Annotated in this window: 51 protein-coding genes (2 of these 51 only partly in view); 26 read left to right on the top strand and 25 right to left on the bottom strand. The window is 67.8% G+C overall.

Translation table 11 applies throughout. From position 1 onward, the window contains the following. The 7 genes from FHW84_RS06895 to FHW84_RS06865 form a co-directional block, all read right to left on the bottom strand. On the bottom strand, positions 1–807 hold the 5' portion of the coding sequence (locus FHW84_RS06895) for a M14 family metallocarboxypeptidase (protein WP_167253714.1). Its footprint begins 114 nt before the window's first position; the window shows 807 of its 921 coding nt (coding positions 1–807); it begins with the start codon at positions 805–807; the stop codon falls past the left edge of the window. A gap of 91 nt (positions 808–898) precedes the next feature. Beyond that, positions 899–1,741: an SAM-dependent methyltransferase gene (locus FHW84_RS06890; protein ID WP_167253712.1), complete on the bottom strand. Its 843-nt coding sequence runs from the start codon at positions 1,739–1,741 to the stop codon at positions 899–901. Positions 1,742–1,799: 58 nt separating this feature from the next. Further along, positions 1,800–2,240, bottom strand: a complete 441-nt coding sequence (locus tag FHW84_RS06885; RefSeq protein WP_167253710.1) for a hypothetical protein — start codon at positions 2,238–2,240, stop codon at positions 1,800–1,802. A gap of 140 nt (positions 2,241–2,380) precedes the next feature. After that, the gene (locus FHW84_RS06880; protein ID WP_167253704.1) at positions 2,381–2,968 is read right to left on the bottom strand and encodes a porin family protein; all 588 of its coding nucleotides are present in this window, start codon (positions 2,966–2,968) and stop codon (positions 2,381–2,383) included. A gap of 276 nt (positions 2,969–3,244) precedes the next feature. After that, positions 3,245–4,891 (bottom strand): ATP-binding cassette domain-containing protein, encoded by a 1,647-nt coding sequence (locus tag FHW84_RS06875; protein ID WP_167253702.1) that lies wholly within the window; start codon positions 4,889–4,891, stop codon positions 3,245–3,247. 13 nt (positions 4,892–4,904) lie between these two features. After that, on the bottom strand, positions 4,905–7,775 hold the full coding sequence (locus tag FHW84_RS06870) for a type 2 lanthipeptide synthetase LanM family protein (protein ID WP_167253700.1): 2,871 nt from the start codon (positions 7,773–7,775) through the stop codon (positions 4,905–4,907). Between the two features lie 71 nt (positions 7,776–7,846). Next, a complete protein-coding gene (locus FHW84_RS06865; RefSeq protein WP_167253698.1) occupies positions 7,847–8,035 on the bottom strand; it encodes a DUF6229 family protein in 189 nt (62 codons plus the stop codon). A gap of 504 nt (positions 8,036–8,539) precedes the next feature. Here FHW84_RS06865 and FHW84_RS06860 point away from each other — a divergent pair. Next, positions 8,540–10,750, top strand: coding sequence for a prolyl oligopeptidase family serine peptidase (locus FHW84_RS06860; RefSeq protein WP_167253696.1), 2,211 nt, complete (start codon positions 8,540–8,542; stop codon positions 10,748–10,750). A 39-nt stretch (positions 10,751–10,789) separates the two neighbouring features. Here FHW84_RS06860 and FHW84_RS06855 read toward each other — a convergent pair whose 3' ends face one another. The 3 genes from FHW84_RS06855 to FHW84_RS06845 form a co-directional block, all read right to left on the bottom strand. Beyond that, positions 10,790–11,272, bottom strand: a complete 483-nt coding sequence (locus FHW84_RS06855; RefSeq protein WP_167253694.1) for a hypothetical protein — start codon at positions 11,270–11,272, stop codon at positions 10,790–10,792. Between the two features lie 59 nt (positions 11,273–11,331). Continuing rightward, on the bottom strand, positions 11,332–11,931 hold the full coding sequence (locus FHW84_RS06850) for a hypothetical protein (protein WP_167253692.1): 600 nt from the start codon (positions 11,929–11,931) through the stop codon (positions 11,332–11,334). 63 nt (positions 11,932–11,994) lie between these two features. Continuing rightward, positions 11,995–12,864, bottom strand: a complete 870-nt coding sequence (locus tag FHW84_RS06845; RefSeq protein ID WP_167253690.1) for a LysR family transcriptional regulator — start codon at positions 12,862–12,864, stop codon at positions 11,995–11,997. A 163-nt stretch (positions 12,865–13,027) separates the two neighbouring features. Between FHW84_RS06845 and FHW84_RS06840 the strand changes: the two genes are divergently transcribed. Beyond that, on the top strand, positions 13,028–14,539 hold the full coding sequence (locus FHW84_RS06840; RefSeq protein WP_343203569.1) for an MFS transporter: 1,512 nt from the start codon (positions 13,028–13,030) through the stop codon (positions 14,537–14,539). Positions 14,540–14,687: 148 nt separating this feature from the next. On the opposite strand, the gene FHW84_RS06835 is transcribed toward FHW84_RS06840, so the two are convergent. Next, entirely contained in the window at positions 14,688–15,617 is a 930-nt protein-coding gene (locus FHW84_RS06835) for a winged helix-turn-helix domain-containing protein (protein ID WP_343203568.1), read from the bottom strand. A gap of 217 nt (positions 15,618–15,834) precedes the next feature. Between FHW84_RS06835 and FHW84_RS06830 the strand changes: the two genes are divergently transcribed. Beyond that, positions 15,835–16,470 (top strand): YceI family protein, encoded by a 636-nt coding sequence (locus FHW84_RS06830; RefSeq protein WP_167253686.1) that lies wholly within the window; start codon positions 15,835–15,837, stop codon positions 16,468–16,470. Positions 16,471–16,528: 58 nt separating this feature from the next. Here the strand turns inward: FHW84_RS06830 and FHW84_RS06825 are convergent, their stop codons facing one another. Beyond that, positions 16,529–17,797 (bottom strand): N-acetylmuramidase domain-containing protein, encoded by a 1,269-nt coding sequence (locus tag FHW84_RS06825; RefSeq protein WP_167253684.1) that lies wholly within the window; start codon positions 17,795–17,797, stop codon positions 16,529–16,531. A 231-nt stretch (positions 17,798–18,028) separates the two neighbouring features. On the opposite strand from FHW84_RS06825, the gene FHW84_RS06820 reads away from it, so the two are divergent. Then, positions 18,029–18,703: an outer membrane beta-barrel protein gene (locus FHW84_RS06820; protein ID WP_167253682.1), complete on the top strand. Its 675-nt coding sequence runs from the start codon at positions 18,029–18,031 to the stop codon at positions 18,701–18,703. Between the two features lie 103 nt (positions 18,704–18,806). On the opposite strand, the gene FHW84_RS06815 is transcribed toward FHW84_RS06820, so the two are convergent. Continuing rightward, positions 18,807–19,109 (bottom strand): hypothetical protein, encoded by a 303-nt coding sequence (locus FHW84_RS06815; protein WP_167253680.1) that lies wholly within the window; start codon positions 19,107–19,109, stop codon positions 18,807–18,809. 176 nt (positions 19,110–19,285) lie between these two features. On the opposite strand from FHW84_RS06815, the gene motA reads away from it, so the two are divergent. Then, positions 19,286–20,155: a flagellar motor stator protein MotA gene (gene motA, locus FHW84_RS06810; RefSeq protein ID WP_167253678.1), complete on the top strand. Its 870-nt coding sequence runs from the start codon at positions 19,286–19,288 to the stop codon at positions 20,153–20,155. Next, positions 20,152–21,147: a flagellar motor protein MotB gene (gene motB / locus FHW84_RS06805; RefSeq protein WP_167253676.1), complete on the top strand. Its 996-nt coding sequence runs from the start codon at positions 20,152–20,154 to the stop codon at positions 21,145–21,147. Before motA ends, motB begins: the two co-directional genes overlap by 4 nt. A 60-nt stretch (positions 21,148–21,207) precedes the next feature. Here the strand turns inward: motB and FHW84_RS06800 are convergent, their stop codons facing one another. Both FHW84_RS06800 and FHW84_RS06795 read right to left on the bottom strand, forming a co-directional pair. Beyond that, positions 21,208–22,137: a sugar kinase gene (locus FHW84_RS06800; RefSeq protein WP_167253674.1), complete on the bottom strand. Its 930-nt coding sequence runs from the start codon at positions 22,135–22,137 to the stop codon at positions 21,208–21,210. 19 nt (positions 22,138–22,156) lie between these two features. Continuing rightward, a complete protein-coding gene (locus FHW84_RS06795) occupies positions 22,157–23,407 on the bottom strand; it encodes an amino acid deaminase (RefSeq protein ID WP_208399648.1) in 1,251 nt (416 codons plus the stop codon). Between the two features lie 225 nt (positions 23,408–23,632). On the opposite strand from FHW84_RS06795, the gene FHW84_RS06790 reads away from it, so the two are divergent. From FHW84_RS06790 to FHW84_RS06780, 3 genes are all read left to right on the top strand, one after another. Next, positions 23,633–25,111, top strand: a complete 1,479-nt coding sequence (locus tag FHW84_RS06790) for a D-aminoacylase (RefSeq protein WP_167253670.1) — start codon at positions 23,633–23,635, stop codon at positions 25,109–25,111. A gap of 33 nt (positions 25,112–25,144) precedes the next feature. Then, a complete protein-coding gene (locus tag FHW84_RS06785; RefSeq protein WP_167253668.1) occupies positions 25,145–25,546 on the top strand; it encodes a RidA family protein in 402 nt (133 codons plus the stop codon). 190 nt (positions 25,547–25,736) lie between these two features. Then, positions 25,737–27,110 (top strand): gluconate:H+ symporter, encoded by a 1,374-nt coding sequence (locus tag FHW84_RS06780; RefSeq protein ID WP_167253666.1) that lies wholly within the window; start codon positions 25,737–25,739, stop codon positions 27,108–27,110. A gap of 119 nt (positions 27,111–27,229) precedes the next feature. Here FHW84_RS06780 and FHW84_RS06775 read toward each other — a convergent pair whose 3' ends face one another. Next, positions 27,230–28,849: an FAD-binding protein gene (locus FHW84_RS06775; protein ID WP_167253664.1), complete on the bottom strand. Its 1,620-nt coding sequence runs from the start codon at positions 28,847–28,849 to the stop codon at positions 27,230–27,232. 386 nt (positions 28,850–29,235) lie between these two features. On the opposite strand from FHW84_RS06775, the gene FHW84_RS06770 reads away from it, so the two are divergent. The 3 genes from FHW84_RS06770 to FHW84_RS06760 all read left to right on the top strand — a co-directional run bounded on the left by FHW84_RS06770 (position 29,236) and on the right by FHW84_RS06760 (position 32,901). Next, positions 29,236–29,901 carry a response regulator gene (locus FHW84_RS06770; protein ID WP_167253662.1) on the top strand — a complete coding sequence of 222 codons (666 nt, stop codon included), beginning with the start codon at positions 29,236–29,238 and terminating at the stop codon, positions 29,899–29,901. Positions 29,902–29,968: 67 nt separating this feature from the next. Next, entirely contained in the window at positions 29,969–31,288 is a 1,320-nt protein-coding gene (locus FHW84_RS06765) for a sensor histidine kinase (RefSeq protein ID WP_167253660.1), read from the top strand. 245 nt (positions 31,289–31,533) lie between these two features. Further along, positions 31,534–32,901, top strand: coding sequence for a glutamate--cysteine ligase (locus FHW84_RS06760; protein ID WP_167253658.1), 1,368 nt, complete (start codon positions 31,534–31,536; stop codon positions 32,899–32,901). 58 nt (positions 32,902–32,959) lie between these two features. Here the strand turns inward: FHW84_RS06760 and FHW84_RS06755 are convergent, their stop codons facing one another. Next, positions 32,960–33,421, bottom strand: a complete 462-nt coding sequence (locus FHW84_RS06755) for a DoxX family protein (protein WP_243867911.1) — start codon at positions 33,419–33,421, stop codon at positions 32,960–32,962. Positions 33,422–33,697: 276 nt separating this feature from the next. Here FHW84_RS06755 and FHW84_RS06750 point away from each other — a divergent pair, with 276 nt between their 5' ends. The 4 genes from FHW84_RS06750 to FHW84_RS06735 all read left to right on the top strand — a co-directional run bounded on the left by FHW84_RS06750 (position 33,698) and on the right by FHW84_RS06735 (position 36,746). Beyond that, on the top strand, positions 33,698–33,979 hold the full coding sequence (locus tag FHW84_RS06750; protein ID WP_167253654.1) for a hypothetical protein: 282 nt from the start codon (positions 33,698–33,700) through the stop codon (positions 33,977–33,979). A gap of 161 nt (positions 33,980–34,140) precedes the next feature. Beyond that, the gene (locus tag FHW84_RS06745; RefSeq protein ID WP_167253652.1) at positions 34,141–34,989 is read left to right on the top strand and encodes a DUF692 domain-containing protein; all 849 of its coding nucleotides are present in this window, start codon (positions 34,141–34,143) and stop codon (positions 34,987–34,989) included. Next, positions 34,986–35,771, top strand: a complete 786-nt coding sequence (locus FHW84_RS06740) for a DNA-binding domain-containing protein (protein ID WP_167253650.1) — start codon at positions 34,986–34,988, stop codon at positions 35,769–35,771. Before FHW84_RS06745 ends, FHW84_RS06740 begins: the two co-directional genes overlap by 4 nt. 126 nt (positions 35,772–35,897) lie before the next feature. Continuing rightward, positions 35,898–36,746, top strand: coding sequence for an AraC family transcriptional regulator (locus tag FHW84_RS06735; RefSeq protein ID WP_167253648.1), 849 nt, complete (start codon positions 35,898–35,900; stop codon positions 36,744–36,746). 48 nt (positions 36,747–36,794) lie between these two features. Here FHW84_RS06735 and FHW84_RS06730 read toward each other — a convergent pair whose 3' ends face one another. The 4 genes from FHW84_RS06730 to bioD form a co-directional block, all read right to left on the bottom strand. Then, complete coding sequence (locus FHW84_RS06730; RefSeq protein ID WP_167253646.1) at positions 36,795–37,178, bottom strand: hypothetical protein; 384 nt, start codon at positions 37,176–37,178, stop codon at positions 36,795–36,797. Between the two features lie 139 nt (positions 37,179–37,317). Continuing rightward, positions 37,318–39,510, bottom strand: a complete 2,193-nt coding sequence (gene dcp / locus FHW84_RS06725; RefSeq protein WP_167253644.1) for a peptidyl-dipeptidase Dcp — start codon at positions 39,508–39,510, stop codon at positions 37,318–37,320. A gap of 102 nt (positions 39,511–39,612) precedes the next feature. Next, on the bottom strand, positions 39,613–39,963 hold the full coding sequence (locus FHW84_RS06720; RefSeq protein ID WP_167253642.1) for a hypothetical protein: 351 nt from the start codon (positions 39,961–39,963) through the stop codon (positions 39,613–39,615). A gap of 48 nt (positions 39,964–40,011) precedes the next feature. Beyond that, positions 40,012–40,692 (bottom strand): dethiobiotin synthase, encoded by a 681-nt coding sequence (bioD, locus tag FHW84_RS06715; protein ID WP_167253640.1) that lies wholly within the window; start codon positions 40,690–40,692, stop codon positions 40,012–40,014. Positions 40,693–40,750: 58 nt separating this feature from the next. On the opposite strand from bioD, the gene FHW84_RS06710 reads away from it, so the two are divergent. After that, positions 40,751–41,251 carry a GAF domain-containing protein gene (locus FHW84_RS06710; RefSeq protein WP_167253638.1) on the top strand — a complete coding sequence of 167 codons (501 nt, stop codon included), beginning with the start codon at positions 40,751–40,753 and terminating at the stop codon, positions 41,249–41,251. 4 nt (positions 41,252–41,255) lie between these two features. Here FHW84_RS06710 and yihA read toward each other — a convergent pair whose 3' ends face one another. Further along, positions 41,256–41,912, bottom strand: a complete 657-nt coding sequence (gene yihA / locus FHW84_RS06705; RefSeq protein WP_167253636.1) for a ribosome biogenesis GTP-binding protein YihA/YsxC — start codon at positions 41,910–41,912, stop codon at positions 41,256–41,258. Between the two features lie 126 nt (positions 41,913–42,038). Between yihA and FHW84_RS06700 the strand changes: the two genes are divergently transcribed. The 5 genes from FHW84_RS06700 to FHW84_RS06680 all read left to right on the top strand — a co-directional run bounded on the left by FHW84_RS06700 (position 42,039) and on the right by FHW84_RS06680 (position 45,872). Beyond that, positions 42,039–42,830, top strand: a complete 792-nt coding sequence (locus FHW84_RS06700; RefSeq protein ID WP_167253634.1) for a c-type cytochrome — start codon at positions 42,039–42,041, stop codon at positions 42,828–42,830. A gap of 71 nt (positions 42,831–42,901) precedes the next feature. Next, positions 42,902–43,798, top strand: coding sequence for a thiol:disulfide interchange protein DsbA/DsbL (locus tag FHW84_RS06695; RefSeq protein WP_167253632.1), 897 nt, complete (start codon positions 42,902–42,904; stop codon positions 43,796–43,798). A 112-nt stretch (positions 43,799–43,910) separates the two neighbouring features. Then, positions 43,911–44,567, top strand: a complete 657-nt coding sequence (locus tag FHW84_RS06690) for a thiol:disulfide interchange protein DsbA/DsbL (protein WP_167253630.1) — start codon at positions 43,911–43,913, stop codon at positions 44,565–44,567. A 97-nt stretch (positions 44,568–44,664) separates the two neighbouring features. After that, positions 44,665–45,465, top strand: coding sequence for an endonuclease/exonuclease/phosphatase family protein (locus tag FHW84_RS06685; RefSeq protein ID WP_167253628.1), 801 nt, complete (start codon positions 44,665–44,667; stop codon positions 45,463–45,465). Further along, positions 45,462–45,872 (top strand): hypothetical protein, encoded by a 411-nt coding sequence (locus FHW84_RS06680; protein WP_167253626.1) that lies wholly within the window; start codon positions 45,462–45,464, stop codon positions 45,870–45,872. The genes FHW84_RS06685 and FHW84_RS06680 overlap by 4 nt, the downstream gene beginning before the upstream one ends. Here FHW84_RS06680 and FHW84_RS06675 read toward each other — a convergent pair. Further along, positions 45,789–47,390 carry a glycoside hydrolase family 17 gene (locus tag FHW84_RS06675; protein WP_167253624.1) on the bottom strand — a complete coding sequence of 534 codons (1,602 nt, stop codon included), beginning with the start codon at positions 47,388–47,390 and terminating at the stop codon, positions 45,789–45,791. The two genes, FHW84_RS06680 and FHW84_RS06675, sit on opposite strands and share 84 nt — an antisense overlap. A gap of 223 nt (positions 47,391–47,613) precedes the next feature. Between FHW84_RS06675 and FHW84_RS06670 the strand changes: the two genes are divergently transcribed. The 4 genes from FHW84_RS06670 to FHW84_RS06655 all read left to right on the top strand — a co-directional run bounded on the left by FHW84_RS06670 (position 47,614) and on the right by FHW84_RS06655 (position 54,014). Further along, complete coding sequence (locus FHW84_RS06670; protein ID WP_167253622.1) at positions 47,614–49,722, top strand: transglycosylase SLT domain-containing protein; 2,109 nt, start codon at positions 47,614–47,616, stop codon at positions 49,720–49,722. A gap of 10 nt (positions 49,723–49,732) precedes the next feature. Further along, the gene (locus tag FHW84_RS06665) at positions 49,733–50,668 is read left to right on the top strand and encodes a complex I NDUFA9 subunit family protein (protein WP_167253620.1); all 936 of its coding nucleotides are present in this window, start codon (positions 49,733–49,735) and stop codon (positions 50,666–50,668) included. Between the two features lie 32 nt (positions 50,669–50,700). Then, positions 50,701–51,930 carry a multifunctional CCA addition/repair protein gene (locus FHW84_RS06660; protein WP_167253618.1) on the top strand — a complete coding sequence of 410 codons (1,230 nt, stop codon included), beginning with the start codon at positions 50,701–50,703 and terminating at the stop codon, positions 51,928–51,930. Positions 51,931–52,010: 80 nt separating this feature from the next. Then, positions 52,011–54,014: an LTA synthase family protein gene (locus FHW84_RS06655; RefSeq protein ID WP_243867907.1), complete on the top strand. Its 2,004-nt coding sequence runs from the start codon at positions 52,011–52,013 to the stop codon at positions 54,012–54,014. A 36-nt stretch (positions 54,015–54,050) separates the two neighbouring features. Here the strand turns inward: FHW84_RS06655 and FHW84_RS06650 are convergent, their stop codons facing one another. Together FHW84_RS06650 and FHW84_RS06645 are read right to left on the bottom strand one after the other, a co-directional pair. Further along, positions 54,051–55,253 carry an SAM-dependent methyltransferase gene (locus FHW84_RS06650; protein WP_167253616.1) on the bottom strand — a complete coding sequence of 401 codons (1,203 nt, stop codon included), beginning with the start codon at positions 55,251–55,253 and terminating at the stop codon, positions 54,051–54,053. 58 nt (positions 55,254–55,311) lie between these two features. Then, positions 55,312–56,336, bottom strand: partial view of a TonB-dependent receptor gene (locus FHW84_RS06645; RefSeq protein WP_167253614.1) — the 3' end only. 1,126 nt of this gene lie beyond the right edge of the window; the window shows 1,025 of its 2,151 coding nt (coding positions 1,127–2,151); the start codon falls outside the window, past its right edge; it ends in the stop codon at positions 55,312–55,314.

The raw sequence follows: 56,336 nt of genomic DNA, 5'->3' as shown, positions 1-56,336 counted from the left end.
GGTCGTGTAATGCGCCGAGGTCACGCCCGCGCACAGCCCAAGCTTGCGCAGCGGATAGCGGATCACACCGGGCGCCACCACTTCCGAACCGATGATCTCGCCCTTGGCATCCGCCGGCGCGATATGCGTCACCTTGGCCACCGCCTCGATCACCGCCTGCTGGAACGCCGGCTGGGGGTTCTCGCTGTCGTCGACCAGATAGAAACCATCCGGAATCTCGCCCGGCTCGGACGGCTTGCCGTCGCGCGCCGCCAGCGCGGGGCGGAATTCGCTCTCATCGGTGTCGGTGGTTTCGTGCAGGTCGATATGCATCAGCACGCGATCGCGATAGGGAGCCACCAGCCGCATCAGCGCCGCGGATTCGCCTGCCGGGCTGTTCTCGCGGAAGGAACGGTTGGGATCGATCGCGTCGGGATTCCAGCGATGGATGCGCTCATAAGCCCAGGGGCTGATGCACGGCGCGATCAGCAGATTGGCGCGCCCCTCGTAATCGGCTGCGTGCAGGTCGACAAACTGCAGCGCGCCATGCACGCCGCTGGTTTCGTAGCCATGCACGCCGCCGGTGACCAGCACGATAGGTAGATCCTCGCGCCAGCCGCGGCTCCTGATCGCCAGCAGCGGATAGCTTTCGCTGGCGTAGTCCAGGCGGCCGTATTCGGTCACGTCGAAACGCGCACGCAGGGCGTCGATCTTGCTCTGCACTTCGTCCGCGTAGCTGCGGTGCTTCACCTGGCGCGCCAGCCACGCCGCCTTTTCCGCGGGACCCCAAGGGGTGCCGGGCGTGCCGATCGGATAGGGGGTGGTCATGGCGTAGTGCGCTCCGCGGGGGTCGGGTGAGGCGGGGAACTTTAGCACCGCTTACCTGCGAGGCATCCCGCGCGCCATCCGCACCGCAGCCTCAGCGCCGCACTGCCAGCACGCCATCCAGCGCCAACTCCGCCCTGAACCCCGCCTTCTCCAATCTGCGCGCCACTTCGCGTGGCACATCGCGGTCGCTGGTCAGCTTGTTCGGGCTGCCGGTGTAATGGAACATCCGCCCGCCGCGGCGGATCACGCGCGCGAGCTGGTCGTAGAAAACCTGCGAATAAAGCTCGCCGGCAATGCCGAAACGCGGCGGATCGTGCAGCACCGCGTCCACCGAGGCATCGGCCACCGCGGCGATCGCCTGCGAGACATCCGCCTGCGCAAGCTGCAGGCGCCCGCCCGCCGCCGGCGCATCCGGATCCGGCGACCACGGATTGAGTGTGCGCAGCCACAGCACGTCGGGGTTCTTTTCGAACGACTGGATCCGCCCCATGCCCGCGTCCAGGCAGCAGGCCGCGAAATAACCCAGCCCGCCGCAGGTATCCAGCACCGCCTTGCCGCGCGGCTCCACCAGCGCCACCTTGCGGCGCGCATCGTCAATCGGGGATTCCTTCGAGGTGGGCAGCATCTTGATGCCGTCGATCTCGAACGTGGGCGCGCCCCATTCGGTGGGCACCAGCTTGATCAGCGAAGCGGAGAAACGGGAGACGGGCGCGAACTCGTCGCCGTCCCAGTAATAGATGGTGCGGTCCTTGATCTTGCCGGGGTACGGGTAGTGCTGGTCTTTCCACAGCCAGCCGTCGGGCTGGAGCGAGGCCGTGCCGTTCGAACGCCCGAGATCGAGCGAGCCGGTCCAGGTGCCCGCACCCGCCGCGTGCGCCTGCTTGAGCGCTTCCGCCGCCGGGAGCGTCAGCAATGGACCGGAATAATGCGGCACGGCGTATTTCCCGCTGGACAAGGCCGCCAAGAATATCCGGTTTGGCGCCGGACCTGCCTCAACGCCCGGGAGCCGGGACTCCAAAGACCTTGCGGTAAATCCGCGGCGTCGGCGTCAGCATCTGCCGGACCCGGTCTTCGGAAAGGCTGCGCCATACCCAGCGGATATCCCGCGGGAACAGCTTATGCGGGTAAAGGCTGGGCGTGGTTCCGTCATCGCCGCCCTGCGCGATGCCCAGGACGAACAGGCCCTCGGGGCTCCGGCAGAGCCAGTTCACATCGATCATCAGGACATCGCCCCAGCGGCTGGTCATGCAGCTGGGGCGCCAGCGATGGACGACCAGCAGGTCCGAAGCCGGCATCGGCTTGCCGTGGACCATGGCCTGCTGGCTCTCGAATGACATTTCCAGCAGATCCAATGAGCCGTTCCCGCCCCATCCGCAGACACGGTAGATGACGATAAACAGCAGCAGCATGACCGGCAGAAGATTGATCCACATGACCGAGGTATCGCTGCATTGACCGCGTGCAAGTTCAGACCATCCGATGGCAAAACACCAGCGATCCTTGCAAAAAAAGAGCCGGGGAATCGCTCACCCGGCTCGGGATATCCGCTGAAGCGGCGCTTCAGCCAAGGCCATTACTGGCCGAAGCGCCACTCCAGCGTCGCCGACGCCATGAGCGGGCTGTTGGTGCCCGTGATGAAGCGCTTGGCCTTGGCCTGGTAGCGATCGATGTTCAGGCCCAGGCTGAAGTTCGGGCTGACGTCGTAGGCAATGCCGGCGCCGACATAGACGTTGACGTCGTTGTCCGAATCCTCGCCCTGCAGGCCGCCGCTGGCGGTGACCTTGGACTTGGAGAAGAACGCACCCAGGCGCGCGGTGACGTGCCAGGTGTCGGACAGGCGCCAGCGGCCGTTGCCGCCGAGCGTGAAGCCGTTGACGTGCAGCTTCAGGTCGTAGGGGTAGCCGTAATAGAAGCCCTTGGCTTCCGGCTTGCCCAGGTCGACGTAGCCGGCCTCGATGCCCCAGGTGTCCTGCCAGCGGTAGCCGAAGTTCAGGCCGTAGCCCCAGCTGTTCTTGTCGGTCAGGCCGTCGACGTTGGAGTGCGACATGCCGGCGCTGGCGTTGATGAAGAAGTTGTTCGGGTCCGCATTGCCGGCATGGGCGGAGAACGAGCAGGCGGCCAAGGCGGCGCCCAGCGACGCGGTAAGAAGCAGATGACGCATGAAGACCTATCCCTAGTAAGTGTGAAATGCGCCTGTGAGGCACCCATACCGGTGCCGCCGTCGCCTGGGCGGGAGTGGTGAACGCATGGGCCCCTCGGGCCCCGTCCGATCCGGCCGGATCGATCTGGAAAGCCATCCCTCTGGCCTGAACCGCGTCCCTGCTCCCCCCGGGGGCGGCTGGCGGGCCCCGGTTCGGGCGCAGACATTAGCAGCAGGTGCGGGGTGCGCGCGAGTGAGCCGGGACACGGCTTGCGGCATCCGGGCCGCCGCAAGCGGCTAGGCCAGTGCGCTCCGGGGCGCCGCGGGGCGCGTATCGGAGACGATCTGGCCCAGGTCCAGCGCGATCACCCGGTCGGCCACATGGAAATAGCGGTCGTCGTGGCTGATCGCGATCACCGTCTTGCCGGCCGCCTTCAGGGCCGGCAGCAGGCTGCGGTAGAAGTAATCGCGGAAATGCACGTCCTGGTCGGCGGCCCATTCGTCGAAGAAAAAAATATCGCGGTCTTCGGCATAGCACTGCAGCAGGGCCAGGCGCTTGCGCTGGCCGGTGGACAGAGCCAGGCGGGACAGCTCGCCATCGCGCGTCTGTACGTGTTCGCCCAGGTCCAGCACGTCGAGCAGTTGCCCGATGCGCGCATCCGACAATGGATGGCCCTGTGCATCCAGCACGTGGGGAAACAGGAAGAAATCGCCGAACACGCCGGTAAAGCGTTCGCGATAGGCGCGCGGATCCTGCCCGACCGGTGCACCGTCGATGCTGACGCGGCCCTCGCCCGGTGCGATCAGGGAGCTGAGCAGGAGCAGCAGCGTGGACTTGCCGCTGCCGTTGCCGCCCACGATAAACACCATCTCGCCGCGAGCCAGCGTGAGATCGATCGGACCGACCGTCGGTCGGGTGCCGGTGTGACCCGGATACCGATAGCAGACATTCTCCAGGCGGATCTCGCGCCAGCTCTCCAGCGCGGCCGATGCTGGCGCGCGCGACGGCGGTTCATCGAACGCTCCGCCCGGATCCAGTCCCACCCGCTCCAGATGCCGCAGGCTGGCCGCGCCGACGGCCAGCTGCCGCCCCGCACTCACCAGAAAACCCACCGGACCGCCGAGAAATACCGCGCCAATGACGAAGCGGATGATGGTGTTCTGCGTCAGCCCCAGCGAGGCATAGCCCAGATACACGATCAGGAAGATCGAGCCGTACAGCACCGCCATCGACCAGGCTTCGTTGAGCCCCAGCCCCGCATGCGCGCGCAGCATCAGGCCGCGCGCGCGGCCGATCGCCGGATTCATCAGCTCGCGCGTGAAGTGCCCGGCGCGCGCCTCGTTCAGCGTCATCTCCTTCTTGCCGTCGCTGATGAAGCGGAAATACTCGAACACCTTCTCGTTGGCACGCCGCAGCTCGTCCAGCTTGCCGCGCATCACCCGCGCCAGCAGCAGCGAAACGGCGAAGCTCGCGCAGAGGAACAAGCCGAGCATGCCCAGCAACGGCGGCGACACCGTGGCGAGATAGCCCGCATACAACACCGCGAGCAACAGGTTGTAGGCCAGCAGCGGCGCCACCAGGGCGAGCGGTGCGATGTTGGCGACGTCGTCGATCAGCGAGCCGAATACGGTGTGTTTCTGGTCGGCCAGCTTTTCGTACTCGAGATCGATAAAGCGCCGCGCCAGCTCCGTGCGCAACTGCGCCACCAGCGCGGCGCCCAGCCGCGCCAGCAGCAGCTGCGACAAGGCATTGGCCGCCAGCAGCGCCAGCAGCCAGCACACGCCCGCCGCCAGCGGATGCGCCATCGCTCCGTGCAGGCCTTCCGATGCCAGCCGGTTGATATGCGACAGCAAGGCCACCGTGCAGCCGGCGCTGGCGCAGGACAGCAGCGCCGCGCCCGCGAGCGAACGGTAATGCCGGCGGAGGAAGCGCTGCAGGATCATGGAGGTGCGCCGCTCAGGCGGTCAGCCCTTCCTGTTCGAAGGCGCGGTTGCGCGCGTACTCGCCCAGGCGGGTTTCCATCAATAGCGGCGAAGGGATATCGCAGTCCGGATGCATGCGCAGCAGCTGGTGGATCGAACCGGAAATGCCGCTCATCAGGCCCGGCGTGAACGCATCCCTGGCCAGGCCGCCGACGATGCCGTGCTCCTCGATGCTCGAAAGAATCACCGCGCTGCCCGGCATCGCCTGCGGCGGCAGCAGGTCCGGCACCAGCGGGCTGGCGCGCAGCAGCAGCTCCCACATGCTCAGGTCGCCATGGCATAGCGTGTGGCTGTAGCCCCAGCCGCCCTGTTTGGCGGCCTGCACGGCGCGGCGCAGCGTATCGAGGTGGCGGTCCTCGCCGGTGCGCAGGTACAGGTCGCAGGCGGCCAGGCCGATGCCCACGCTGCCGTGGCACCAGGTGTTGGGAAACTCGCGGCTGTCCGGCTTGCGCACGTCGAGCCAGTTGCCGAACTCCGGCAGATAGAGCGATTCCTCGAAATCGAAGGCACGCTCGCCGAGCGCCAGCCAGCGCCGGCGATCTTCGGCACTGCCCGCTCCACTCAAGCCCAGCCGCGTCAGCACCCAGCCGATGCCGGTGGACCCGTGCGCGAAGCCGCCCAGCGGCTCGTCGTATACCGCCGCCGGCCAGCGCGCCCCGCGCTCGTCGACGATCGCTGCCTCTTCCAGCCGCCGCGCCGCCTTTGCGGCAAGCGCCAGCCAGCGCGCATCGCCGCTGGCATCGGCCAGTTGCAGCAGCGGCACGATGGCGCCGGAGACGCCTTCGAGGATGTCGAAATTGCGCTCCTCGCCGAAGGATCGCCGCTCCATCGCCTCGGCGCGCGCAATCGCCATCGCGAGGAAATCCGACTGCGGCTGGAACGCGTGCAAGATGAGCCAGGACAGAATCTGCGAGCCCACGCCGATAAAACCGCCCACCGCTTCGATGGGGCGCGCCCGCTCGGTACTGCGCATCACCATCAGCACGCCATCCAGCGCTTGCTGCACGCCGGCCACTTCATCGGCACGCCCCGCACGCATCTCGCGCACATACGCCGCCAGCGTGACGGCGACGCCGCACAGGCCGACATAGAGATTCGGCTGCAGGCTGCGCATGGCCCAGCCGGCGCGGCCCAGGATGGGGCTGATCCAGGTGACGGTGCCGTCCTCGCCGCGCACGGAGAGTTCGAGCAGTTCCTGCACGGTGAGCGCGGCCATGGTGCGGCGGCGGCGGTCGAGGTCGCGTGCGCTCGGATCGCTTGGACGCAGATCGTAGGGCGCGCGCTTGTCGTCGTTGAGGCGTCCGTTGAGATGCGCCGTCACCAGCGCGCCGCGGATGGTGAGTTCTTCCAGGTCCAGCCGCATCGCCTGCCAGGCGCCGAAGATCTCGTCGAGCTGGGCCTGATCCAGTTCGTTGGCGAATACGGGCACGTCGCCGTAGCGCATGTCGTCGATCTCGGCGCGGATCGCCGCGGCGTCGCGCGGCGCCACCAGCGAGGCTTGCGAATTCTTTTCCAGCAGGTCGCGCGCGCGTTCGATCGCGGCCGGCTCGTCGTGCAGCGAGGCCGGATGCCACAGCATGCGCATCACCTCGACGTAGATCTGCGTGGGCCGCAGGATCAGCCGGATACGGCTGCCCAGGAACACCTTGAGCTTCGGCGCCAGCGCACCGTCGCGATGCAGCGCGGCGAAGCGGCCGGTGAGCTGCTGGAAACCCGCCAGGATATCCGGCCAGAAGCGCGAGATATCCGGGTTCTCGCACGGGTGGTTGCGCGCCATGTCGACGTCGATGCTGACCAGGCCCACGCGCGCGTCGCTGGTGCCGTGGTTGACGATCTCCGGCACGCGGATCTTCGGCTGCTGTCCCGGCAAGGCGCCGATGGCCGAGATATCGACGCCATCCATGCCCAGCGCCGGCGCGCGGAACGGCACCAGGCCGGTGCGCAGCACCGAAGAGCGGATCATCGCGTCGGCGAGATCCACGGCCTGTCCAAGCTCAGTGACCTGCGGCGGCGGTTCCGGCACGAACAGGCTTTCCACGTCGACCACGTAGGGCACGGGGCCGCAGGCGATCAGGTTTTCATGATGCACGTCGGTGCCGCCCAGCAGGCGCAGCACGGCGAGCCAATGCCCGATATGGCGGTAGAAGGTTTTCAGTTCGTCCTGGTCGGCGCAGTGGCGATGCTCGACGAAAGCTGTCCAGCCGTAAGCGCCGCGATCGAGCACCGCAGGTACGCGGATGCGCTCGGCCACGCCTTGAAACAGATCGTGGAGAAAGCTTTCCAGCGCCTGGTCGACGCGCACCGAACGCGGCTTGTACATCAGCCGGCCGCCGTCGAATTCCAGCTGCGCCACGGACTGGCCGCCGTCGTGCACATCGCCCTGGCCCAGGCTGGCGGCGCGCAATGCGCCTGCGGGCTGGCCGAGCAAGGCGGCGAAGGCAGCGCGGTCGGCGACGATGCGCCGGGCAAGGGTAAGAATGGCTTCGCTCTGCTGGCCGAGCGCGCGATCGAGGCGCTCTTCGAGCACCGGATAGCGGCGGCGCAAGGTGTCCTTGAAGGCGTCCTGCCTGGCCAGTTCGAGAAACTGCGCGAACTTGCCGCTTTCGTCGGGTGCGGTGAGCTGCCCGGACAGCTTCGCCGCATGCAGCTCCAGCAGCAGCACGCGATTGAGCTTGCGCTCGGCGTTGTCGCGCAGCGCCTGGTGCGCCTGCCGTATCAGGATCGCGCTTTCGCCGTCGCCGAGTCCCGGCACGGCGCGGATGCGTTCGGCCAGCGAACGCCGGGCATCGGCGGTGAGGTGATCGATGATTCCCAGGAACGTATCGTTCGACGGCGCGTCGCCCATGCTCAACACCCGGTAGTGAGGAACGGAATTCGTCCGCAGCCGTGGCACGGCCACGGCTGCGGCGAATCAAATCAACAGCAGAAGCCGGGGCGCGAAGCCGTGCAGCCGCTGCAGCGGGTATCCAGCGCGATTTCCGGGCTGGTCACGGCCGCGATGGTGGCCGCCTGGCCTTCGGTGTACAGCGAGCCCGCCGGATTGGCGTAGCCGTCCACGTTATCGGAGCCCTTCAGCCAGCCTTCCACGATGTGATCGATCTGCATGGGTCGTACTCCTTGATGGTGTGCGCTCGGATGGGACGCGTACGCGTCTACCGCAGTGAGCGCGGCTGCGGTGAAAGCGAATGGGGATCAGGCGGACCGCGCACGAGCGGGACAGGCATGCCGTGGCGAAGCGTTGCGGCGAAGCGGAAGCAGAGGCGATGTACTGGGCGATGTCATCCGTGGCGACGTCCCTTCCTGTCCTTTCACGCGATGCCCCCTGCATGCGTCGGTGGCCAGCTGCCGCGGCCGTTTCCTTGAAACGCCCTGGAGGGCGCGCCTTTCATGTCCGAATGTTTATCAACCGCCCGTTGACGTGAAGGCAATGTGATTCCGCATGGCATATGGGCTGGCGAGGCCATGCAGTTCTTTGCGTGCTGCACAGGAGCCAGCGAAGTGCGATGACGATCACATTCCGCCCGGCAGTAATGACTAACGGCGGTTATGACGACAGGTTCCTGCGAACGAAGCTAAGCTCCTGCGCTTCCTCGCTCGCAAGGACATCGCATGAGCCGCAAGTCCGCTTCGCCGCGCAGACACGCTTCCCTTGGCCTCGCCCTGATCGCCTGCATGCTTGCATCGGCGGCTTTCGCCAAGCAGAACGATGGCCCGCCGCCAGCGCGCCGCGTGAACGTGACCGAGCAGATCTTCGGCCATACGGTCAGCGATCCGTACCGCTGGATGGAAAACGAGCCGAATCCCGAATTCCAGAAGTGGCTGACCGCGCAAGGCGACTACACGCGCGCGAACCTCGACGCTTTGCCGACATTGAAGGCCTGGCAGGAAACCCTGCAGAAGACCAGCGGCAGCGAAGTGGTCCGTCGCGCCCAGCGCTATGTCGGCGGACGCCTGTTCTTTATCCGCCAGGAAGGCCAGGGCAGCGGCACGCTGATGCTGCGCGAGGCCGACGGCAAGGAACGCGTGCTGCTCGATCCGGCCACGCTTGCCGGCGAAGGCGGCCATGCCTCGATCACGCTGTTCGCACCGTCGCCGGACGGGAGCAAGGTGGCGGTGAATACCGATCGCGGCGGCGCCGAAGTCACGCGGCTGGAAGTGTTCGACGTCAACACCGGCAAGCCCACCGGCGATGCGGTGGAACCGTTGTGGGGCGAGTTCGCGGCCGACTGGCTGCCCGACGGCAGCGGCTTCGCGTATACGCAGATGGCCCCGGCGGACCAGCGCACGAATGGCGACCCGCTGCAGGACATGCGCCTGCGCTTCCATCGCCTGGGTGCGCCCGCGGCGCAGGATCCGATCCTGCTGCGCGCGGGCAAGGGCGAAGGTGTCAATGCCTCGTTCGAGATTCCGTCAAACCGTTTTCCCACTATCAAATTTCCCACCGGCTCGCGCTGGGCCGTCGCCGCCGTCACGGGCGCGCAACCGGAAACGCGCTACTGCGTCGCCCCGCAGGCCGAGGCGATCAAGCCCGGCGTCCACTGGCGCTGCATCGCCGCGCAGGAGGACCAGGTGCAGGAAGCCGTGGTCCATGGCGACACGCTTTATCTCGTCTCCGCGCACAAGCGCTCCAACGGCGAAGTGCTGGCGCTCGATCTCTCGCAGGCCGATGCCACGCTGGCGCAGGCGCGCTCCGTGCTTCCGCTGGAGCAAGACGACATCGTGGTCGGCCTGGTGCTGACCGACACGCAGAAACTGGCGCCGGCCCGCGACGCCTTGTACGTGAAGGTCACTCGCAACGGCATCGACAGCGTGCGGCGCATCGATTACGCCAGCGGCAAGTCCAGCGCGGTACCGATGCCGCTGGCCGGCGCCGCCTCGCTGTTCCATGCGGACGACAACCAGGACGGTTTTCTGCTGGAACTGCGCGGCTGGACCACGCCGCCGAAATCCTGGCGCTACGACCCCAAGGACAGCGCTATGCACACGCTCGGCCAGGACCAGTCCAGCCCGGCCGACTACAGCATGATCGAGACCACCGAAACCGAATACGTCAGCAAGGACGGCACCCACGTGCCGCTCACCATCCTGCACCGCAAGGATGCGGTGGCGGACGGCAGCCATCGCGCGATTCTGTGGGGCTATGGCACATTCGGATTGTCGGTGGTGCCGGTATTCAATCCCGTGCGCCTGGAGTGGGTGAAGCACGGCAATATCTTTGCCTATGCGCACGTGCGCGGTGGCGGCGAGAAGGGCGAGTCCTGGCACCAGGACGGCAAGGGCGCGAACAAGCACAAGGGCGTGGAGGATTTCATTGCCGGCGTGCAGGCGCTGAGCAAGCTGGGCTATAGCCGCCCGGAACGCACCGGCCTGATTTCCGGCAGCGGCGGCGGCCTGCTGCTCGGCGGCGCGCTGGTGAGCGAGCCGAAGGCGTTCGGCGCCGCGGTATTGCGCGTGGCCTTCGTCAATCCGATCCGCCTGATGCACGCGCACAACGGCGCCAACCTGATCGGCGAATTCGGCGACCCGGGCAAGGCTTCCGACTTCCCCTACATGCTGGCGTCGGACCCGTACCAGAACGTCAAGCCGCATACGGCTTATCCGCCGGTGATGCTGGACGTCAGCCTCAACGACAGCCGCGTCGATCCGTGGCAAACGGGCAAGTTCGCCGCCGCGCTCCGTGCCGCCAATACCAGCGGCAAGCCGATCTGGATCCGCACCAATGCCAACGGCGGGCATGGCATCCAGGTGTCGCTGGGCGCGGAGGCCACGGAGTTTGCGGATATCTACGCCTTCCTGGATGCGCAGCTGCCGACGCCTTGATGCGGGCGCCGGCGGTCTCCGTGCGCGTGCGCCGCCGCGTCAGCGCACGCGCGTGAAGTAGTTGGTGCGGATGATCGGCGTGCCGTTGTCGCCGAAATAGGTGGCCGTTTCCACCATCGATTTGCCGTCCGGGGCGGCGACGTAGATGCGCGTCGAACCCGGGGTCCTGGCCTTGCTCAACACCATCACCAGCACATTCGGCGATGGCTGCGTCAATGCCACGGTGTCGGCCTCCATGCCGCCCGTGATGGAACCCGGGACGCCATCGGTACCCACGGTGGACGTCGAATGGATCCGCACATCGCCGGCATCGACGATATCGACCTCGGTCTTGAGCTTGTTGCCGCCCGCCTCGGCGAACGTGAAGGTGACGCTCTTCGGGCGCGCCGCGGCGGCCATGGGCAGGCGCGCGGTGTCCACCGCCCAGGTGCCGAGCAAAGGCGATGCCGCGGGTGGTGCGGCGAGCGCGGGCGTTCCCTGGATCAAGCCACAAAGCAGCACAGCAGCGCAGAACGCTTTCATGGGGGTACTCCGTGGGAGTGGGGTGGCAGCAGGGTACGGCAAAAACCTTTGCCGCGGGATCAGCGGCTGACCGTGCCGATGTCTTCCACGAACACCAGCTCGCACGCACCGTTGCCGGTGTCTTCGCGCGTCATCGAGGTATACCAGCGCCAGCCATCGGGCCGGCTGGCGTCGACGAGAAAGCCCTGCAGGTGGATCACCTGCCCCGGCTGCACCCGCTCCAGCGCGCGGCGCACCGCATCGTCGGCGGGGATCATGTGCATATTGGCGCTGGAGATTTCGATATCGCGTTGCGGGATGGGGAACTCCTCGACGCGCCAGTAGTAGAAACGGTTGGACTGGCTGATCGAGATCTTCGCCAGCACCGCGCTGTCGGACATCGGGCCCCAGCCCAGCGCGAGATCCACCGGCGCCAGCGAAGCGCCGGCATCGAAGCGGTAATCCTCGCGGGAAAGCACGCGCGCGGTGAGCTCGAAATGAGCACGCGTGAGCAGGCTGACGTCGCCACGCTGCAGGACGGTGCCGTTGGCGATGTCGTCCTGGATGGGCGCAGCGGGAGCGAGCACGCCGGCAGCCGGCACGGATGGACGCTGCCGCGACCAGTGCAGTGCGACCAGCCCGAGCAGCACGAGGACCAGCAGCAAGCCCCATTTACGCATGGATAATGCATTTCCCCTGTTCTTCTAAAAGCATAGCGCAGGCGCCGGCCGCCCGGCCTGCGCTCAGCCGTGGCTGGCCGCGAGCGGAACCCGCGTCATCTGCTCGATCATCCGCCCGAACTCCACCGCCGCCGGCGTCTTGCCGCCGCTGCTCCAGACCAGGGTGAAGTCCACCTTGGACAGCGACGGCAGCCCGTACTGCCCATCGACGATCTTCATGCCCGGCTCCACGTCGTCGCGCGCCAGCACCGTCACCGCCAGCCCCGCGAGTATCGCCGCACGGATGCCCTGCTGGCTCTGCGAAGTGAATACGACATGCCATGGCACGTCCATCCCCTCCAGCGAGGCGATGCCGACCTGGCGGTTGATGCACGGCGAAGGAAAGAACGCGAACGGCAGCGATGCGCCCGCGGGCACGTCGAAGGTCTCCGCGGCCACCCATACGAACTGCGTGCGGCGCAGCGGCGTGCCTTCCTTCTCGTCCGGCGCGGTCATCACCACCGCCAGATCGAGTTCGCCGGCCTTGATCATCGGCATCAGGTCGAGGTTCATGCCGACGCTCACATCCAGCCGCACCGACGGAAACGCGCGGCCGAACTGGCACAGCAAAGTGGGCAGGCGGTCGCCGAGGAAATTCTCCAGCACGCCGAAACGCACCACGCCGGAAATCGGCGACGGCCGGAAGCGGCGCGCCATGCTGTCCAGCGTGTCGAGGATCTTCTGCGCGTACTGCAGAAACTCCTCGCCGTCCTCCGTCAGGGTCAGCGCGCGCGTGGTGCGGTAGAGCAGCTGCCGGCCCACCTGTTCTTCCAGGCGCCGGATCTGATGGCTGATCGCGGACTGGGTCAGGTTCAGGCGCTGCGCCGCACGAGTGAAGCCGCCAGCCTCTTTCACGGCGACGAAGGCGCGCAGCAGGGCGGGGTCGAAGTCCATGGGCGATTGATGAACAGCCTTAATGGGGGCGACAAAAATAAATCATTTCCATCATGGATGGCGCGTGCCGAAAATAAAGGCCTTCCCCTCCTCCCTCGGCAATGCACAAGCCGCGCGGCCAGCCGCGTGCGGCCGGCGTTTGCCTTTCGACCCGGAGTCCACCGTGGCGCCCTCCCCCACCCATCGAAACGCCGTCGCCGCCGTAGCGATCTGCCTCGCGGCCCTGATGTTCGGCCTGGAGATCTCCAGCGTGCCGGCCGTGCTGCCGACCGTGGAAAAATTGCTGCACACCGGCTTCAGCGGCGCGCAGTGGATCATGAATGCCTACACCATCGCCTGCACCACGGTACTGATGGCCTCCGGCACGCTGGCCGACCGCTATGGACGCAAGCGCATGCTGCTGCTGAGCGTGGTGGCGTTCGGCTTCACTTCGCTGGCCTGCGGGCTGGCGCGCGATGCGTCGGTGCTGATCGCCAGCCGCTTCCTGCAGGGCATGAGCGGCGGCGCCATGGTGATCTGCCAGATCGCCGCGCTGTCGCACCAGTTCCAGGAGGGGCCGGCGCGCAGCCGTGCGTTTGCGGCGTGGGGGATCATCTTCGGCGTGGGGCTGGGCTTCGGGCCGATGATCGGCAGCGCGATTGCCGTCTGGCTGGACTGGACCTGGGTGTTTCTCATCCAGGTGCCGCTGTCGCTGGTCACGCTGGCCTTGATTGCATGGAGCGTCGACGAATCGCGCGATCCGGAAGCCAGGCATCTGGACCTGGCGGGCATCGTGTCGATGTCGCTGGCGGTATTCGGGCTGACTTATTTCATCACGCAGGGGCCGTCGCTTGGACTGCACCACCCGCTGGTGCTGATCGCCCTGTCCGGGGCCACCGCCTGCTTCGCCGCATTCCTGTACGTGGAGAAAAACCACGCGCATCCGATGTTCGATTTTTCGGTGTTCCGGATCCGTCCGTTCTCCGGTGCGCTGTACGGCTCGATGGGCATGAACTTCAGCTTCTGGCCTTTCATGATCTATCTGCCGATCTATTTCCAGTCGGTGTTGGGCTATGGCGTCGTCACCTCGGGCCTGGCCTTGCTCGCGTACACGCTGCCGACCTTGGTGATTCCGCCGCTCGCCGAAAAACTGACAGTGCGCTATCAACCGCGCGCCGTCATTCCCGCCGGCCTGTTCACCATCGGCCTGGGCTTCTTCGTCATGCCGCTGCACGGGCTGGCCACCTTGCTGACCGGCTGCGTGCTCGCGGGCATCGGCTTGGGAATGACCAATACGCCCGTGTCCAATACCACGACGGGCTCGGTGCCGACGGCGCGTGCCGGCATGGCATCGGGCATCGATATGAGCGCGCGGCTGATCACCCTGGCGATCAATATCGCGCTGATGGGGTTCCTGCTGATCGAAGGGATACTTGCGCACCTGAAGCGCGCCATGCCCGGCGCGGCGGATGCGTCGGCATTGCGCGATATCGCCAACCAGATCGCCGCCGGCAATCTCTCTTCCTACGGTGCGCCGGCGCACGACGCGCTGGTCCAGGGCTTCCACTGGGTGATGCTGTATGGCGGCATCGGCGCGTGGGTGCTGGCGGCGGCGAGCTTCGTGACGTTCGGTTCGAAGCCACAAAAAACAGCTTCATTGAGCCGCTGCGCAACCGACTCCGGCAACGGAGCCTAATACCGTCATTCCGGCGCAGGCCGGAATCCAGTGGCGGGAGTGCGCGGTTTTCGCGATAGAGCTGGATGGCTTCTCGCGAAAACCAGTCGATATCGCCACTGGATTCCGGCCTGCGCCGGAATGACGAAGGTGAGAGGTGCGGACCTAATTATCGAATCGCCGGCGTCAGCGCCTTCGCCGCCTCGCCGGCAATCTCATCCTGCACCTTGAGCTTGTCGCCCAAGGGCCGGTCGTACGTCGCCGACCACACCACGAACCCATCCGCCGCGCGAACCAGCCGCGCCGCCACGCGCATGGTATCCCCCGACTTCCGCACGCTGCCGTCGAGCACGTAGGCGACACCGAGCGACTTGGCGATATCCGCCACCGGCACCTGCTTGTCCTTGTAATAGAACGACGAGGTCGGCGCGGACACCTGCATGCCGGGGAACTTGCTGAGCTGGTCGATCAGCTCCTCGGTCATGCCGTCGGCGAACGGCTCCTCGTTCATCTTGTCGGTGAGGTCGAGGAAGGGCAGCACGGCGATGGAGCGGGCGCCGCGAGCGGCCTGCGCGGCGGGATGGTCGCGCAGCAGCCAGTAGGCGGAGATGGCGCCGCAGGACAGCAGGATCACGGCGAGCGCCAGGGCTGAGCCGACCAGTGCGCCTCGCCCCTGTCTGGGAACCCTGGGCGGCTCCGGCTTCGCCGCGCTCGTCGCGAGCGTTTCAACGGACGCGCCCGCCTTGTCCGGCAAGGCCTGCACCGCCGCAATCAGCCGATACCCCCGCCGCGGCACGGTGGCGATATACGCCGGCTGCTTGGGATTGTCGCCCAGCAAGCGCCGCAACGACGTCACCGCCTGGTAGACCGAATCCGGCGTGACGATCACTCCCGCCCAGACCTCGTTGAGCAGTTCGTCGATGCTGACCACCTGGCCGGCGCGGTCCGCCAGGCACAGCAGCAGACGCATGGTGCGGGCTTCGACGCGCAGCATGTTGCCGTCGCGCGACAGCTGGTCGGCCATCGGGTCGACGATCCAGTCGCCGATGCGCAGGGTTGCGCGCGTCGAGCGCTCGGGGTCGGAGGGCACGTAACTCACTGTTTATCGCCACCTTGGGGAAAGCCGCCGGATAGTCGCATCAACGTTTGCGGGCCACAACCGAAGGCAACCCGGCCTTGCTTCAGAACTCTTCAGGCCAATTCAGACGCTTTTTCAGGACTTCCCGCGCCGCCGCCGGCACGGTGCCGAGGCACGCCAATGCGTGCTGGAGACCCACGATCGGCCCCGCGCCGACCTCAGCCCTGGAGCCCTGCCCATGATCCGCCGTACCGCCTTCGCCCTTGCGCTCGCCCTCGCCGCCTGCCCGCTCTGGGCGGCCACTTATACGCTGGAGCCCAACCACTCCATGGGCACCCTTCGCTGGAGCCACCTGGACTTCGCCAACCCCACGGCGCAGTTCACCCGCGTCGAGGGCACGCTGGAGTTCGATCCCGCCAATCCGCGCATGGCTTCGGTAATGGTCACCATTCCTCTGGCCAACCTGAGCAGCGGCATCCCCGACCTGGACGAGAACCTGCGCTCTCCCGCCTTCTTCGACCTGGCCCGCTTCCCCACCGCCACCTTCAAGAGCACCAAGGTCGAGACCACCGCCATGGCCAACCAGCTGAAGGTGACGGGCAACCTCACCGTGCACGGCATCACCAGGCCGGTAACGCTGGATGTCACCATCAACAAGGTGGGCGAGAACCCGCGGCTGAAACTGCCGGCGGTGGGCTTCGAGGCGATGGCGACGCTGAAGCGCTCCGACTTCGGCCTAGGCAAGTTCGTGCCGCAGGTAAGCGACGAGGTGACGCTGCACATCACCACGCAGGCGGATGAGGCGAAGGGCTATGCCGCTTATCTGAAGGCCGACGCGGAAGAGGAAGCCGCGGCCAAGGCGGCGAAGAAGTAATCAGTGCATGCGAGGCAGCCGGCACGGCTGGCTGCCTCCATCGGCCTTGGCGTTCTATTTACGGCGCGGCAACGGGACCCGTAGCGGCCGGCGCACCCGTCGGCTGCATGCCGGCGGTAATGGTGTCGAACGCGTCCGCATAGCTCTTTACGTGGTCGCCGTAGCCGGCAATGCCGCCGTTATAGGCCTTGGCGAAGGCGTCGTAATCGCCGTCGTTGAGGTCTTTCTTCATCGACGCGTTGGCGCCGATAAAATCGGTCATCGAGGCGAACTGGTTGTAGGCGCTGTCCTTCAGCGACTGGTACATCGCGTCCGCGCTGGCGTAACCCACGGTGGCATGGTTGAAACCCATCACCTGGCCGGGCCCCATCGAGATGGAGGACGCGGCGGCCTCCGGGTTCATGCCATAGGCGTAATTGAATGCCGACCAGTTGATGTCCTGGTCCTTGGCGGTACCGGTCGGATGCAGCGCATGCCAATCGTCCGGATCGCCCGTGGCATTGAACTTCTGTCCTTTGTAGCCCAGCCCCTTCGCCTGGTTGTACTGGAAGTGCAGATCGAATTCCGGCTGCAGGGAAGGATCGATCGCCTGGTCGAACTTGTGCGCTTCGAAGCGGATGGTCATGCGCGCATGGGGGTCGATCGCGCCACCCGTTTCCTGCGTGATGATGCCGAGCACGTCCTTGACCTTGATGCCGGCCTCGTCCGCCAGGCCTTCGATGGCGGCGCCGTACTTGTTATAGGTCTGCGCCACGGTGAGCTGCACGCCCGTGAGCTTGGAGGTATCGATCAGGCCGAGCCTGCCCGGACCGGATTCGATCGACGGCGGCGCGGTGAGCATGCTCTGCAAGGCCAGCGCCGTGAGATTGGCCTGGCGCAGGTCGGTGGCTTTGACGTCGTAGTCCTTGGCGATCGATTCGATCGTCTCGCCCGGCATCACCGTGTGTTCCATCACCATGCGCGGATTGGCGGCCGGGACGGTAAGGCTGACGCCGGCCCATGGCTGCACGTCCTTGACCGCGTCCTGCAGCTCGGGCACCGACGAGGTGAAATCGAAGCTGCCGCCCGCCGGCTGCAGCAGATCCGGGTTGGCGGCGCGGATGGCATTGGCGTCCACGTTGTAGCGCGCAGCCAGTGCGTCGACCGTTTCGCCAGGCGCCACCGTGTGGCTGAAGTCAAGGCCCACTGTCGCCGCGGGAATGCTCAGCGTAGTGCCCGCGACGGCATCCGCCTGCGGCGTGCCGCCATGGGGATTCGCTGCTTGATCGCCGAGCGATGGCGCGTTGTTCTGCGAGTCGCTGCCGCCTACGCCGCTGGTCGAAGTCATCGGAGTCGCTCCTTGCCGGGGGCTATGCGCGATGGAGCCGAATGTAGGACTAATCCCCGGGGGTTATTACTAGGGTGTTCCCTAGTTCTGCGTTACCGGAAGCGTGACGCGATTTTTCGGAGAGGCTCCGCCGAAGCAACGCCGGACCAACACCCATCTCTGGATAATTCGAGTAGGGCGCATGACAGCCTCTTCTATACGTTGCCCGCACTTTTAACAGCGAGGTAACGCATGACGAAGTGCATCATTGCCGGCTTGCTGCTGACCGCAACGGTTGCGGCCACGGCCGCCCCTCAGGAGCAGGGGCTTTACGGAACCATCAAGCTGTTCGACTCCGATCGGCAACTCTCGGACATGACCCTCACCAGCCCACGCGTCACCCATCGCACACAGCATCCGAAGTCGGCGCACTCACTCAATGGCTCCCTGGGCCTGGGCTATCAATACCAGTCGCCCTTCCGCACCGAGCTGGAATACAGCTTGCCTTCGGACGCGCGCCATGTCGGACGCTGGGCGCCATTCACCGCCAATGACAACGTGCTGCATACCCGCACGCAACGGCTCATGCTCAACGGCTACGCGAGCTGGCCGCTGACGCGAAACCTGTCGCTCTACGGCATGCTCGGTGCGGGTGTGGCGGTGACGACGGCGTCCGGCTGGCAGACCCGCCCGGAGCGGGCGTTCGAACCGCACCGGAATGTGCGCGCCGCTTACGCCGTGGGCGCCGGTGCGGATCTACGCATCGCGGCAGGCATGCACCTGGAACTCGGCTATCGACAGGTCGATCTGGGGCGCATTTCGACGAACCCGAATCTGTTCGACAACCGCGCCCACGCCCGCGACGAACAGCTGAAGGGACATCTGCGCGAACACAACGTCTATCTGGGTTTCCGCAAGAGGCTTTGATCCTTGCGCGCGGGGCATGGATGCCTCCGCCGCCACGCGGGCGGGGAAATGGAGGCATCCATGCCTCCCTCGCTTCCCCGTCCTTCCCCCTGGCTTTGTCCGGTCAATCGGTTTTCCACATCGAGGGATCGATCATGAAGGACGTCCCGGGCTGCAGCCGCATCCTCTTCAGCGTGTCCACCAGGCGATCGCGCGCACGCAACTGCCTGTCTCCATCCATCGGGTCCCACGAGGAACCGATATCGCTGTCCAACGTCTGCAGCTTCAGCGCCACCGGAGGTCCCAGCTCGGCAATGGTCATGCCGCGCTCCCGCACGATGCCGGGTCCGCGCCCCACCTTGTCGATCCAACCCATAAGAGCACTGGCCTGATACAGCGCCTGGTCGTAACTCAGCTTGTCAGCCATGAATCCCCCCTGTGCGATTGGAATGGGCGGAGTCTAGGGGGCCATGGACGGGAGCGATTGACCGCCCGTCTCATTCTTCCAGCACGCATATCACGGCGCCGGTCGGCTCAATTTTTTTACCCCCGCGCCGATAAGACCCGGACACGGAGCAAGAGGCTCCGTCCCCCGGAGCGAATATGCTGGTCCTGATCGGCGCCGTCGTGGTGCTTGGATGCGTGCTTGGCGGTTTTCTGTTGTCGCATGGGCAGATGCTTGCGCTGTGGCAGCCGTATGAGTTGCTGATCATCGGCGGTGGTGCGCTGGGTGCGTTTCTGTCGGCCAATCCGTCCAAGGTGGTGAAGGCGGCGGCGCGCGATGCGCTGGGGCTGCTGAAGGGGCCGAAGTATCGCAAGCAGGATTATGTGGATCTGCTGGCGATGCTCTACGACCTGTTCAGCCTGATGCGCAAGGAAGGACTGCTCAGCCTGGAGCAGCACGTGGAGGACCCGCAGTCCAGCCCGCTGTTCTCGGCTTATCCGCGGCTGCTGCGCGAGCATCACCTGATCGAATTCACCACCGACTGCCTGCGGCTGATGGTGGGTGGCAGCATGAATCCGCATGAGCTGGAGCAGTTGCTGGAGGTGGAGCTCGAAGCGCACCACCAGGAGGCGGTGGCGCCCGCGCTGGCGGTGACCAAGCTGGCCGACGCCCTGCCGGGCTTCGGCATCGTGGCGGCGGTGCTCGGCATCGTCACCACCATGTCCCAGCTCGATGGCGATACCTCGCGCATCGGCATGCATATCGCCGGCGCGCTGGTCGGCACCTTTCTCGGCATCCTGCTGTGCTACGGCTTTGTCGGTCCGCTCGGCGCGGCGATGGAGAACCGGGTGCAGGAGGACGGCAAGGCCTTCGAGTGCGTGAAGATCGCCCTGCTGGCCAATCTGCGCGGCTATAACCCCAAGGTAGCCGTGGAGTTCGCGCGCAAGTCGCTTTCCACCAACACCCGCCCGGGCTTCCAGGACCTGGAGGATCACCTCAAGGCGCCGCGCGCCAAGGCCACGGCATGAGCGAGCAGGGCCAGCTGCCGCCCATCGTGGTGCGGCGGGTGAAGCGGCGCGGCCATGGCGGCCATCATGGCGGCGCCTGGAAGGTGGCTTACGCCGACTTCGTCACGGCGATGATGGCGTTCTTCCTGGTGATGTGGCTGATCGGCGCCGGCACGCGCGAGCAGCGCGCGGCGATTTCCGAGTATTTCAAGAATCCCAACATGACGCAGGGAACCGCCACCATGGCGCCACCGGGACAAACCGGGCCGGGCGGCGCCAGCACGAGCATGATCAAGCTCGGTGGCGCGAAAGATCTGGCGCGCGCTCCCGGCGGCAAAGCCCAAGGCGGCATCGCGGCCAGCGTGGACCCGAAGGAGATCGAGAAAGAAGCGCGGCGGCAGGAACGCGCGCGGCTGGAAGACCTGATGCAGCAATTGCAGGCGGCGATCCAGAACAGCCAGGCCCTGGCCCCGTTCAAGGACCAGCTGCTGCTGGACATCACGCCCGAAGGCCTGCGCATCCAGATCGTCGACAAGCAGAACCGCCCCATGTTCGACATCGGCAGCGCCCAGCTGCGGCCGTACACCATGACGATTCTTGAGGAACTGGCAGGTTTCATCGACCGCGTGCCGAACCGGATCAGCCTGTCCGGGCATACGGACGACGCGCCGTACAACAGCGATCATCGCTACAGCAATTGGGAACTGTCGGCCGACCGCGCCAACGCCGCACGCCGCGCCCTGCTCGCCGGAGGCCTGACCGAAGACAAGATCGCCCGCGTCGTAGGCCTGGCCGCCTCAGTGCCGTTCGACCGCAGCAATCCGGCCGACCCGGTCAACCGGCGCATCAGCATCATCGTGATGAACAGGCAGGCGGAGGCGTCGTCGCTGTTGCAGGAGACCGGGCCGGCGGTGGCCGCCACGGCCGGCGCGACCCTGCCCGATGCCGCGCCTGTCGTGCCGGCTTCGCCGGCGGTGGCGATCCTGACGGTTCATCCGCGACCGGCGCGGTGACCCGCGCCCCTCGCGCTGGATGACGCCGATGGCGCGATGCTTATCGGGCCCGGCCTGCGCTCATGAAGCGCAGGCGTATTTCTCCAGCGCCCCGTACACCGCCGCGGCATGCGGAATGGAAGCGACGGCGCCGTAGCCGGTGGTCGACAGTGCCGCGGCCACGTTGGCATAGCGCGCCGCTGCCACGGCATCGTCGCCTGCCACCAGCCGCGCGACGAAGGCGCCGCCGAAGCAATCGCCCGCGCCGGTGGCATCGACCGCCTCCACTGCGTACGCCGGCACCAGGGTGCGTTGATGCAGCGTGGCGACGTAGCAACCCTGCGCGCCCATCTTCAGCGCGATCAGCTCGACGCCGTAGCCCAGCAGCGTGTCGACGATGAAGTCGCGGTCGTCGCAATCCAGCAAGGCGGTGACGTCGTCCCAGCTCGGCAGGCACACCTCGCACATCCGCAGCGCTTCGCGCATGACGGCGCGGGCCCGCGCCAGCGGCCACAGGCGCAACCGCAGGTTGGTGTCGAACGAGACCATGACGCCGGCCGCGCGCGCCTCTTCCATCGCGGCCAGGCCGGCATCGCAGGCGCTCTGGCTGATCGCCAGGCTGATGCCCGACAGGTGCAGCGCGCGCGCCGAGGCGATGGCCCGGCGCGGCAGCCGGTCCGGCGCATAGCGGCTGGCGGCGGAACCGGCGCGCAGGTAGTCGAAATGGTGTCCCGACGCATCGTGCGACACGAAGTACACGCCGGTCGGCGCCTGTTCGTCCGTCAGTACATGGGTGTGCTCGACCTGCTCCGCTTCCCATAGCTGGCGCAGGCCATCGCCGAAGCGGTCTTCGCCGACGGCGCCGATATAGCCCGCCTCGGCGCCTTGGCGCGCGGCGGCGATGCAGAAGTTGGAGGTGTCGCCGCCGTAGCCGAGCTGCCATGCGGCGCTGTCCGGACGGGTCTGGTTGAATTCGGCGAGCGGCTCGCCGAAGGCCAGGATCTGCGTCATTGCTGTTCGTCCTGCCGTCTCAGAAATAGGTCTGCACGATGTCGACCACCTGGCCGGCATCGTCGATCACGGGAATCTGCCGCCACTTGTCGAAGGTCAGGCAGGGATGGGAGATGTCGAAGGCGAGCATGTCGCCGACGCGAAGATCGTCGCCGGCGGCGATCTTCAGATAGGCGTGCTGGTCCATCATGCCGGTGATCGCCCAGTGCTCCGGCACGGCCGCGGGGGCGGAGCTGCCGGGCCGGAAGTGCGCGGCCGGCAGCGGGAAACCCGCGTCGAAGGCGGCATCGCGCTTGCCCAGCGCCACGATGGCCAGCTCCGGTTCCGGCACGGATTGCACGTAGGCCCACACCTGCAGGGCGGGCAGCAGGCTGGACTGCATGCGTCGCGCGATGGGATTGCTCGCCTGGATGCGCGTCTGCGCGGCGCGGTAGGCACCGACATCGTGCGTGAGATAACAGCCCGGGCGCAGCACCACATCGAGCGGCACACCGATATCGGCTTTGGAAAATTCTTCGGCCACCACGTCGTACCAGGCCGACCCGGCACCGCTCAGCACCGCCGGCGCGCGTTCCAGGCGGCCCGCCCGCGCCAGGGCATGCACGGCCTCGACCGCACGCTGCAGAAAGGCGCGGATCACTGCCTCGTCTTTCAGCACGCCCTCGTAGACTTCCACACCGGCCAGCTTGACCGTGCCCTGCGCCTGCGCCAGCGCTTCGAGCACCGCCTGCCATTGCGCCTCGTCGCGCACGCCGGTGCGGCCACCCTGCACGCCGAGCTCGATCAGCACCTGGACGCGCTGCCCGGCCGCGCCGAAGAACGCCGCCAGCTGCCGCACCTGTTCGACGCTGTCGACCAGGCAGAAGAACTCGAACGACGCATCGGCCAGCAGCTCGGCGACGATCGCCATATTGCGCCGCCCCACCAGCTGGTTGGCCATCAGCACGCGCCGCACGCCATGCGCATACGCCGCGCGCACCTGCTGCGCCGTCGCCAGCGTGATGCCCCAGGCGCCGGCGTCGAGCTGGCGCGCGAACAGGCGCGGCGCCATGGTGGTCTTGCCGTGCGGCGCGAGCTGCACGCCGTATTCGGCGGCGAAGCGCTGCATCCATGCCAGGTTGTGCTCGAGCCGCGGCTGCGACAGCACGGCCGCGGGCAGGCTGAGGTCTTCCCCGAACAGATTCCAGCCGCGCGCGGCGATCTCTTCCGGCGCACAGGGCGCGTCGAGCCCGCCGATGCCTTTGTCGAGCGGATGGACGGTGGCGGCCATGAGGCCGCTCGGCGACTTTCGGTCGGGCATAGGGAATTGTCCTAAATACCGGGGGATGTCACGGAAAAAATTGATCATAGGCGAACGGTCATCGATCTTGAACGCACGCGAACGCCGACGCCATCGCACCGATCCAATTTTCAGAATTAACCGTCAGATCTTTCCATCACCACCAGCAGCTACCGACGCACCAGCCTAGATATTTCCTACCGACCGAGGATCGCCATGCAGCACTTTCACACTCTTATCCGCCGCGTCCGCATCGTCGATGGCAGCGGCGCCGACATGGACGACACCTTGTTCGACGTCGCCATCGAAGACGGCCGCATCGCCGAGATCGGCCACGCGCTGGTCAGCCGCTGGCGCGGCATCGATGAAATCGACGGCGCTGGCCTGACGCTCGCTCCCGGCTTCATCGACGTGCACACGCACGACGACCTGCAGCTGATCCGCGAGCCGCAGATGCTGCCCAAGCTGTCGCAGGGCGTGACCACTGTGGTAGTCGGCAACTGCGGCATCAGCGCCGCGCCCGTCGCCCTGGGCGGCGAGCCGCCGGACCCGATGAACCTGCTCGGTCCGGCGCAGGCGTTTGCCTATCCCACCTTCGCCGCCTACGTCGAAGCCATCGGGCGCGCGCAGCCGGCGGTGAACGTGGCGGCCCTGGTCGGCCATACCTCGCTGCGCCAGAACCATATGGACCGGCTGGACCGCTGCGCCACGCCGGCGGAGATCGATGCCATGCGCGGCCAGCTGCGCGAGGCGCTGGCGCATGGCGCGCTGGGCCTGTCCACCGGACTGGCCTACGGCAATGCGTTTGCCGCCACCACCGAGGAGGTGATGGCGCTGGCCGAGCCGCTGGCGGCGGCCGGCGCCATCTACGCGACGCATCTGCGCACCGAGTTCACCGGCATCCTCGGCGCCATCGACGAAGCCTGCCGGATCGGCCGGCAGGCGCGGGCGCCGGTGGTGATTTCGCATCTGAAATGCGCCGGCGCCGCCAACTGGGGCCGCGCGGGCGAGGTACTGGACGCCATCGAGGCGGCGCAGCGCGATCATGCGGTCGGCTGCGATGCCTATCCCTATATCGCCAGCTCGTCCACGCTCGACCTGAAGCAGGTCACCGATGACATCGAGATCGACGTCACCGCATCGGTGCCGCATCCGGAAATGGCCGGGCGCACGCTCAGGCAGATCGCCGAACTCTGGGGCATGGATCTGATGGAGACCGCGCGCCGCCTGCAACCGGCCAATGCCGTCTATCACAACATGTCCGATGCGGACGTCTCGGACATCCTGGCGCATCCCGCCACCACCATCGGTTCCGACGGCCTGCCGCACGACGTGCATCCGCATCCGCGCCTGTGGGGCGCGTTTCCGCGCGTGCTGGGCTACTACAGCCGCGAACGCGGCCTGTTCGGCCTGGCCACCGCCGTGCGCAAGATGACCGGGCAGTCGGCGGAGCGCTTCGGCCTGGCCGGGCGCGGCTTCGTCCGCCCGGGTTATTGGGCCGACCTGGTGCTGTTCGACCCCGCCACCGTGCGCGACACGGCCACCTTCGACCAGCCGCGGCAGCAGGCGGCCGGGATCGAGGCCGTATGGGTGAACGGCGTGCTGTCCTATCGCCAGGGCCGCGCCCTGCCGCAGCGCGCGGGGCGTTACCTTCCCCGGCAGGCGGCGGCGCATGCCGCCGCGGCTACCGCCTGATTTCCATCCACTCCAACATCCGAGGACTCAAGCATGACCGATCCCATCGTTCGATTCGGCGTCGAAGGCGGCTCCGGCACCGGCGGCCAGCATCTGCCCTTCGCGCGCGCCGCGGGTGCCGACGGCTGGCTGTTCGTCTCCGGGCAGACGCCGATGGTGGACGGCGAGGTGATCCACGGCGGCATCATCGAGCAATCGCACCAGACCATCCGCAACCTGATCGCCATTCTCGAAGAAGCCGGCTACGGCACCGAGCACGTCGTGCGCTGCGGCGTGTGGCTGGACGATCCACGCGACTTTCCTTCGTTCAACCGCGTGTTCAAGCAGTACTTCGGCGCGCACCCGCCGGCGCGCGCCTGCGTGGTGTCGAGCATGGTGGTGGACTGCAAGGTCGAGGTCGACTGCGTGGCCTACAAGAAACCGACGGCGGCGTAATCAGCCCATGGAATCTCAGCGGTCGCGCCCGAGATTTCAGGCCTTCGGGTAAGAGCTTTCGCATCATTGCGATGCGTAGCTATAGGAGTCTGCTGAAAACAACGCGGACAAAGGCGATTGCCAACCGACAGGAGCGTTTTGTCAGGCATCTTGAGCCGGTGTCCCGTATCCATCGCGCACCGGTGAGGCAATGAACCCCATACAAACCAACTTTCTGTTGCAAGGCGATGCCTTGCTGCTGGCGGCAACCGTGGCCGTGGGCGTCCTGATCTATCTGATCGCGGCGCTCAAGCTCAATCCCTTCGTCGCCCTGCTGGCCGTATCGCTCGGCTTGGGTGCAGCGGTCGGCATGCCGATGAAGGGCATCGTCAAGGCGTTCGAGACCGGCGCCGGCAATACGCTGGGCCATATCGCGCTGCTGATCGCGCTGGGCACCATGCTCGGCAAGATGATGGCCGAGTCCGGCGGCACCGAACGCATCGCGCATACGCTGATCGCCGCGTTCGGCGAGCGGCGCGCGCACTGGGCCATGATGTTCGTGGCCTTTATCGTCGGCCTGCCGGTGTTCTTCGACGTCGGCTTCGTGCTGCTGATACCGGTGGCCTTCCATATCGCCCGGCGCGCCGGCCTGCCGCTGCTGCTGATCGGCCTGTCGATGGCGGCCGGCCTTTCGGTGGTCCATGGGCTGGTGCCGCCGCATCCGGCGGCCCTGCTGGCGGTCACCGCGTACAAGGCCGACATCGGCAAGACCATCCTCTACGCGGTGCTGGTGGGCCTGCCCGCGGCGATCATCGCCGGGCCTTTGTACGCCCGCTGGATCACGCGCTACGTCGTCGTCGAGGGCGACAATCCGCTGGAGAAGGAATTCGTCGAGATGGACGGGGCGCGCGAGCTGCCGAGCTTCGGCATCGCGCTGGCCACGCTGCTGCTGCCGGTGCTGCTGATGCTGGTCGGCACCTGGGCCGACCTGCTGACCTCGCCGGGCGGCGCGGCCAACCAGTTGCTGGCCTTCCTCGGCAATCCGGTGGTGGCCCTGCTGGTCGCGGTGCTGCTGAGCTTCTACACCTTCGGCAAGCGCCGTGGCTTCAGCCGCGAGACCATCCTCGGTTTCACCAACGACTGCCTCGCGCCGACGGCCACCGTCATCCTGGTGGTGGGCGCGGGCGGCGGCTTCGGCCGCATCCTGCTGGATTCGGGCGTTTCCCACGCCATCATCGCCGCGACGCAGTCCTCGCAGATTTCGCCGCTGCTGCTGGGCTGGCTGATCGCCGCCCTGCTGCGCATCGCCACCGGCTCGGCCACGGTGGCCATGGGCACGGCCTGCGGCATCGTCGCCCCGATCGCCGCGGCGGCGAGCAAGGCGGTGCATCCGGAACTGATGGTGCTGGCCACGGGTGCCGGTTCGCTGATCCTGTCCCACGTCAACGACGGCGGTTTCTGGATCGTGAAGCAGTACTTCAACATGACCGTGACGCAGACGCTCAAGACCTGGACGGTGCTGGAGACGCTGATCTCGATCATCGCGCTGCTGCTTACCCTGGGACTGGCCGCGATCGTTGGCTGACGGGCTCGAACGATCCGGGAGCACGCATGCTCCCGGATCGGCCTCATAGCCCATGCCACCGCGTGGCATGCTCCGAAAGGCCCCGCAACGCACAGAGCCTGCCGGCGCGGCTTCGGTCGTCAGCCGCGGTGAACGGGCGGCGGCGTGGCCCCCAGCGACATCGAGAAGCGGAAGATCCGGCCTGGATCGTACTTGTTCTTGGTGGCGACCAGCTCCTTGTACAGCGGCCCGTAATAGAGTTCACCCCAGTTGTAGTAGGGCTTGGACGGGTCCTCGCCGGTCAGCATGTCGACGTCCGGATAGCCGATATAGCAGCCCTCGTAGCGCGACGCCGGCAAGGCCAGCGACTTCGGATACGGCGTGCCGTTATAGCCGTCGAAGCGGTGCACTTCGTAGTAGAAGTCGCGCAGCCACTGGATGTGCTTCTCGTCGTTGGCGCTGTCCGTCCAGTAGGTCTGGTACTGCAGCTTCATGATCGAATTGCGCTGGAACACCGCCGTTCGATTCGCAGCCGGATCGAAGCCGTTGTTTCCCGCGGCCTTGCGATTGATGGCGCCGCCGTAGGAATCGACCTGCACCAGCGACTGCGAGAAGTCGCCATCGCCTTCCTGCACCAGGTACTTGAAGAGCGCATCCATCTCGTGGTCGGTGAAGACGTCCTTCATGTACGAGGACTTGTACTTGCCGCGCTGGTTGTTGCCCGAACCGTTGACCGTCTGCGTCGCATACAGCCAGTCGTACACGATGGCGCCCTCCGGCAGCTCGCCGACGGCCTGGCGCGAGACAGGATGCCGCGCAAACGGAAGCGGCCCCGTGCCCGGCATATAGGCGGTGTGCGGCGCGCCCTCCGCCACCGAGTCCATGGCGTTGATCAGGTCGAGCAGCGGCTGGGTGTCTTCCAGCTGTCCGTTCTGGTCCGTGTACTGCACCACCAGGCCGATGTTGCCCGCGCTGATATGCGTGAGCTTGAACAAGGTGAACAGGCCATAGGTACGGGGGTCGCTGTCGGCCCGCTTCATGTAGTTGGCATAGGCCTGCAGGAAAGCCTTGAACCTGGGCTTGTCGTTCTCGAACTGCGCCCACGGATACTGCTTCGTCAACAGCGCCACCTTGGCGGGTGCCTTGGGCAGCGGGTCGAAGTAATAGCTGGTAATGATGCCGACGTTGCCGCCGCCACCGCCGCGGCAGAGCTTGAACAGGTCCGGATCGTTAGTGGCATCGACCAGGCGGCGCTCCACCGCCCCGTTCTTGCCCACGGTCAGCAGCTCCACCGCCTTGAGCCAGTCCACGGTCAGGCCGTGCATGCGCGACATCAGCCCGTAGCCGCCGGCCACCACGTGGCCGCCCACGCCGACCGAGTAGCACGAGCCGCCCGGCGGCAGGCTGCCGGTGAGCTTGAACAGGTTGACGTAGCCGTCCCAGTTCTGCGTACCGGCGCCGACGCGGTAAAAGGGGTTGTCCGCGTCGTCGTGGATGCTCAGCTCGGTCAGCTGGCCGATGTCGATGATGACGCCGCCGGAATTGTTGGATACGAAGCCTTCGTAGCAATGCCCGCCGCTGCGGACGGTGGGGCGCAAGCCCTGGTTCACGGCGTTCTGCAAGGCGCGCTCGGCATCTTCCACGGTGCGGCAGACGTAGATCGAGCCCGCGTCCTGGCCGGGAGACGGCCAGCGCTGGTTGAAACCCTTCTTCAGGGTCTCGTAGCGGGAATCCTCTTTTCCAATCGAAATGTATGACATGGCAAATCCTCGCCTGATTGATGATCCATGGCGCTTCGGGGGTCGAAGCAGGGGGAACACGGAGTGGCCGCCGCCGTGCCGGAAAGGTCGATCGCCCGTTCCGGGCAGCGCCGCGGGCGTCTCCGTGGCGATCATTTTTGCCGGCGCCCCGTGGGCGCGGTGTGGTTTGGGCGGGAGATTCAGAGCGCATCCCGCACATCCAGTATTTGTACGAAATTGGCGGCTTGCTCGATCGAAACCTGCGCCGTGGAAAACGCTTAGGCGTGATGGCGGCGTATTCGAAGCACCGGTCCGCGGCGACCTTAGTTTTTTCTTAGCCGGTACCGGCTATTTCCCCCGGGCATGGGCCTGCTAGCATGCCGGGCACTCCGTTCAACGTGCCTCTTATGCGCATATTGCTAGTCGAAGACGATCCGCTGGTGGCCGATGGCATCGTTCGTGGCCTTACCGGCGAGGGCTATGTGGTCGACCACGTGGGCACCGCCGAGCCGGTCTCCGGGATGATGGACAGCGCCCACTACGACCTGGCCATCATCGACTTAGGCCTGCCCGGCGAGGACGGCCTGAGCCTGGTGCGCCGCCTGCGCCGCTCCGGCCAGGGCCTGCCGCTGCTGATCGTCACCGCGCGCGACGGCCTGGACGACCGCGTCAGCACGCTCGACCTGGGCGCCGACGACTACCTGGTGAAGCCCTTCGCCCTGCCGGAACTGGCCGCGCGCTGCCGCGCCCTGATCCGCCGCGCCAGCGCCGCCAGCGCCAACGAACTCACCGTCGGCGGCCTGCGCATCGACCTGGCCGGCCGCCGCGCCATCAATGCCGCGGGCGAGGCGCTGGAACTGACCCGCCGCGAATGGTCCATCCTCGAATGCCTGGCGCACCACAGCGGCAAGGTGGTGAGCAAGGAGCGCCTGACCCAGGCCATCGCCGGCTGGAGCGAGGACATCTCCGGCAACGCCATCGAAGTGCACGTGTCGCGCCTGCGCAGCAAGCTGGGCGACTCGGCCTCGATCCGCGGCATCCGCGGCCTCGGCTACCGGCTCGAGGACGGCTGACATCACTCCGCGGCGCCCCAGCGTCCGCCGCCGCCTGCTGGGCTACCTGCTGGCCCCGCTGACGGTGATGCTGGTGGTCGGCGTGGCGATCGACCATCACTCGATCGTGTCGCCGATCTACGCCTCGTTCGACCGCTCGCTGGCGCGCGCGGTACTGGCGATCGCCACGCAGATCCACCGCCAGCCCGGCGGCCAGTTCGACATCATGCTGCCGGACCATCCGCCGCCGCCGCTGCGCGCGCTGCCGGAAGAACGCTTCTTCTATCGCGTCAGCAATGCGCAGGGCTCGACCTACGCCGGCTCCGAAGACCTGCCGATCGTGCCGGCCGAGAAGGACGACGAATTCGCCTACGCCGACGCCAGCTACCAGGGGCTGGGTTTGCGCCTGGTGAGCTACCGCGTGATCGAAGGCGGCGAGCCGCTGGTCATTACCGTGGGCGAGACGCCGCTGCGCCGCGACATGGCGGTGCAGCGGATGGACCTGTCCTTCGGCGTCAACGACAGCATCCAGATGCTGCTGGTGTTCGGCATCGCCCTGTTCGGCATCAGCGTGGCGCTACGCCCGCTGCAGCGGCTGCGCGACCAGATCGCCAACCGCCCCTCGCACAATCTCACCGCGCTGCCCACCGACAACGTGCCCAGCGAAGTGCTGCCGCTGGTCGAATCGCTCAATGCGCTGCTGGGCACGGTGCGCGACTCCGCGCTGTCGCAGCAGCATTTCCTCGCCAACGCGGCGCACCAGCTGCGCACGCCGCTCACCGGAGTGAAGGCCCAGTTGGAAGTGCTGGCCCGCGACACCGCCGGCACGCCGCTGCATGAGCGCATCGCCCTGCTGCATGGCGGCGTCGACCGCCTGGCGCATACCGCCAACCAGCTGCTGGCGCTGGCCCGCGCCGAGCCGTCGGCGCACGGCTCCAGCCGCTTCCTGCCGGTGGACCTGGGCAAGCTGATCGCCCAGGTGGTGAGCGCCTCGCTGGACCGCGCCCTGGCCCACGACATCGACCTGGGCGCCGACTGCCAGCCGGCGCGCGTGGCCGGCGTGTACTGGGTGCTGCACGAGCTGCTGATCAACCTGGTCGACAACGCCATCCGCCATACGCCGGCCGGCGGCCACGTCACCCTGCGCTGCGGCGTGGAGGGCGGGCGGCCGTTCCTGGAAGTGGACGACACCGGCAGCGGCATCCCGCCGGCCGACCGCGAAAAGGTGAAGGAGCGCTTCTACCGCGGTCCCAACAGCGACGGCGACAGCTGCGGCCTGGGCCTGGCCATCGTCGAGGAATCGGCCCGCGCCCACGGCGCCAGCTTCAGCATCCTCGATGGCAGCTGCGGGCGCGGCGCGCGGATGCGGATCGATTTCCCGGTGCGCGCCTCGTCGCCGGATCGCTAGCCTCAACCCTTCGGGTGGAATCCTTCTCCCCTCGGCGACCCGAAGGTAGTCCCCGTGGGAGAGAAGGTGGCGGCAGCCGGATGAGGGTCCGGCCGGGAGCGGTGCATAACACTCTTGCGCTCCGCCCGTACCCTCACCCCAACCCCAACCCCTCTCCCAAGGGGAGAGGGGCTTCATGTAACGCGGCACTTTGAAAATCCCCCGATCACCCCCACAGTGCTGCGATTCCCGCGAAGGAGCCGATCGTGTCCATACCCAGTGCCGTCAAGAGCACGCCCATTGGCGACCGCCAGCAGCTGGTCGACTATCTCGCCGCCGGCGAGAAGCCGCGCGAAGCCTGGCGCATCGGCACCGAGCACGAGAAGTTCGGCTTCCTCACCGACGACCTGCGCCCGCCCACCTTCGAAGGCGAACGCGGCATCCGCGTGCTGCTGGAGCGCCTGGCCGAACGCTATGGCTGGGACGTCGCGCGCGAAGGCGACACGCCGGTGGCGCTGTCGCGCGACAAGGCCTCGGTGACCCTGGAGCCGGCCGGCCAGCTGGAGCTCTCCGGCGCGCCGCTGGAGAACATCCACCAGACCTGTTGCGAAGTGAACACGCACTTGAACGAAGTGCGCTCGATCGCCGACGACCTCGGCATCGGCTTCCTCGGCATGGGCTTCCAGCCGAAGTGGCGCCGCGACGAAATGCCGTGGATGCCCAAGGGCCGCTACAAGATCATGCGCGAGTACATGCCCAAGGTCGGCTCGCTCGGCCTGGACATGATGACGCGCACCTGCACCGTGCAGGTCAACCTCGACTTCGAAACCGAAGCCGACATGGTGCGCAAGTTCCGCACCAGCCTCGCGCTGCAGCCGATCGCCACCGCGCTGTTCGCCGATTCGCCGTTCACCGACGGCCGGCCGAACGGATACCTCTCGTACCGCTCGCAGGTGTGGACGGATACCGACCCGCACCGCACCGGCATGCTGGATTTCGTGTTCGAGGACGGCTTCGGCTACGAGCGCTACGTCGACTACATCCTCGACGTGCCGATGTACTTCAGCTACCAGGACGGCCGCTACATCGACCTGGCCGGCCAGGACTTCAAGCGCTTCCTGCGCGGCGAGCTGCCGGCCCTGCCCGGCACGCACGCCACCATGAAGGACTGGGCCGACCATCTCACCACCGCCTTCCCGGAAGTGCGCCTGAAGCAGTACCTGGAAATGCGCGGCGCCGACGGCGGCCCGTGGAACCGCCTGTGCGCGCTGCCGGCGCTGTGGGTCGGCCTGCTGTACGACGACGAGGCGCTGGGCGCGGCCTGGGACCTGGTCAAGGATTTCAGCCGCGAGGAACGCCACGCGCTGCGCGACGGCGTGCCCAAGCATGCGCTGAAGCTGCCGTTCCGCGGCCACTCGGTACGCGAGCTGGCCGCCGAAACGCTGAAGATCGCCGCGCACGGCCTCAAGCGCCGCGCCCGCCTCAACCGCAACGGCGCCGACGAGAGCATCTTCCTGGAGCCGCTGCTGGAGATTGTCGAAGCGAACCAGACGCCGGCCGAGCGCAAGCTCGAACTGTTCAATGGCGCGTGGAACGGCAGCGTGGATCCGGTGTTCCGCGAATTCGCCTACTGAGCTGCGCTTTACCGCAGAAGCATCGGCGAGGCGCGGCATCCACCGCGCCTCGTGCGTTTCAGTCCCGCGTGCGGATGCCCAGCCAGCGCGCCAGCAAGGTATCCAGGCTCGCCTTGTCTGGGCCGGCCATCAGCAGCCAGAACAGAATCAGGATGTAGGTGAATTCGGAGCTCTCGACGTATTCGTCCAGGCCCGAGATATCGCGCGACACCACCACCGTCAGCGCGACGATCATATTGATCAGCATCGGCACGCTGACCAGGCGCGTGCACAGGCCCAGCATCAGCAGGGCGCCGCCGACCAGGTCGGTCCAGGCCGACACCGTGGCGCTCAGCAGCGGAAACGGAATGTTCCAGCTGGCGAAGCGCTCGGCAAAGCCATCCACGTGCTGCACCTTGGCGATGCCCGTCTCCAGCCAGAAATAGCCGAAGCCCAGGCGCATGACCAAGGGCCCCAGCCAGCGTCCGGCATGCAGCAGATCGAGCAGGCGCGAGGCCTGGACAGCAAGGAAAGTACGCATCGCAGTGGTCCGGTCGAGGAGAGTGGGCGGCATCTTCGGCCGCACCCGGCAGCCCCGCCATGCCCGGGCGTCCACGCTTTCTTGCCCGGGGTCCGGCATCGCCGAAGTTCCGCGCGACCGGACGATCGGGCATGAACCACGGATACCAGGACACATTCGCCCCCGCCCTGGGGCGCGCAGAATGCCCGCCGTCGAGACCGACCCGCGCCACCGGCGCACGGACTGGACATTACCGCCGCCCCGGGCGGCACCCACACCTCGAGAGGGAGTTGAACCATGAAGAAGACTCTGCAGAGCGGCGCGATGGCCGCGATGGTCGCCGGCCTGTTCGCCCTGACCGCGGCCTCCGCCGCCATGGCCGACAACGCCAAGGGCGACAAGGCCCAGGGCGCGACGGCGTCGGTCAAGTGCATGAACTCCTCGGCCTGCAAGGGCCACGGCGCATGCAAGCAGGCGAGCAATGCCTGTAAAGGCCAGAATGCGTGCAAGGGCCAGGGCTTCACCATGCAGAAGAGCCAGGCGGACTGCGAGAAGGCGCAGGCTGAGAACAAGGCTTGATGCTTTAAAGCCCCTCTCCCGCTGGGAGAAGGGTTGGGGTGAGGGTACGGCCGGAGCGCAAGAGTGATGTGCACCGCTTCGCCCGTACCCTCATCCGGCTGCCGCCACCTTCTCCCGATGGGAGAAGGCTTCACTCATGAAGACTGAGGAGGTAACGCGCGATGAGCCATGTCGATAACGAGCGCCCGCCCTACCTCGGCTACGGCCTCGGCCTGCGCGTGGAGTACTACCAGGAACTGCTCGACCGCCCGCACAGTGTCGACTGGCTGGAGATCGTCTCCGAGAACTACATGGTCCCCGGCGGCTTGCCGCTGGTATGGCTGGAACGTTTCCGCGCGCGCTTTCCGCTGGCGATGCACGGCGTGTCGCTGTCGGTCGGCGGTACCGATCCGCTGGACGAAGGCTATCTCGCGCGCCTGGACGCGCTGGCCCGGCGCATCGAGCCGGCCTGGGTGTCCGACCATCTGTGCTGGACCGGCGTGCAGGGCGTGAACCTGCACGACCTGATGCCGCTGCCGTATACCGAGGAAGCGCTGGACCACGTGGTCGCGCGCGTGCGCCAGGTGCAGGAGCGGCTGCGGCGGCGCATCCTGCTGGAGAACGTCTCCAGCTATATCCGTTTCGCCGACGCGCAGCTGGAGGAATGGGAATTCCTCGCCGAAGTGGCGCGGCGCGCGGACTGCCTGATCCTGCTGGACATCAACAACGTCTACGTCAGCGCGCGCAATCACGGCTTCGATGCGCTGCGCTATCTCGACGGCATTCCGGTCGAACGCGTGCAGCAGTTCCATCTCGCCGGCCACGAACACGGCGAGGCGCTGCTGGTGGACACGCACGACGCACCGGTGCCCACGCCGGTGTGGACGCTGTACGAAGCCGCGGTGCGCCGCTTCGGCGCCGTGTCGACCATGATCGAGCGCGACGACCACATGCCGCCCCTGAGCGAACTGCTGGCCGAGCTGGAACACGCGCGCCGGCTGGCCGCTCCCCTGGCGAAGGCGGCCGCATGAGCGAGCTGCAGGCCTTGCAGCTGCGCCTGCAGCGGGCGGTGATGGCATCGGCCGCAACGCCGCTGGCCGAGCTGGTCGGCGACGGCATCGCCGATGCGAAGAGCCGGCTCGCCATCTACCGCCACGGCTACCGCGCACGCCTGCGCGAAGCGCTCGGCAACGAATTCCCCACCCTCGCCAGCGTGGCCGGGCGCCGCTTCAGCGCCCTGCTCGACCGCTATATCGACGCCTGCCCCTCCGAGCACTACAACCTGCGCTGGCACGGCGCGGGGCTGGCCGCGTTCCTGCGCTACGCGCTGCCCTGGCGCGACCGGCCGGCCTTCGCCGAGGCGGCCGAACTGGATTGGGCGATCTCCACCTGTTTCGACGCCGCGGACGAACCGGCCATCGGCGCCGAAGCGCTGGCCGCCGTCGCGCCGCAGGACTGGGCCGAGCTGCGCCTGCTGCCGCAGCAGCACCTGCAGTGGCTGGCGCTGTCCACCAATGTCGACGCCTTCCGCACTGCGGTGGACGCCGCCGCGGCGCGTCCGCATCTGCGCCGGCGCGCGCGGCCGCGGCGCCTGCTGGTATGGCGCCAGGAACTGACCGTGCGCTACCGCGCGGTGGAGCCGGCCGAAGCGGCCCTGCTGGCCGCGGCGACGCGGGGCGAACCATTCGCCGCGCTGTGCGAGCTGGCCGCGGCGGACGCACCGCCGGGGCAGGCCGTGGCCCGCCTCGCCACCCTGCTGCGGCAGTGGGTCGACGCCGGCCTGCTCCGCGAACTCAAGGCCGGCGGCATGTAACCGCCGGCCCCTCCGCACCGAAGCTTTGGGCGAACCGCTGCAAAAGGAACGCCCATGTCCGCCTTGCCCAGCTCTATTCCGGGTCAGCCCGTGCCAGGTCAAACCGGCCCAGCCCAACCCTGCGCCGTGTCTCCGGCGCTGGAAGCCCTGCTGCTCCAGTCGAACCTGCGCGTCGATATCGTGGCCGAGCTGCAGTACTGCGGCTCCTGGTTCCTGGAGGAACCGCGCTACCACTGCGGCCTGTTCCACCTGGTCGGCGCCGGCCACTGCCGCGTGGAAAGCAAGGCGATCGGCCTGCGCATGGAGCTGGCCGCGGGCGACCTGGTGGTGCTGCCGCATGGCGATCCGCACCGCCTGCGCGGCGCCGGCCACGACGACGATGCCACCAGCCTGATCTGCGGCGAGCTGCATTTCCCCGCGCATGCGCGGCATCCCTTGAGCCACGCCCTGCCGCCCTGCTTCGTGGTGCGTTCCAGCGAGGCCGGCAGCATGTTCCGCCAGCTCGCCGAGATGATGGTGCAGGTCTCGCAGTCCCGGCAGGCCGGCCGCCAGGTGCTGCTCAACAAGCTGGCCGACACGCTGTTCGCGCTGGCCGTGTGCGACTACGCCAGCCGCAGCGCGGAACGCCAGGGCCTGTTCGCCGCGCTGGCCGACGCGCGCATCTGCAAGGTGCTGCATGCCGTGCACGAGAAACCCGGCGAACCCTGGACCATGCCCTCGATGGCCGCGCTGGCCTGCATGTCGCGCTCGGCCTTCGCCGAACGCTTCACCCAGCTGATGCACATGCCGCCGATGCAATACGTCACGCAGTGGCGGGTGAGCGTGGCGGAGCAGCTGCTGCGCGAACGCCAGCTCTCAGTGGCGGCGATCGCCGAACGCCTGGGCTACGCCAGCGAAGCCGCGTTCCGCCGGCTGTTCAAGCGGGTGAGCGGCACCAGCCCGGGCGCGGTGCGCGCGGACGCGCTGGCGGCATGAAAAAGGCCGGCACAGGCCGGCCCTTTCCGATCGAAAACCTGCGCTGGCTCAGATGTCGCCGGCCGTACCGTTACAGACCGCACCGGCCGAAGCATCGCCGATGTAGGCGCCGGTCGCGTCCTGCACCGTGACCTTCATGATGATGTGGTCGTTGTACGGCTGCAGGCACTGGAACGTGCATTCGGCTTTGTGGCCCAGCGGCCCGCTGTTGTTGCAGTGGAACGGCGCGGACAGATGCACGGTGCCGGTGAACGACCAGTTGTAGACGAACGGCGTGGGCGAGCCCGGGCTGGTCGCGGTGGCGTCGCAGACGTTGACGCCGCACGACAAGGCCACGCCGGCGGATTGCGCGTGCGCCGCGGGTGCGGCGGCGGACAGGCCGAACGCGGCCGACAGAACGATGGATGCAAGCATGGACGGCAGTTTTTGCATGACCTTCTCCTTAAGTGAATGCGAAAAACGTTTCCTTTCCGTACAACCATTGCTGCACTGCGCGCCCCGTCTTTCCGGCAGGACGCCGTCCGGCTTATCGGTGCGCCATCTGGTGCACCGATAAGCCACGACACCGGGATTACTTCTTCGCCGCCGGCTCCGCCTTCAATCCGCGGTCGATCAGCATCGGCTCTACGCTGGGGTCCTTGCCGCGCCAGTCGCGATACAGCTTGCCCAGCTCCACCGTGTTGCCGCGCGACAGGATCATGGCGCGGAAGCGGTCGCCGTTCTCGCGGGTCAGGCCGCCGTGCTCCTTGAACCATTCGAAGCCGTCGTCCGCCAGCATCTGCGTCCACAGGTAGGCGTAGTAGCCGGCAGCGTAGCCGTTGCCCCAGATGTGCTGGAAATAGCTGGAGCGGTAGCGCGGCGGCACGTAGCTGAGGTCGATCTTGTCCTTCTTCAGCGCCTCGGCCTCGAACTTGTCGGCGTCCTGCTTCGGCGCGTCGGCGCCCAGGCTGTGCCAGTTCATGTCGAGCAAGGCGGCGGCGACCAGCTCGGTCATGTCGTAGCCCTTGTTGAAGCTGCCGGCCTTCTTGATCTTGTCCACCAGCGCCTGCGGCATCGGCTCGCCGGTCTGATAGTGCTTGGCGTAGTGGGCGAAGATCTTCGGATCGGTGCCCCAGTGCTCGTTGAACTGCGAGGGGAATTCGACGAAGTCGCGCGCGGTGTTGGCGCCGGAGAGAGTGGGGTACTGCGAGTCGGCGAACATGCCGTGCAGCGCGTGGCCGAACTCGTGGAACATGGTGGTGACGTCGTCGAACGACAGCAGGGCCGGCTGGCCCGGCGCGGGCTTGGTGAAGTTGGCGACGTTGTAGACCACCGGCTTGGCGCCCAGCAATTTGGACTGATCGACGAAGTTGCTCATCCAGGCGCCGCCGTTCTTGTTGTCGCGCTTGAAGTAGTCGCAATAGAACAGCGCCATCGAGGTGCCGTCCTTGTCGAACACTTCGAACACGCGCACGTCCGGCTGGTAGACCGGGATGTCCTTGCGCTCCTTGAAGCTCAGGCCGTAGAGCTGGTTGGCGGCGTAGAACACGCCGTTCTGCAGCACGTTGTCCAGCTCGAAGTACGGCTTGATCTGGCTCTCGTCCAGGTCGTACCTGGCCTTGCGCACCTGCTCGGCGTAGCGGCTCCAGTCCCAGGCTTCGAGCTTGAAGCCGCCCTTCTGCTGGTCGATCACCGCCTGGATGTCCTTGGCTTCCGATTGCGCGCGCGCGGTGGCCGGCTGCACCAGGTTGTGCATGAAGCTCAGCGCCGCATCCGGCGTCTTGGCCATCTGGTCTTCCAGCTGCCACGCGGCGTAGTTCGGGAAGCCCAGCAGCCTGGCCTGCTCGGCGCGCACTTGGGCGATGCGCTCGATCTGGCCGCGGGTGTCGTTGTCGTCGCCGTGCTCGGCGCGGTCCCACGAGGCCTTGAACAGCGCCTCGCGCGTGGCGCGGTCGCTCAGGCTCTGCAGCTGCGGCTGCTGCGTGGTGTTCTGCAGCGGCAGCACCCACTTGCCATCCAGCTTGCGTTCCTTGGCGTCCTGCGCCGCGGCGGCGATGTCGCCGTCGGAAAGACCGGCCAGCTTGGCCTTGTCGTCCACCACCAGCGCGCCGGCCTTGGTGGCGGCGAGCAGCTTGTTGGTGAACTGGGTGCTGAGGGTGGACTCTTCTTTATTGAGTTCCTTCAGCTTGGCCTTGTCCGCCTCGGACAGCTTGGCGCCGTGGTGCACGAAGTTCTTGTAGACCACCTCGACCAGGCGCTGCGACTCGTCATCGAGCTTCAGCGACTCGCGCTGCTGGTACACCGCTTCGACGCGCTTGAACAGCTTGTCGTTGAGGTAGATCGCGTCCTGGTGCGCGGCGAGCTTGGGCGCTTCGTCTTCCTGCACCTTCTGCAGCGCGTCGCTGGTGTTGGCGCCGGTGACGGCGTCGAAGGCGTGGTTGACGCGGGTGAGCAGCGCGCCGGCCTTTTCCATCGCCACGTAGGTGTTGTCGAACGTGGGCGCTTCCGGATTGTTGGCGATCTGCTCGATCTCGGCGAGGTGCTGCTTCATGCCCTCTTCGATCGCCGGCTGGTAGTCGCTCTCCTTGATCTTGTCGAACGGCGGCGCGCCGAACGGCAGCGTGCTGGCGGCGAAGAACGGATTGGCCGACGGCGCCTCGGCGGCAGCCGGCGCCGACGCGGCGGCGGCCGGATGATCGGCGGTTTTGGCCGCATCGTTGGACGGCTGCGAGCAGGCGGCGAGGGCGAGCGAGGTGGCGATCGCCAGGGCGCGGAGAGGCGGCATGGAATTTCCTTGGTGCATGAAAAAACCGACTGTAACCACAGCCGGCGCACGCGTCCAAGGGCCGGAAGTCAGCGCGCCGCGGCGCCGCGGCGCGCCAGGGCGTTACGCCGCGCGCATGTCGCGCAGCTTCCAGCTCGGACCGATCAGCAGATTCAGACGATGCCGCACGATGCTCATCGGCAGGTCGGTGATCAGATCCACTTCCGTATGCAGGTCGGCGACCTGCGCATTTACTTGCGCCGACGGGTCGGTCTTGCCCAGGGCGGGATCGACTTCGTCCGGTTCTTCCTGCATCGCGCGCCAGCGCTCGAACAGGCCCGGTTCGCGCAGTGCCTGCTGCAGCGCCGCAGCGAAGTCGTTGGGGCCGGCGCCTTGGTAGCTCAGGCTGGGCTCGGGCCCGCGGGCGCGGCCCAGGTCGTCGATGGAGAGATAGAAGTGGCTGCGGCTGGCCATGCGGAACTCCTTGTGCGGGACCTGCGGGCAAGCATGTCCCAGCGTGCGTCAAGCAATGATCGACTTCACGTTCAAGTGGCGCGCGGCGAGCGCCGGTTCCACTTCGCCGTGCGGCAGCACGCCCAGGCAGGGTGCATGCAGCAGGGTGCGCAGCGTGGCGAGGTTTTCCTCCGCCGCATCCATGGCCGGATCGATGCGGTTGGCGATCCAGCCCACCAGCCGGCAGCCATCGGCCACCACCGCGCGCGCGGTCAGCAGCGCATGGCTGAGGCAACCCAGGCGCAGGCCCACCACCAGGATCACCGGCAGCTGCCAGGCCTTGGCGATATCCGAGGCGAACAGGCCCGGCGCCAGCGGCACCAGCCAGCCGCCGACGCCTTCCACCACCACGCGGTCGTGGCTGGCCTGCAAGGCGTCGAAGGCTTCGCGCAGCGGCGGCAGCGAGATGGTGACGCCTTCGTGCGCGGCGGCCAGGTGCGGCGACAGCGGTTCGCGCAGCGCGACGGGATTCACCAGCTCGTACGGCAGCGGCACGCTGCCCGCGGCGAGCAGGGCGAGGGCGTCTTCGTTGCGGCGGCCGTCCGGCGTGTCCACGCAGCCGCTCGCCACCGGCTTCATGCCGCAGGCCGATTCGCCCGCTTCGCGCAGCGCATGCAGCAGCGCGCAGGCGGCGTGGGTCTTGCCGATGCCGGTATCGGTGCCGGCGACGAATACGGCGGGCAGGCTCATGCGGCGTTCCTGTGGGAAGTGGGCGCATAATACGGACTTTGCCGCCGGATCCGCCGCCATGTTCGAAGTCGCCACCGCCACCTACGCCAGCAAGCGGGAACACTATGCGGACCTGTGCGAACAGATGCGCGGCATGCTCGCCGGCGAGCCGGATCTGATCGCCAACGCGGCGAATTTCTCGGCTCTGGTGTTCCACAGCCTGCCGGACTTCAACTGGGCCGGCTTCTATCTGTACGACGGCAACGAGCTGGTGGTCGGTCCGTTCCAGGGCAAGCCGGCCTGCATCCGCATCGCCATCGGCCGCGGCGTCTGCGGCACCGCGGCGCAGACGCGCGAGACGCAGCTGGTGCGCGACGTGCACGCATTCGCCGGGCATATCGCCTGCGATGCGGCGTCGAACTCCGAGATCGTGGTGCCGCTGGTGCGCAAGGACGGCAGCCTGCTCGGCGTATGGGACGTGGACAGCCCCCTGGTCGCGCGCTTCGACGACGAAGACCGCGCCGGCATGGAGGCGCTGTGCGCGGTCTTCATGGAAGCGGTGGACAGCGCCGCGCGCTGAGCGCCTACGCGCCGGGCGGGTTGTTGCGCTCGCGCTGCAGCAGTTCCATCACCGCGGCCCGCCCCTCGTCCACGCCGGTGCCTTCCGAGGAAGAAAACACCTGCGCCGTGGCGGCCTGCAGCCCTTCAGCCTCGAACTGCTTGCGCATCGCCGCCAGCGCCTGCGCGGCCTGGTTGCGCGAGAGCTTGTCGGCCTTGGTCAGCAGCACGTGGCAGGGCAGCGCGGTGTCCTGGCAGAAGGCCAGCATCATCCGGTCGAATTCCTTCAGCGGATGGCGGATGTCCACGATCAGCACCACCCCGCGCAGGCTCTGACGGCGGTGCAGGTAGGCGTCGATCTCGCGCTTCCAGTGCTCGCGCAGCGGCTCGGGCACCTTGGCGTAGCCGTAGCCGGGCAGGTCGATCAGGCGCGCGTCCAGCGGCGCGGCGCCCTCGCCCTGCGCCAGCGGCGGCAGCGCGAACGCCACCATCTGCTGGGTGCGGCCCGGCGTCTTGGAGGTGCGCGCCAGGCCGTGATGGCCGGTGAGCTTGTTGAGCGCGCTGGACTTGCCGGCGTTGGAGCGGCCGGCGAACGCGACCTCGGCGCCGTTGTCCATGGGAAGTTGGTCGATACGGTGAGCAGCCAGCACGAAGCGGGCGCCCTGAAGCGGATTGGGGGCCATGTACTTGATGATTCTGATGGTTTGACCGACCCCGGTGGGGCAGGGATAATTCCAAGGTTTCTGCCAGTTACGGGTGCGATTCCATGCGCGCCGTGCAGCCATAGCAGTTCTTCTGGAGACAAGTGTATGAGTTTTCGGCCCGCTGGTTCCCGGCCCGCTGTACTCGGTTGTGCCGTAGCCCTGGTCTTTGCGCTGTCCGCCAGCATCGCTGCGGCACAGGACGCCAAGCCCGCCGCCGCCTCGTCGGCCAAGCCGGCGGCCGCGGCCTCCGCCGCCGCGCCTGCCGCCGCCGAGAAGCCCGCCGCCGCCGAAGCCGCCCACAGCGGCGTGAAGCTCGGCGACGCCGCCGCCGGCCAGGGCAAGGCCGCCGCCTGCGGCGCCTGCCACGGCATGGACGGCAACTCCAGCGACGCGCAGTACCCCAAGCTGGCCGGGCAGAGCGAGCAGTACATCGTCCAGCAGCTGACCAACTTCAAGTCCGGCAAGCGCCAGAACCCGATCATGATGGGCATGGCCGCGCCGCTGTCCGAGCAGGACATGCACGACATCGGCGCCTACTTCGCCGGCAAGAGCGCCCTGCCGGGCGTGGCCGACCAGGCCCTGGTCGAGCGCGGCGAGCAGCTGTACCGCCAGGGCGACGCCGCCAAGGGCGTGCCGGCCTGCATGGCCTGCCACAGCATCGACGGCCGCGGCAATCCGGGCGCCATGTATCCGCAGCTCACGAGCCAGCACGCGCAGTACATCCAGGCCACGCTGAAGGCCATGCACGACGGCACCAGCTGGGGCGACGACGCGCACGCCAGGATCATGCCGAGCATTGCGCAGAAGCTCGACGAGAAGGACATCGCCGCGGTGGCCAGCTACGTCGAAGGCCTGCACGCCACGGAAAGCGCGGCGGCCAAGCCCGCCACGCCCTGATCGATCCGATCGACGACGCCGGCCACTGGCCGGCGTTCTTGTCTCCCCTCCCCGTTATCCGAGGTTTTCCCATGCGCAAGCGCCTGCCGTTCCTGTTCGTTTCGATGCTGGCGATCGCCGCCTGCAGCCAGGGCAGCGACAACGGCACCGCCGCCCAGCAGCCCGCCGCACCGGCTTCCACGGCCGCGCCCGCCCCGGCCGCCAGCGCGCCCGCGCAGCAGCCGGCGCCTGCCGCCACCGCAGCCGCCCCGGCCGCCGCCAGCACCGCCGGCGACAGCGCCAAGGCCGAGACGCCCGCCCCGGCCGCGGCACCGGTACCTGCAGGCGCGGCCCAGACCTTCGTCGACGACGGCAAGTGGGTGGAAGGCAAGAACTACTTCCGCATCGAGCCGGCGCAGCCGAAGGTCAGCAACACCGACAAGATCGAAGTGACCGAGGTGTTCTCCTACGGCTGCCCTGCCTGCAACCAGTTCCGTCCGACCATGGAGAAGCTGGTGCAGGAACTGCCGGCCGGCACGCAGGTGTCCTACCTGCCGGTGTCGTTCAATCCGGCGGAGAACTTCCCGATGTTCCAGCGCGCCTACTACGCCGCCGAGGCGCTGGGCGTGGCCGCGAAGGCGCACGAGGCGATCTTCAAAGCCGTGTGGGATACCCGGGAGCTCACTTCCTCCAACGCCGCCGGCACCGGCCTGCGCCCCAGCAGCGACCTGCCGACCATCGACGACGCCGCCAAGGTCTACGCCAAGTTCGGCGCCGATCCGAAGGAATTCGTCGCGGTGGCCAACTCCTTCAGCATCAACACCAAGATCAAGCGCGCCGATGAACTCGTGCGCACCTACGGCGTCGAATCCACGCCGACCATGGTGATCGACGGCAAGTACCGCTTCACCGCGCAGAGCGCCGGCGGCTACGACCAGTCGATCGATCTCGCCAAGTGGCTGGTGGCCAAGGAAGCGGCGGGCAAGTAAGCGCCGGCCAGGTAAGACCCGTCACAGAAGCGCGCTACAAAGGTCGGGTACAACAGCCCGCCATCACGATTCGTCACGGCGGCCACGGCCGCCGGTTTCGCGGAGAGACCCCATGTTCAAGCGTATTGCCCGTCTGCGCGTCGCCGCCCTGCTGGCCGGCCTGGTCCTGACCAGCGCCTGCACGGCGTCCAATTCCAATGCCGCCGCGCCGTATACGGAAGGCAAGGAATACGTCGCCCTGGCCGCCCCCGCCCAGCGCTACAGCGCCGACGGCAAGGTGGAAGTGGTCGAGGTGTTCTCCTACGGCTGCGTCCACTGCGCGCATTTCGCGCCGAAGGCCGAGGAACTGCGCAAGCAGCTGCCGCCGGGCGTGAAGTTCAAGCTGCTGCCGGCCGCCTTCAGCGACGCCTGGCTGCCGTACGCCCGCGCCTACTACGCGGCCGAGAAGCTCGGCGTGGCCGACAAGACCCACCTGGACCTGTTCGCCAAGAAGTTCGACCAGCACTATCCGATCTCCACCCTGGACGAGCTGGCCGACTACTACGCCACCCAGGGCGTGGACCGCGCCAAGTTCCTGGCCATCGCCACCTCGCCCGAGGTGACCCAGCAGATCAAGAAGGATCTGGAGCTGATCCAGAAGTGGGGCGTGGACGGCACGCCGACCATCGTGGTCGACGGCAAGTACCGCAGCAACGAAGTGAAGACGCTGGACCAGCTCTCGGCCCTGGCCCAGTGGCTGGCCCAGCGCGAGCTGTCCGGCGCCAAGTGATGCGCCTGCCGCGCGGAGCCGCCCGGCGGCTCCGCGTTCACGTCCGGGCGGTCATGCTTGCCGGGTTTTTCCGAGCCACCGTCCCCATCTCGTCACGATGACTGCCGCCGCGCCCGCCCCCGCCGAACGCCGCCTCCGGCTGCTGAGCTGCAATATCCTGGCGGGCGCCAGCGTGCAGCGCTACAGCGAATACTTCACGCGCAGCCTCAACGCCGTGCTGCCCGGCCGCAGCAAGCTGGACAACCTCGACCGCCTGGCCGAGGTGCTGCCGCAGTTTGACGTCATCGGCCTGCAGGAAGCCGATGCCGGCAGCCTGCGCTCGGGCTTCCTCAACCAGACACGCTACCTGGCCGAGACCTCCGGCATGCCGTTCTGGAGCCACCAGCCGAACCGCCCGATGGCGCGGCTGGCGCATACCGCCAACGGCCTGATCAGCCGGCTGGAACCGCACAGCGTGCTCGATTACCAGCTGCCCAGCCGCATCCCCGGCCGCGGCGCGCTGCTGGCGCGCTTCGGCGAGGGCCAGGACGCGCTGGCGGTGATGATCGCCCATCTCTCGCTGAGCGCCACGGCACGCGCGAAGCAGCTGGGCTTTATCGCCGAGGTGCTGCAGGAATTCCCGCACGCGGTGCTGATGGGCGACCTCAACACCGACGCCAACAGCACCGAGATGCGCCACCTGTTCGCCAAGTGCAGCCTGGTGCCGCCGGCGCAGGCCACACCTACCTTTCCCAGCTGGCGGCCGCGCAAGGCGCTGGACCATATCCTCACTTCCGAGGCGCTGCGGCTGGAGAAGCTGTGGGCGCTGCCGCAGGCGTTTTCGGATCATTTGCCGGTTGCGGCGGAAATCCGCCTCCCCCAGCATGTCGCGCCGCGACCTCACAAACTCCGCCGATGAACTTCCTGCGCCTGTCCCTGCCCTGGCTGCTGCTGGCCCTGATCGCCGCGCTCGCGGCGTGGATCCGCTACGGCCTGATCGAACCGGCCGCGATCGGCCACCTGTGCGAAGCCGCCGCCACCGCGCCGGCCTGGTGCCAGGGGCGGCAGATGCTGGTGCTGGGCTTTCTCAGCTATGGCTACGGCTGGGCCGCGCTGGCCTTCGCCGCCTTGGCCCTGGTCTGGAAGCACCCGGCCAGCGCGTGGCTGGCCGCCGCTGGCGGTGTGCTGGCATTGCAGCTGTATTGCTTCGAGGCGGGCGCGTTCGCGCTGCTGGTGGGCTGCCTACGGCTGATTCGCTTGCAGGCCGATGCGGCGCCAGCCGATGAGGACGGGAACGGCGATCGCCAGGTTCAGGCCCAGCCATAGCCAGGTCACCGGATTGAGGCCGATGTCCTGCGCCACCACCGCGGCCGCGAGCAGCGGCACCAGGATGGCGAGGCAGCGTTCTTCCACGCGCAGGCCGGCGGTCTGCGTCCAGCCGCCGAGCCAGCCGGCCAGGCCGTAGCCCACGCAGGGCAGCAGCGCCAGGCCGAGCGGGAAGTCGCGGTAGCGGCCGTCGAACACCAGCAGCAGGCCTTCGAGCGCAAGCAGGAACAGCCAGGCGAAACGCAGCCAGCCGCCAGGCAGCACCGTGGACGCCACGCCGCCGATACGCGCGGCAAGCCAGCGCGCCAGCACGATCGCGGTGACCAGCCCGCCCGCGCACCCGGCCCAGGACAGCGCCCACTCGAGCAGGTCGCGGCAGGCATAGAGCATCTGCCGGTACTGCCACGCCAGCGCGGTGCCGGTGGCAAAACCCGCGAGCAGCAGCACGCCCCAGCCCGCCATGCCGCGCCATTCGCGACGCAACGCCCCAGCGACGACGAACAGCAGCGCACCCGCGCCGCCGGCCAGCCAACCCAGCCACCAGCGCGGCTCCTCGACCACCGGACCCTGCATGGCGAACTTCGGCCGCGCATGCACGTCGTAGATGCCCCAGAAGCCGCCGGTGGTGCCTTCCTGCGCGCGCTTCCACGGCTGGTCGAAGGCTTCGATCACGTTGTAGGGCATGGCCACGCTGCCGGCGTAGTCGAGGAATTCGCGCAGATAGCGCGCCTCGTTCACCACGCTGGCGCGCGCCGCGCGGCGCGGCTTGCCGGCGCTGGGCCAGCCGGTCTCGCCGATCATCACCTCGCGGCCGGGAAAGGCCCGCTTCACCTGCTGATACACCTCGGCCACGTGGCGCACGGCGTGTTCCGGCGGCACGGGTTCGTCTTCCCAGTACGGCAGGATGTGGATGGTGAGGTAGTCCACCGACTTGGCCATCTCCGGATAGCGCAGCCAGAATTCCCACACATCCGCATAGGTGACCGGCACCGACGTGGGAATCGCCGCGCGCACCTGCCGCGCATACTCGGCCAGCGCCTTCGGCGACTGCTCGCCGCGCAGCAGCACCTCGTTGCCGACCACCACGCCGCGCAGCACGTCCGGATGCGCCTTCGCCTCGGCGATGCCCAGCTCCACCTGCCTGGCATTGGCGACCGGATCGCGGCCCAGCCAGATGCCCATGATCACCTTCATGCCGTAGCGCCCGGCGATCTCCGGCACCGCGCTCAGGCCCTGGCCCTGCGAGTAGGTGCGCACGCAGTCGAAGCGCTGCGACAGTGCGCGCAGATCCGCGTCGATGCGTTCGGGGCTGATGAAGGCCTTGAGGTCGTACGGTGTCTCGCCCGGTTCGCGGAACGGCGCGTAGGACACGCAGGCGATGCGCGCGGACGGTGCATCCGGCAGCGCCACCGGCCGCCCCAGCAGCCACCACCACAACGCACCGGCGAAGGCGCAGAACGCCAGCACCAGCCAGAGCAGAAGACGCGCGCGGGGCGAAAGCGACGGCGTGGACGACATGCGCTACCTGTGGAATCGCGCCGGCCATGGCGCCTTGGAAGCGGGCAAGTCTAGCAGGGGCATGGCGCTGCTCGACGGTGTGAAGACGCGCTTTAACGTAGGACTCAGCCGAGTTTTGACATTCTGCCGGGCTGGTCCGAGGCCGCGACTAGGAATCGTCCGGCCTACACTGCGCAATCGATCGGCTGCTTCGTCCAGATAAGCCATCGCACAAGGAGTTTTCATGCCTGTTCACGCAGCGCCGCGGCGTCTCGCCCCTTCCCTGCTCGCTCTTGCCGCCGGCCTGCTGCTGGCCGGCTTCGCGCACGCCGCCGAGCCCACCGACGCGCAGCGCGCGGCCTTCAAGCAGGCCTATGCCACCGCGCAGCAAGGCGGCGATGCCTGGCGCGCGCAGGCGCAAAACCTCGCGGACTATCCGCTGTATCCGTATCTGGAAGCCGCCGCGCTCACGCACGACCTGCGCCAGCTCGACCGCGCGCCGGTCGACGCTTACCTCAAGCGCTATCCCGACCTGATTCCCGCCAGCGACCTGCGCCGCGACTATCTGCTCGAGCTGGCGCGCCGCAAGGACTGGACCACCTTCCAGTCGCTGTACCAGCCGGGCCTGGGCGATGCGCTGACCTGCGACGCGCTGCAGGCGCGGCTGGCGCAGACGCAGCCCGCGTCGGCGCAGTCGGGCCCGTCCACGCAGGGCGCCGCGCTGGATTTCCAGCGCGACCTCGCCACGCTGTGGAACAAGCCGAATCTGCCCAATGCCTGCGATCCGGTGATCGCCGCGGCGCACGACCAGGGCCTGCTCACCGCGCAGCGCCTGTGGGACCGCATCGACCGCGCCGCCGACGCCAGCCAGGCGGGCACCGTGGCCGCGCTTGCGGCGTGGCTGCCGGGCGACGACGCACAGGCCGGCCAGCGCATCGCCATGGCGCTGCGCGATCCGGGCGGCGCCGCGGCGAAAGCCGGCACCTGGCCCGACACGCCGCGCAGCCGGCAGGCCGCGATGCTGGCGCTGGAACGGCTGGCGCGGCGGCAGTCCAGTGTCGCCGACAGCCACTGGGAACAGCTGCGCGGCCATTTCAAGTTCACCCAGGAACAGCAGCGCCGCATTCTTTCCGCGCTCGCGCTGTTCCATGCCACCGACTTCAACGACGACGCCCTGCAGCGCCTCGCCTCGCTGCCGCCGCAGGCGCAGACCGACGCCACCCGCGAGTGGCGCGTGCGCGTGGCGCTGGAACAGCAGAACTGGCAGGCCGCGCTGAGCGCGATCGACGCGCTGACGCCCGAACAGAAACAGGACGGCGAATGGCGCTGGTTCCGCGCGCGCGCGCTCACCGCGCTGGGCCGCGACGGCGAAGCGCGCAAGCTGCTGGCGCCGCTGTCGGAAGAACCGACCTTCTTCGGCTTCATGGCCGCCGACAAGCTCGACGTGCCGTATTCGATCTGCCCGCTGACCTTGCCGCCCGATCCGCCGCGCGAACAGGCCCTGCTCGCCCATGCCGGCCTGCAGCGCGCATTCGAGCTGTATGCGGTGGGCCTGCCGCGGCAGGCGCGGCGCGAATGGGGCAAGGCGCTGGACGGCGCCGACATGGCCACGCTGAAACTCGCGGTGGACCTGGCCTATCGCCGCGGCTGGTACGACCGCGCGGTATTCACCTTCAACAAGGGCGAGGCGCTGCGCTACTACGAGCAGCGCTTTCCGCTGGCCAGCCAGGACGGGCTGGTGCCGCAGGCCGAAGAGGCCGGCATCGATCCGTCCTGGGCCTACGCGATCCTGCGCGCGGAAAGCGCCTGGGCCGCCGATGCGCGCTCCGGCGCGAATGCGCGCGGGCTGATGCAGCTGCTGCCGGATACCGCGGCGATGGTCGCGCGGCGCAACGGGCTGAACTGGGCCGGCGCCGATTCGCTGTACGACCCGGTGACCAATATCGTGCTGGGCACGCGCTATCTCGCGCAGATGGCCGAACGCTTCAACGGCGCGCCATGGCTGGCCAGCGCCGCCTACAACGCCGGCCCCGCCCGCCTGGACCAGTGGCTGGCCGCGCGCGGCACGCTGCCGCCGGACCTGTTCGTGGCCAGCATGCCGTTCAAGGAGACCCGCGAGTACGTGGCGCGCGTGATGTCCTTCGCGGTGATCTACGACTGGCGCCTCAATGGCAACGCCACACCGCTGGCGTCGCGCCTGACCGCGATCGGCCAGGCCTATGCGCTGCCCGACCGCAACACGCCGCGCCGCCCGGTGAGCTGTCCGGCGCCCGCGGCGGCGGTGGCGCCGGCGGAGGCCGCCACGGTGCCCGCACCGCCGGCCGGCGATGCCACGAACAGTCCTTCGCAGTGAGGTTTCCGTCATGAGCGCCAAGCGTCTGGTCATTCTCGGCGGTACCGGTTTCGTCGGCAGCTATCTGGTGCCGCGGCTGGCCATGGACGGGCACCGCATCGTGCTGCTGTCGCGCAACCGCGAGCGGCGCCGCGCGCTGGCGGTAGTGCCGGGTGTGGAGATCCACAGCACCGACGTCTACGACGGCAATGCGCTGCGCCGGCAGTTCGAAGGCGCCGATGCGGTGATCCATATGATCGGCTCGCTGCATCCGGCCGGCGGCCGTTCGCTGCAGGAAATCCATGTGGAACTGGCGCGCCGGGTCACCGGCGCCTGCCAGGCCGCTGGCGTCGGACGCCTGCATCTGATGAGCGCGTTGAAGGCCGGCCAGGGCCTGTCGCGCTATCTGAAGACGCGCGGCGAAGCCGAGGCGGTGGTGCGCCAGTCCGGCCTGGACTGGACCATCTACCAGTCCAGCGTGATGTTCGGCGCCAACGACGGCCTGGTCTCCCGCTTCGCCGCGCTGCTGCGCCTGATGCCCGTCCTGCCGCTGGCGCGCGCCGGATCGCGGCTGGCGCCGACCTATGCGGGCGACGTGGCGGAAGCCTTCGCGCGCTGCATCGCCGACGACCGGCTCAGCATCGACCGCACGTTCGAGCTGTACGGCCCCGAAGTGCTGACCCTGGGCGAGATCGTGCATGGCATCCGCGACACGCTCGGCCTGCGCACGCGCATCCTGCCCCTGCCCGATGCGCTGGGCCGGATCCAGGCGCGCCTGGCCGAGCTGCTGCCGGGCAAGCCGTTCTCCTACGACAACTTCCTGACCCTGCGCACCGACTCGGTGGGCAAGCAGGACGGCTACGCCGCGCTGGGCATCCGCGCCGAGCCGCTGACGCCCTGGCTGCCGGTGCTGCTGCGGGGTTCGCCGCGCCAGCGGCGGCTGGACCGCTATCGCGCCATGCGCTGAGCCGCGGCGCCGCGCATGGCAGAATCGCGGCCATGCGTATCTATCTAGTCGGCGGCGCCGTCCGCGATCGCTTGCTGCAGCGTCCCGTCAGCGACCACGACCACGTGGTGGTCGGCGCCACGCCGGAGCAGCTGCTTGCGCTCGGCTACAAGCCGGTGGGCAAGGATTTCCCGGTATTCCTGCATCCGGACACCGGCGAGGAGTACGCGCTGGCGCGCACCGAGCGCAAGACCGGCCGCGGCTATCACGGCTTCGCCGTGCATGCGGACCCGGCGGTGACGCTGGAGCAGGACCTGGAGCGGCGCGACCTCACCATCAATGCCATCGCCATGGACGAAGCCGGGGGCCTGGTCGATCCGTTCGGCGGCGCGCGCGATATCGAGCAGCGCGTGCTGCGCCACGTCTCGCCCGCCTTCGTCGAAGACCCGGTGCGCCTGCTGCGCGTGGCGCGCTTCGCCGCGCGCTTCGCGCCGCTGGGCTTTACCGTGGCCGAGGAAACCATGGAGCTGATGCGCCGCATGGTGCGCGAAGGCGAAGTGGACCATCTGGTGCCCGAGCGCGTATGGCAGGAAACGCGCCGCGCGCTGGGCGAACCGCGCCCCTCGGCCTTCCTGCAGGTGCTGCGCGCCAGCGGTGCGCTGGCCGTGCTGTTTCCGGAAATCGATGCGCTGTACGGCGTGCCGCAGCGCGCCGAATACCATCCGGAGGTCGACACCGGCATCCATATCGAGATGGTGCTGGACATGGCCGCGCGCATCGCGCCGGGCAACGAGCTGGTCGGCTTCTGCGCGCTCACGCACGACCTCGGCAAGGCACTGACGCCGGCCGACGTGCTGCCGCGCCATCTCGGCCACGAGGAGGCCGGCATCGAACCGCTGCGCCAGCTGTGCGCGCGCCTGCGCGTGCCCACCGAATTCGCCGCGCTGGCCGAGCAGGTCTGCCGCGAGCACCTGAACGCGCATCGCGCCTTCGAGCTCAAGCCCTCCACCGTGCTGCGCGTGCTCGGCGCGTTGGACGCGCTGCGCCGCCCGGAACGGCTGGAGGTGTTCCTGGCCGCCTGCGAGGCCGACAAGCGCGGCCGCCTGGGCCTGGAACACAGCGATTACCCGCAGGCCGCGTATCTGCGCGCCGCGCGCGCCGCCGCGGCGGCGATCGGCGCCGGCGCCTTCGTGGCCAAGGGGCTGCAGGGGCCGGCGGTGGGCGCGGCGATGGAAAAGGCCCGTATCGACGCCATTGCGGCCCTGCGCGGAAGCTACGGCTAAGCCATTCCGTTGTATAACGCCCGGGATGCCTGTTGCCGTCCTGCAACGACGGGCCCCCACACGATTTCCGGAGCCGCCCCTTGTCAGCCGCCGATTCCTCCGCTTCGCCCCTGCGCCAGCGTTTCCGCCCCCTGTGGTGGCTGGCCTTCGCCTATGTGGCGATCGGCGCGATCACCCGCGTGGCCCTGCTCGTGATGTCGGGCAAGGGCGTGCCGCACAGCCCGCTGTACTGGGCTTACGCCTTCGGCGTGGGCCTGCTGTACGACCTGATCACCTACATCTACATCGCGTGGCCGATGGTGCTGTTCCTGTGGCTGATGCCGCGGCGCGCCTACGTGTCGCGCACGGGCCAGTGGGCGCTGTATCTGCTGGCGGCGCTGATGCTGTACTGGCTGATGTTCGTGGGCGCGTCGGAACTGGTGTTCTGGAACGAGTTCGGCACGCGCTTCAACTTCATCGCGGTGGATTACCTGGTCTACACCACCGAGGTGATCGGCAATATCCGCGAGTCGTATCCGCTGGGCCGCTGGCTGGGCCTGCTGGCGCTGACCGTGCTGATCGCCCTGCTGGTGAGCCGCCGCGGGCTGCGCACGCGCGACGCCGGCACGCGCTTCTGGCAGCGCGCCAAGGTAGCGCTGGTATGGCTGGTGCTGACCGTGGTGACCGTGGTCGCCTTCAAGGGCACCTTGAAGGACCGCACCGACAACAACTTCGTCAACGAACTCTCCGGCAACGGCATCTACGAGTTCTTCGCCGCCTTCCGCAGCAGCCACCTGGAATACTCGCGCTTCTACACCACCCTGCCGGACGAGCGCGCCTTCCGCGACGTGCGCACCATGCTGAAGACGCCCGAGGCCACGTTTGTCAGCAACGACCCGCGCGATCTCACCCGCGAGATCCGCCACGAAGGGCCCGAGAAGCGCCTGAACGTGGTGCTGATCAGCATCGAGAGCTTCTCGGCCGACTTCATGCAGACCTTCGGCGACGACCGCGGCATCACGCCGAACCTCGACAAGCTGGTCGACCAGAGCCTGTTCTTCGACAACCTCTACGCCAACGGCACGCGCACCGTGCGCGGCCTGGAGGCGCTGTCGCTGGCCATTCCGCCGACGCCGGGCGATTCGCTGATCAAGGCGCACAACAACGAGGACCTGTTCTCGGTGGCCAACGTGTTCAACGCGCGCGGCTACCAGTCGGACTTCGTCTACGGCGGCTACGGCTACTTCGACAACATGAATTACTTCTTCAACCACAACGGGTATCGGGCGGTCGACCGCAACGACATCAACAAGGACGACCCGATCCACCACGAGAACGTGTGGGGCGTGGCGGACGAAGACCTGTACACCCTGGCGATGCGCCAGATGGACAGCATTCACGCCGAAGGCAAGCCGTTCTTCCTGCACATCATGACCACCTCGAACCACCGTCCCTTCACCGTGCCCGCCGGCCGCGTGAAGGAAAAGAACGGCACGCGCGAGGCGGCGGTGGCCTACACCGACTGGTCGATCGCCGACTTCCTCAAGCGCGCCGCCAGCAAGCCGTATTTCGACGACACCATCTTCGTGATCACCGCGGACCACTGCGCCTCCAGCGCGGGCCGCACCAGCGTGCCGATCAACCGCTATCACATCCCGCTGTGGATCTATGCGCCCAAGCACATCCCGCCGCAGCGCGTGCACCGGCTGATGGCGCAGATCGACATCATGCCCACGGTGCTGGGCATGCTGAATTTCAGCTACCGCAGCCGCTTCTTCGGCTACGACCTGTTCCAGCTGGAACCCGGCCGCGAGCGTGCCTTCCCCGCCACCTACGAGAAGCTGGGCTATCTGCGCGACGACGTGCTGACCGTGCTGGAGCCGCAGCGCAAGCTCGAACAGCTTCGCCCGGACTACGACACCGGCGACGGCGTGCCCGTGCAGCCGGTGGACCGCACCAAGGTGGACGAGGCAACGGCGTACTACCAGGTGGCGGCGGAGCTGTACAAGGCGCGCCAACTGGGCAAGCGGCCCGACGACAACACGCCGGTGAAGCCGCTGCAGGCGCAGCAGGGATCGGCGGGCGCGGCGCCCGTCCTGCATTGACGTACTGCCGTCGCCGGCAGCGGCGACGGCGCTCCCTTACAGCCGGTCGCCCTGATCGGCTTCGAGCATCTGGGCCGGCAGCGGCACCACGTCCATGCCGCGCGCCAGCACCATCGCCTGGAAGCGTTCGCCCATCTGGTCCGGCAAGGTGAGCTTCTTCACCTGCTGGGCCAGGCGGTAGCGCGCCGCTTCGTCCGGCGCCTCGGCATAGGCGTCTTCGAAGGCCTGCTGCAGGCCGGCGGCGATCAGGAACTGCGCCTGCGGCAGGTACGCCGCCACGCCGAAACCGGCCTGGTTGCCGGCTTCGGCCAGCGCGGTGAAATCCACCGAGGCGGTGAGGTCGTTGAGGCCGGGCAGGAACAGCGGATCGGCGTGCGCGTGGTGGCGGTAGTGCGCCATCAATGTGCCGTCGCTGCGGCCGGGCTGGTAGTACTCGCGGCGCACGTAGCCGTAGTCGATAAACAACATGACGCCGGCAGTGAGCGAGCCGGCGATGGCCTGCATCCAGTACGGCAGCTGCGGCAGCACTTCGGAGCGGTAGCCGTCGGCGAAGCTGCTTTCGGTATCGCGCTCCAGATGGCGCACGGCGCCGGAGACCAGCGCGTCGGCGGGACGATCGACGCGCATCAGCCGGCCTTCGCCGTCGAGCGCGACGTATTCCTCGTAGACCTCGCCCGCGCGCAAGGTGAAGCGCGTGGTGGGCAGGGCGTCGATCACTTCGTTGGCGAACAGCGCACCGCGCCATGATTCTTCCGGCGGGCGGTCCAGCCATTGCACGCGCGCGAACAGTGCCGGCGGCAACGCCGCGGCCAGGCGCTCGCGCTGGCGTTCGCGCAGGTCGGCGCTGGGTTCAAGGATCAGATAGCGGCGCGGCAGCTGCGCGTTGGCGTGGAAGGCCAGCAGCGCGGATTCGGCGAAAGCACCGCTGCCGCCGCCGAGTTCAAGCACGTCGGCTTCGTCGCCAAGCAGTTCCAGCACCGGGCCGATGACTTTCGCCACGCAACGCGCGAACAGGTCGCCCAGTTCCGGCGCGGTGATGAAGTCGCCGGCCGCGCCGAACTTGGTGGCGCCGGCGCTGTAGTAGCCCAGGCCCGGCTCGTACAGGCAGCGGCCCATGTATTCGGCGAAAGGCATGGGGCCGTGCGCGGCAATGTGTTCGCGCAGGCGCGCCAGCAGATGGTCGGAGTGGGCGCGCTCGTCGGCGCCGGGTTCGGGAAGGCGGGAAAAGCTGGGATTCATCGCGCAAGGATAGCGCTCGCCGCGCCCTTGCGGGCGCGGCGTTCGTGCATCGAGCCGCTTAGAAGTCCTTCTGCACCGTGGCGTACAGCCCGCGGCGCGGACCGAACTGCGGCGCGCCCACGCCGATGCCGGTGCCGTCGCGCAGCTGGTAGGTGCGGTCCAGCGCGTTGATCACGGCCAGCTGGGTGTGCAGCTTGCCGGTGCTCTGGAACTCGAAGTCATGCGACAGGCTGAGGTTGAGCTGGAAGTAGGCCGGCATCGAGGCGCCGTTCGGCACCGTGCCGTCGCGGCGCAGGCCGCTGCCGAACAGGTAGTTGGCGCCGATGCGGGTGGCCGGATCGATGGCGTAGCTCACGCCGCCGGAGGAGGCGATCTTCTGGTCGTGGTCCAGGTGGATGTAATGGTCGGCCACGTAGGCTAGATCGTCCGGCGCGAAGTTGTACTGGCTGGTGATCACCCGCTCGCCCATCGCCTGCGACAGCGCGACGTTGAAGTAGGCCGACCACGGGCCGTTGTCGTAGTCCGCGGTGAATTCCACGCCGCGGATGCGGCCCTTGGCGTAGTTGAAGGTGGAGTACACCAGCGCGGCGCCGAACTGGCCTTCGTCCTGCAGGCGGCGCACCTTGCGGTAGTACGCATCCAGGCCCAGGGTCAGCGAGGAACCGATGCGCTGCTGGATGCCGGCGTCGAAATAATCGCTGCGCTCGGCCAGCGGCGTGTTGCTGCCGTTGTCCGGCAGCGCATTGGTGGTGCCGTCGAACTTCTGGATATTGGTGGTGGTGATCGCCTCGGTCGCCGGCGGCGTGAAGTAGCGCGAGTAACCGGCGTGCAGGGTGGTGTCGTCGCTGGCCTGGTAGACCGCGCCCAGGCGCGGGCTCAGCTGGCTTTCGGTGCGGAAGGCCTTGTACACGTCGCCGCGCAGGCCGTAGTTCACGGTGAGCTTTTCGCCGATGCTCCATTCGTCCTGCACGTAGCCGGACCAGGTCTTGGCGGTGAGGCGGTTGCCGTCGAGGATATTGATCGGCGTAGTGCTCGACTGGTTGCCGTCGGCATCGACCGGGAACACCCAGGCGCTGGTGCTGC

It is taken from the genome of Dyella sp. SG562 (genome assembly GCF_011759495.1).
GTDB classification, from domain to species: domain Bacteria; phylum Pseudomonadota; class Gammaproteobacteria; order Xanthomonadales; family Rhodanobacteraceae; genus Dyella_D; species Dyella_D marensis.
This window is presented reverse-complemented; position numbering and strand designations above follow the sequence as displayed.

Excerpts from the sequence above, each read along its gene's own strand:
- FHW84_RS06660 (WP_167253618.1), top strand. The coding sequence starts at position 50,701 with ATGCGTATCTATCTAGTCGGCGGCGCCGTCCGCGATCGCTTGCTGCAG.
- bioD (WP_167253640.1), bottom strand. The coding sequence starts at position 40,692 with ATGAGCCTGCCCGCCGTATTCGTCGCCGGCACCGATACCGGCATCGGC.
- FHW84_RS06670 (WP_167253622.1), top strand. The coding sequence starts at position 47,614 with ATGCCTGTTCACGCAGCGCCGCGGCGTCTCGCCCCTTCCCTGCTCGCT.
- FHW84_RS06855 (WP_167253694.1), bottom strand. The coding sequence starts at position 11,272 with ATGAAAGCGTTCTGCGCTGCTGTGCTGCTTTGTGGCTTGATCCAGGGA.
- FHW84_RS06665 (WP_167253620.1), top strand. The coding sequence starts at position 49,733 with ATGAGCGCCAAGCGTCTGGTCATTCTCGGCGGTACCGGTTTCGTCGGC.
- FHW84_RS06770 (WP_167253662.1), top strand. The coding sequence starts at position 29,236 with ATGCGCATATTGCTAGTCGAAGACGATCCGCTGGTGGCCGATGGCATC.
- FHW84_RS06875 (WP_167253702.1), bottom strand. The coding sequence starts at position 4,891 with ATGATCCTGCAGCGCTTCCTCCGCCGGCATTACCGTTCGCTCGCGGGC.
- FHW84_RS06745 (WP_167253652.1), top strand. The coding sequence starts at position 34,141 with ATGAGCCATGTCGATAACGAGCGCCCGCCCTACCTCGGCTACGGCCTC.
- FHW84_RS06685 (WP_167253628.1), top strand. The coding sequence starts at position 44,665 with ATGACTGCCGCCGCGCCCGCCCCCGCCGAACGCCGCCTCCGGCTGCTG.
- FHW84_RS06775 (WP_167253664.1), bottom strand. The coding sequence starts at position 28,849 with ATGTCATACATTTCGATTGGAAAAGAGGATTCCCGCTACGAGACCCTG.
- FHW84_RS06825 (WP_167253684.1), bottom strand. The coding sequence starts at position 17,797 with ATGACTTCGACCAGCGGCGTAGGCGGCAGCGACTCGCAGAACAACGCG.
- FHW84_RS06790 (WP_167253670.1), top strand. The coding sequence starts at position 23,633 with ATGCAGCACTTTCACACTCTTATCCGCCGCGTCCGCATCGTCGATGGC.
- FHW84_RS06765 (WP_167253660.1), top strand. The coding sequence starts at position 29,969 with ATGCTGGTGGTCGGCGTGGCGATCGACCATCACTCGATCGTGTCGCCG.
- FHW84_RS06690 (WP_167253630.1), top strand. The coding sequence starts at position 43,911 with ATGTTCAAGCGTATTGCCCGTCTGCGCGTCGCCGCCCTGCTGGCCGGC.
- FHW84_RS06650 (WP_167253616.1), bottom strand. The coding sequence starts at position 55,253 with ATGAATCCCAGCTTTTCCCGCCTTCCCGAACCCGGCGCCGACGAGCGC.
- FHW84_RS06740 (WP_167253650.1), top strand. The coding sequence starts at position 34,986 with ATGAGCGAGCTGCAGGCCTTGCAGCTGCGCCTGCAGCGGGCGGTGATG.
- FHW84_RS06680 (WP_167253626.1), top strand. The coding sequence starts at position 45,462 with ATGAACTTCCTGCGCCTGTCCCTGCCCTGGCTGCTGCTGGCCCTGATC.
- yihA (WP_167253636.1), bottom strand. The coding sequence starts at position 41,912 with ATGGCCCCCAATCCGCTTCAGGGCGCCCGCTTCGTGCTGGCTGCTCAC.
- FHW84_RS06695 (WP_167253632.1), top strand. The coding sequence starts at position 42,902 with ATGCGCAAGCGCCTGCCGTTCCTGTTCGTTTCGATGCTGGCGATCGCC.
- FHW84_RS06870 (WP_167253700.1), bottom strand. The coding sequence starts at position 7,775 with ATGGGCGACGCGCCGTCGAACGATACGTTCCTGGGAATCATCGATCAC.
- FHW84_RS06820 (WP_167253682.1), top strand. The coding sequence starts at position 18,029 with ATGACGAAGTGCATCATTGCCGGCTTGCTGCTGACCGCAACGGTTGCG.
- FHW84_RS06785 (WP_167253668.1), top strand. The coding sequence starts at position 25,145 with ATGACCGATCCCATCGTTCGATTCGGCGTCGAAGGCGGCTCCGGCACC.
- FHW84_RS06755 (WP_243867911.1), bottom strand. The coding sequence starts at position 33,421 with ATGCGTACTTTCCTTGCTGTCCAGGCCTCGCGCCTGCTCGATCTGCTG.
- FHW84_RS06750 (WP_167253654.1), top strand. The coding sequence starts at position 33,698 with ATGAAGAAGACTCTGCAGAGCGGCGCGATGGCCGCGATGGTCGCCGGC.
- FHW84_RS06850 (WP_167253692.1), bottom strand. The coding sequence starts at position 11,931 with ATGCGTAAATGGGGCTTGCTGCTGGTCCTCGTGCTGCTCGGGCTGGTC.
- FHW84_RS06700 (WP_167253634.1), top strand. The coding sequence starts at position 42,039 with ATGAGTTTTCGGCCCGCTGGTTCCCGGCCCGCTGTACTCGGTTGTGCC.
- FHW84_RS06860 (WP_167253696.1), top strand. The coding sequence starts at position 8,540 with ATGAGCCGCAAGTCCGCTTCGCCGCGCAGACACGCTTCCCTTGGCCTC.
- FHW84_RS06710 (WP_167253638.1), top strand. The coding sequence starts at position 40,751 with ATGTTCGAAGTCGCCACCGCCACCTACGCCAGCAAGCGGGAACACTAT.
- FHW84_RS06730 (WP_167253646.1), bottom strand. The coding sequence starts at position 37,178 with ATGCAAAAACTGCCGTCCATGCTTGCATCCATCGTTCTGTCGGCCGCG.
- FHW84_RS06720 (WP_167253642.1), bottom strand. The coding sequence starts at position 39,963 with ATGGCCAGCCGCAGCCACTTCTATCTCTCCATCGACGACCTGGGCCGC.
- FHW84_RS06865 (WP_167253698.1), bottom strand. The coding sequence starts at position 8,035 with ATGCAGATCGATCACATCGTGGAAGGCTGGCTGAAGGGCTCCGATAAC.
- motB (WP_167253676.1), top strand. The coding sequence starts at position 20,152 with ATGAGCGAGCAGGGCCAGCTGCCGCCCATCGTGGTGCGGCGGGTGAAG.
- FHW84_RS06830 (WP_167253686.1), top strand. The coding sequence starts at position 15,835 with ATGATCCGCCGTACCGCCTTCGCCCTTGCGCTCGCCCTCGCCGCCTGC.
- FHW84_RS06880 (WP_167253704.1), bottom strand. The coding sequence starts at position 2,968 with ATGCGTCATCTGCTTCTTACCGCGTCGCTGGGCGCCGCCTTGGCCGCC.
- FHW84_RS06845 (WP_167253690.1), bottom strand. The coding sequence starts at position 12,864 with ATGGACTTCGACCCCGCCCTGCTGCGCGCCTTCGTCGCCGTGAAAGAG.
- FHW84_RS06780 (WP_167253666.1), top strand. The coding sequence starts at position 25,737 with ATGAACCCCATACAAACCAACTTTCTGTTGCAAGGCGATGCCTTGCTG.
- FHW84_RS06815 (WP_167253680.1), bottom strand. The coding sequence starts at position 19,109 with ATGGCTGACAAGCTGAGTTACGACCAGGCGCTGTATCAGGCCAGTGCT.
- motA (WP_167253678.1), top strand. The coding sequence starts at position 19,286 with ATGCTGGTCCTGATCGGCGCCGTCGTGGTGCTTGGATGCGTGCTTGGC.
- FHW84_RS06885 (WP_167253710.1), bottom strand. The coding sequence starts at position 2,240 with ATGTGGATCAATCTTCTGCCGGTCATGCTGCTGCTGTTTATCGTCATC.
- FHW84_RS06795 (WP_208399648.1), bottom strand. The coding sequence starts at position 23,407 with ATGGCCGCCACCGTCCATCCGCTCGACAAAGGCATCGGCGGGCTCGAC.
- FHW84_RS06675 (WP_167253624.1), bottom strand. The coding sequence starts at position 47,390 with ATGTCGTCCACGCCGTCGCTTTCGCCCCGCGCGCGTCTTCTGCTCTGG.
- FHW84_RS06800 (WP_167253674.1), bottom strand. The coding sequence starts at position 22,137 with ATGACGCAGATCCTGGCCTTCGGCGAGCCGCTCGCCGAATTCAACCAG.
- dcp (WP_167253644.1), bottom strand. The coding sequence starts at position 39,510 with ATGCCGCCTCTCCGCGCCCTGGCGATCGCCACCTCGCTCGCCCTCGCC.